Origin of the sequence: Pseudomonas sp. P1.8, from assembly GCF_001269805.1 — a bacterium.
GTDB lineage: Bacteria > Pseudomonadota > Gammaproteobacteria > Pseudomonadales > Pseudomonadaceae > Aquipseudomonas.
On sequence record NZ_LHVM01000020.1, the window covers coordinates 1 to 57,671 of the forward strand.

General features: G+C 59.4%; 52 protein-coding genes (1 of these 52 running past the window's edge). 25 read left to right on the forward strand and 27 right to left on the reverse strand.

What is annotated here, in order from left to right; all coding sequences use genetic code 11:
• Window positions 1-283, forward strand: a 283-nt coding sequence (locus AD668_RS21830; protein WP_156322386.1) for a transposase, incomplete at its 5' end; no start/stop codon positions are given.
• Between the two features lie 530 nt (window positions 284-813).
• Here the strand turns inward: AD668_RS21830 and AD668_RS21835 are convergent.
• Window positions 814-3,879 carry an efflux RND transporter permease subunit gene (locus tag AD668_RS21835; protein ID WP_053162112.1) on the reverse strand — a complete coding sequence of 1,022 codons (3,066 nt, stop codon included), beginning with the start codon at window positions 3,877-3,879 and terminating at the stop codon, window positions 814-816.
• A gap of 6 nt (window positions 3,880-3,885) precedes the next feature.
• A complete protein-coding gene (locus AD668_RS21840) occupies window positions 3,886-4,986 on the reverse strand; it encodes an efflux RND transporter periplasmic adaptor subunit (RefSeq protein WP_053162113.1) in 1,101 nt (366 codons plus the stop codon).
• A 93-nt stretch (window positions 4,987-5,079) separates the two neighbouring features.
• On the opposite strand from AD668_RS21840, the gene AD668_RS21845 reads away from it, so the two are divergent.
• Window positions 5,080-5,718, forward strand: coding sequence for a TetR/AcrR family transcriptional regulator (locus tag AD668_RS21845; protein ID WP_053162116.1), 639 nt, complete (start codon window positions 5,080-5,082; stop codon window positions 5,716-5,718).
• Window positions 5,719-5,855: 137 nt separating this feature from the next.
• Here AD668_RS21845 and AD668_RS21850 read toward each other — a convergent pair whose 3' ends face one another.
• Window positions 5,856-6,638 (reverse strand): class I SAM-dependent methyltransferase, encoded by a 783-nt coding sequence (locus tag AD668_RS21850; protein WP_053162118.1) that lies wholly within the window; start codon window positions 6,636-6,638, stop codon window positions 5,856-5,858.
• 93 nt (window positions 6,639-6,731) lie between these two features.
• On the opposite strand from AD668_RS21850, the gene AD668_RS21855 reads away from it, so the two are divergent.
• Entirely contained in the window at window positions 6,732-7,352 is a 621-nt protein-coding gene (locus AD668_RS21855) for a hypothetical protein (RefSeq protein WP_053162119.1), read from the forward strand.
• Window positions 7,353-7,355: 3 nt separating this feature from the next.
• Here the strand turns inward: AD668_RS21855 and AD668_RS21860 are convergent, their stop codons facing one another.
• The 7 genes from AD668_RS21860 to ppc all read right to left on the reverse strand — a co-directional run bounded on the left by AD668_RS21860 (window position 7,356) and on the right by ppc (window position 14,628).
• Window positions 7,356-8,051 (reverse strand): extensin family protein, encoded by a 696-nt coding sequence (locus AD668_RS21860; RefSeq protein WP_053162121.1) that lies wholly within the window; start codon window positions 8,049-8,051, stop codon window positions 7,356-7,358.
• A gap of 2 nt (window positions 8,052-8,053) precedes the next feature.
• The gene (locus AD668_RS21865; RefSeq protein WP_053162123.1) at window positions 8,054-8,875 is read right to left on the reverse strand and encodes an oxaloacetate decarboxylase; all 822 of its coding nucleotides are present in this window, start codon (window positions 8,873-8,875) and stop codon (window positions 8,054-8,056) included.
• A 35-nt stretch (window positions 8,876-8,910) separates the two neighbouring features.
• On the reverse strand, window positions 8,911-9,771 hold the full coding sequence (locus AD668_RS21870; protein ID WP_053162125.1) for a DUF72 domain-containing protein: 861 nt from the start codon (window positions 9,769-9,771) through the stop codon (window positions 8,911-8,913).
• Window positions 9,771-10,076 carry a hypothetical protein gene (locus AD668_RS21875; RefSeq protein WP_053162127.1) on the reverse strand — a complete coding sequence of 102 codons (306 nt, stop codon included), beginning with the start codon at window positions 10,074-10,076 and terminating at the stop codon, window positions 9,771-9,773. Before AD668_RS21875 ends, AD668_RS21870 begins: the two co-directional genes overlap by 1 nt.
• A 218-nt stretch (window positions 10,077-10,294) precedes the next feature.
• Window positions 10,295-10,969: a tRNA (adenosine(37)-N6)-threonylcarbamoyltransferase complex dimerization subunit type 1 TsaB gene (gene tsaB / locus AD668_RS21880; RefSeq protein WP_053162129.1), complete on the reverse strand. Its 675-nt coding sequence runs from the start codon at window positions 10,967-10,969 to the stop codon at window positions 10,295-10,297.
• A 92-nt stretch (window positions 10,970-11,061) separates the two neighbouring features.
• Entirely contained in the window at window positions 11,062-11,709 is a 648-nt protein-coding gene (gene adk, locus AD668_RS21885; RefSeq protein WP_053162130.1) for an adenylate kinase, read from the reverse strand.
• Between the two features lie 288 nt (window positions 11,710-11,997).
• Window positions 11,998-14,628: a phosphoenolpyruvate carboxylase gene (ppc, locus tag AD668_RS21890; RefSeq protein WP_053162133.1), complete on the reverse strand. Its 2,631-nt coding sequence runs from the start codon at window positions 14,626-14,628 to the stop codon at window positions 11,998-12,000.
• A 201-nt stretch (window positions 14,629-14,829) separates the two neighbouring features.
• Between ppc and AD668_RS21895 the strand changes: the two genes are divergently transcribed.
• From AD668_RS21895 to AD668_RS21905, 3 genes are all read left to right on the forward strand, one after another.
• A complete protein-coding gene (locus AD668_RS21895) occupies window positions 14,830-15,174 on the forward strand; it encodes a hypothetical protein (RefSeq protein WP_053162135.1) in 345 nt (114 codons plus the stop codon).
• A gap of 318 nt (window positions 15,175-15,492) precedes the next feature.
• A complete protein-coding gene (locus tag AD668_RS21900) occupies window positions 15,493-15,906 on the forward strand; it encodes a DUF4398 domain-containing protein (protein WP_053162137.1) in 414 nt (137 codons plus the stop codon).
• A 46-nt stretch (window positions 15,907-15,952) separates the two neighbouring features.
• Complete coding sequence (locus AD668_RS21905) at window positions 15,953-16,750, forward strand: OmpA family protein (RefSeq protein ID WP_053162138.1); 798 nt, start codon at window positions 15,953-15,955, stop codon at window positions 16,748-16,750.
• A 92-nt stretch (window positions 16,751-16,842) separates the two neighbouring features.
• On the opposite strand, the gene AD668_RS21910 is transcribed toward AD668_RS21905, so the two are convergent.
• From AD668_RS21910 to prfB, 7 genes are all read right to left on the reverse strand, one after another.
• Window positions 16,843-17,172 carry a hypothetical protein gene (locus AD668_RS21910; protein ID WP_053162140.1) on the reverse strand — a complete coding sequence of 110 codons (330 nt, stop codon included), beginning with the start codon at window positions 17,170-17,172 and terminating at the stop codon, window positions 16,843-16,845.
• Window positions 17,172-18,083 (reverse strand): alpha/beta hydrolase, encoded by a 912-nt coding sequence (locus tag AD668_RS21915; protein WP_053162142.1) that lies wholly within the window; start codon window positions 18,081-18,083, stop codon window positions 17,172-17,174. Before AD668_RS21915 ends, AD668_RS21910 begins: the two co-directional genes overlap by 1 nt.
• A gap of 147 nt (window positions 18,084-18,230) precedes the next feature.
• Window positions 18,231-19,508, reverse strand: coding sequence for a flavohemoglobin expression-modulating QEGLA motif protein (locus tag AD668_RS21920; RefSeq protein ID WP_053162144.1), 1,278 nt, complete (start codon window positions 19,506-19,508; stop codon window positions 18,231-18,233).
• Window positions 19,509-19,541: 33 nt separating this feature from the next.
• Window positions 19,542-20,096, reverse strand: a complete 555-nt coding sequence (locus tag AD668_RS21925) for a hypothetical protein (RefSeq protein WP_053162146.1) — start codon at window positions 20,094-20,096, stop codon at window positions 19,542-19,544.
• Window positions 20,097-20,227: 131 nt separating this feature from the next.
• Window positions 20,228-20,932, reverse strand: a complete 705-nt coding sequence (locus tag AD668_RS21930; protein ID WP_053162148.1) for a TetR family transcriptional regulator — start codon at window positions 20,930-20,932, stop codon at window positions 20,228-20,230.
• 111 nt (window positions 20,933-21,043) lie between these two features.
• Window positions 21,044-22,546, reverse strand: coding sequence for a lysine--tRNA ligase (gene lysS, locus AD668_RS21935; protein ID WP_053162150.1), 1,503 nt, complete (start codon window positions 22,544-22,546; stop codon window positions 21,044-21,046).
• Between the two features lie 95 nt (window positions 22,547-22,641).
• Window positions 22,642-23,737, reverse strand: a protein-coding gene (gene prfB / locus AD668_RS29580) for a peptide chain release factor 2 (RefSeq protein ID WP_156322387.1) whose coding sequence is annotated in 2 segments (ribosomal slippage) — window positions 22,642-23,664 and window positions 23,666-23,737 — 1,095 coding nt in all. Because the reading frame shifts where the segments join, the coding sequence is not laid out codon by codon here.
• 783 nt (window positions 23,738-24,520) lie between these two features.
• On the opposite strand from prfB, the gene AD668_RS29115 reads away from it, so the two are divergent.
• The 3 genes from AD668_RS29115 (at window position 24,521) to AD668_RS29125 (ending at window position 25,586) form a co-directional block, all read left to right on the forward strand.
• On the forward strand, window positions 24,521-24,955 hold the full coding sequence (locus AD668_RS29115) for a saccharopine dehydrogenase NADP-binding domain-containing protein (protein WP_256220750.1): 435 nt from the start codon (window positions 24,521-24,523) through the stop codon (window positions 24,953-24,955).
• Window positions 24,956-25,099: 144 nt separating this feature from the next.
• On the forward strand, window positions 25,100-25,402 hold the full coding sequence (locus AD668_RS30075; RefSeq protein WP_256220751.1) for a hypothetical protein: 303 nt from the start codon (window positions 25,100-25,102) through the stop codon (window positions 25,400-25,402).
• Window positions 25,403-25,442: 40 nt separating this feature from the next.
• Entirely contained in the window at window positions 25,443-25,586 is a 144-nt protein-coding gene (locus AD668_RS29125) for a rubredoxin (RefSeq protein WP_082344548.1), read from the forward strand.
• 290 nt (window positions 25,587-25,876) lie between these two features.
• Here AD668_RS29125 and AD668_RS21945 read toward each other — a convergent pair whose 3' ends face one another.
• The 8 genes from AD668_RS21945 to AD668_RS21980 all read right to left on the reverse strand — a co-directional run bounded on the left by AD668_RS21945 (window position 25,877) and on the right by AD668_RS21980 (window position 35,203).
• Window positions 25,877-26,878, reverse strand: coding sequence for a PleD family two-component system response regulator (locus tag AD668_RS21945; RefSeq protein WP_053162152.1), 1,002 nt, complete (start codon window positions 26,876-26,878; stop codon window positions 25,877-25,879).
• Window positions 26,879-26,926: 48 nt separating this feature from the next.
• Entirely contained in the window at window positions 26,927-27,937 is a 1,011-nt protein-coding gene (locus tag AD668_RS21950; RefSeq protein ID WP_053162154.1) for a chemotaxis response regulator protein-glutamate methylesterase, read from the reverse strand.
• Window positions 27,934-30,213 (reverse strand): hybrid sensor histidine kinase/response regulator, encoded by a 2,280-nt coding sequence (locus AD668_RS21955; protein WP_053162156.1) that lies wholly within the window; start codon window positions 30,211-30,213, stop codon window positions 27,934-27,936. Before AD668_RS21955 ends, AD668_RS21950 begins: the two co-directional genes overlap by 4 nt.
• Window positions 30,210-30,890 (reverse strand): chemotaxis protein CheW, encoded by a 681-nt coding sequence (locus tag AD668_RS21960; protein ID WP_053162158.1) that lies wholly within the window; start codon window positions 30,888-30,890, stop codon window positions 30,210-30,212. The genes AD668_RS21955 and AD668_RS21960 overlap by 4 nt, the downstream gene beginning before the upstream one ends.
• Window positions 30,887-32,161 carry a protein-glutamate O-methyltransferase CheR gene (locus AD668_RS21965; RefSeq protein ID WP_053162160.1) on the reverse strand — a complete coding sequence of 425 codons (1,275 nt, stop codon included), beginning with the start codon at window positions 32,159-32,161 and terminating at the stop codon, window positions 30,887-30,889. Before AD668_RS21965 ends, AD668_RS21960 begins: the two co-directional genes overlap by 4 nt.
• The gene (locus AD668_RS21970) at window positions 32,158-32,694 is read right to left on the reverse strand and encodes a chemotaxis protein CheW (protein ID WP_053162162.1); all 537 of its coding nucleotides are present in this window, start codon (window positions 32,692-32,694) and stop codon (window positions 32,158-32,160) included. Before AD668_RS21970 ends, AD668_RS21965 begins: the two co-directional genes overlap by 4 nt.
• A complete protein-coding gene (locus tag AD668_RS21975) occupies window positions 32,694-34,316 on the reverse strand; it encodes a methyl-accepting chemotaxis protein (RefSeq protein WP_053162164.1) in 1,623 nt (540 codons plus the stop codon). The genes AD668_RS21970 and AD668_RS21975 overlap by 1 nt, the downstream gene beginning before the upstream one ends.
• 194 nt (window positions 34,317-34,510) lie before the next feature.
• Window positions 34,511-35,203, reverse strand: a complete 693-nt coding sequence (locus AD668_RS21980; RefSeq protein ID WP_053162166.1) for a tellurite resistance TerB family protein — start codon at window positions 35,201-35,203, stop codon at window positions 34,511-34,513.
• A 192-nt stretch (window positions 35,204-35,395) separates the two neighbouring features.
• Between AD668_RS21980 and AD668_RS21985 the strand changes: the two genes are divergently transcribed.
• From AD668_RS21985 to AD668_RS22025, 9 genes are all read left to right on the forward strand, one after another.
• Window positions 35,396-36,310: a LysR family transcriptional regulator gene (locus AD668_RS21985; protein WP_053162168.1), complete on the forward strand. Its 915-nt coding sequence runs from the start codon at window positions 35,396-35,398 to the stop codon at window positions 36,308-36,310.
• A gap of 101 nt (window positions 36,311-36,411) precedes the next feature.
• Complete coding sequence (locus AD668_RS21990; protein ID WP_082344545.1) at window positions 36,412-37,899, forward strand: gamma-aminobutyraldehyde dehydrogenase; 1,488 nt, start codon at window positions 36,412-36,414, stop codon at window positions 37,897-37,899.
• 202 nt (window positions 37,900-38,101) lie between these two features.
• The gene (gene ydcS, locus AD668_RS21995) at window positions 38,102-39,253 is read left to right on the forward strand and encodes a putative ABC transporter substrate-binding protein YdcS (RefSeq protein WP_053162171.1); all 1,152 of its coding nucleotides are present in this window, start codon (window positions 38,102-38,104) and stop codon (window positions 39,251-39,253) included.
• A gap of 248 nt (window positions 39,254-39,501) precedes the next feature.
• Window positions 39,502-40,539: an ABC transporter ATP-binding protein gene (locus AD668_RS22000; protein WP_053162173.1), complete on the forward strand. Its 1,038-nt coding sequence runs from the start codon at window positions 39,502-39,504 to the stop codon at window positions 40,537-40,539.
• Between the two features lies 1 nt (window position 40,540).
• Complete coding sequence (locus AD668_RS22005) at window positions 40,541-41,488, forward strand: ABC transporter permease (protein WP_053162175.1); 948 nt, start codon at window positions 40,541-40,543, stop codon at window positions 41,486-41,488.
• A complete protein-coding gene (locus AD668_RS22010) occupies window positions 41,478-42,287 on the forward strand; it encodes an ABC transporter permease (RefSeq protein ID WP_046816458.1) in 810 nt (269 codons plus the stop codon). Before AD668_RS22005 ends, AD668_RS22010 begins: the two co-directional genes overlap by 11 nt.
• A gap of 168 nt (window positions 42,288-42,455) precedes the next feature.
• Window positions 42,456-43,880, forward strand: a complete 1,425-nt coding sequence (locus tag AD668_RS22015; protein WP_053162177.1) for a gamma-aminobutyraldehyde dehydrogenase — start codon at window positions 42,456-42,458, stop codon at window positions 43,878-43,880.
• A 290-nt stretch (window positions 43,881-44,170) separates the two neighbouring features.
• Window positions 44,171-45,655: an APC family permease gene (locus tag AD668_RS22020; RefSeq protein ID WP_053162179.1), complete on the forward strand. Its 1,485-nt coding sequence runs from the start codon at window positions 44,171-44,173 to the stop codon at window positions 45,653-45,655.
• A gap of 63 nt (window positions 45,656-45,718) precedes the next feature.
• Window positions 45,719-47,581, forward strand: coding sequence for an NAD(P)/FAD-dependent oxidoreductase (locus tag AD668_RS22025; protein ID WP_053162181.1), 1,863 nt, complete (start codon window positions 45,719-45,721; stop codon window positions 47,579-47,581).
• A 300-nt stretch (window positions 47,582-47,881) separates the two neighbouring features.
• Here AD668_RS22025 and AD668_RS22030 read toward each other — a convergent pair whose 3' ends face one another.
• Window positions 47,882-48,067: a hypothetical protein gene (locus AD668_RS22030; protein WP_053162183.1), complete on the reverse strand. Its 186-nt coding sequence runs from the start codon at window positions 48,065-48,067 to the stop codon at window positions 47,882-47,884.
• 415 nt (window positions 48,068-48,482) lie between these two features.
• Between AD668_RS22030 and AD668_RS22035 the strand changes: the two genes are divergently transcribed.
• The 7 genes from AD668_RS22035 (at window position 48,483) to AD668_RS22065 (ending at window position 57,177) form a co-directional block, all read left to right on the forward strand.
• The gene (locus AD668_RS22035; protein WP_053162185.1) at window positions 48,483-50,108 is read left to right on the forward strand and encodes a glucan biosynthesis protein D; all 1,626 of its coding nucleotides are present in this window, start codon (window positions 48,483-48,485) and stop codon (window positions 50,106-50,108) included.
• 276 nt (window positions 50,109-50,384) lie between these two features.
• Window positions 50,385-51,299: a glutamate/aspartate ABC transporter substrate-binding protein gene (locus AD668_RS22040; RefSeq protein WP_053162187.1), complete on the forward strand. Its 915-nt coding sequence runs from the start codon at window positions 50,385-50,387 to the stop codon at window positions 51,297-51,299.
• 352 nt (window positions 51,300-51,651) lie between these two features.
• The gene (locus AD668_RS22045) at window positions 51,652-52,398 is read left to right on the forward strand and encodes an amino acid ABC transporter permease (protein WP_053162189.1); all 747 of its coding nucleotides are present in this window, start codon (window positions 51,652-51,654) and stop codon (window positions 52,396-52,398) included.
• Window positions 52,398-53,069, forward strand: coding sequence for an amino acid ABC transporter permease (locus AD668_RS22050; RefSeq protein ID WP_053162191.1), 672 nt, complete (start codon window positions 52,398-52,400; stop codon window positions 53,067-53,069). The genes AD668_RS22045 and AD668_RS22050 overlap by 1 nt, the downstream gene beginning before the upstream one ends.
• The gene (locus AD668_RS22055) at window positions 53,066-53,800 is read left to right on the forward strand and encodes an amino acid ABC transporter ATP-binding protein (RefSeq protein ID WP_007975082.1); all 735 of its coding nucleotides are present in this window, start codon (window positions 53,066-53,068) and stop codon (window positions 53,798-53,800) included. The genes AD668_RS22050 and AD668_RS22055 overlap by 4 nt, the downstream gene beginning before the upstream one ends.
• A gap of 156 nt (window positions 53,801-53,956) precedes the next feature.
• Window positions 53,957-55,852 (forward strand): sensor histidine kinase, encoded by a 1,896-nt coding sequence (locus AD668_RS22060; protein ID WP_053162193.1) that lies wholly within the window; start codon window positions 53,957-53,959, stop codon window positions 55,850-55,852.
• Window positions 55,849-57,177: a sigma-54 dependent transcriptional regulator gene (locus AD668_RS22065; protein ID WP_053162195.1), complete on the forward strand. Its 1,329-nt coding sequence runs from the start codon at window positions 55,849-55,851 to the stop codon at window positions 57,175-57,177. Before AD668_RS22060 ends, AD668_RS22065 begins: the two co-directional genes overlap by 4 nt.
• Window positions 57,178-57,335: 158 nt before the next feature.
• Here AD668_RS22065 and AD668_RS22070 read toward each other — a convergent pair whose 3' ends face one another.
• On the reverse strand, window positions 57,336-57,671 hold the 3' portion of the coding sequence (locus tag AD668_RS22070) for a DsbA family oxidoreductase (RefSeq protein WP_053162197.1). Its footprint extends 330 nt past the window's final position; the window shows 336 of its 666 coding nt (coding positions 331-666); its start codon lies beyond the right edge, outside the window; the stop codon is at window positions 57,336-57,338.

The following is a 57,671-nucleotide window of genomic DNA, read 5'->3' on the forward strand; positions in this document are numbered from 1 at the left end:
CATGGATCCGCGGGTGAGGCAGTCAGGACAAAAGGATCAAAGGCGTCGGCTATCCAAGCGAGGGGACTCTGAGTTTCGGCGCCTGTTTCACAACAGTGCCATGGCCGCCAGCCGCTCGCCGGTCTGGAAACCGTACTACCAGAGCTACCTGGCCAGAGGCCTAAAAGGTACTCAAGCCTTGGTTATCCTGGCACGCAAGCTCGCCAGAGTGATGTTCGCGCTGATGAAAAACCAAAGTGAATACACGCCAAATTCTATGCTTGGGAGTTCCCCCCAAACATAGAATCTCCCACAATAGGATTGGATACATCTTTGAGAGATTGGTCGGCTGACAGGCCGCCACCGTCGGAACGCCGCCCGGAGCAGGCTCGCCCCTACAGAAGAGCAAAGGCAGAACAGCGTACACCAAGCTCTTCACCACTCATCAGGCCGAGCGTTAGCTCGCCTTCAGCTTTTGATCCTGATCCACCCGCCCCGTCGGAAGGCTGAGTGGAGGTGTTCATCCGGGGGTGGGCGCGAAGCGCCGTTCGACGAAGTCGAACACATCGAGAGGAGGTCGAAGCGAAGCCGACCGGAGGCGATGCCCCCGGATGAATGCCGGAGCGAAGGAACACCGAGCCTCAGCGAGGGGCCGGACGTCAGGGGCGAGCCTTTTTTTGCTTACTTTTTTGGAGGGGTTTGAAAAAAAAGTGAGTCGCCGTAAGGGCGAAACCAAAAGTGGCCGTTACCGAAAAAACGGATATGCACTCACCCTCTCAGCCAACAAAAAACCCAATGAACCTGGTCGGCCCGAAGGCCGCCAAGGTCAAACCATCAATCCGACTCTTTGCGAACCCGAAACCAGGCCGCATAGAGCGCCGGCAAAAACAGCAGCGTCAACGCCGTCGCCACAATCAACCCGCCCATGATCGCCACCGCCATCGGCCCGAAGAACACACTGCGCGACAACGGAATCATCGCCAACACCGCCGCCAGCGCCGTCAGTACAATCGGCCGGAACCGCCGCACCGTCGCCTCGATAATTGCCTGCCAAGGCTTGAGCCCCGCCGCGATATCTTGCTCGATCTGATCGACCAGAATCACCGAGTTGCGCATGATCATCCCCGACAATGCAATCGTCCCGAGCATGGCCACAAACCCGAACGGCTGACGGAACACCATCAGGAACAGCGTCACGCCGATCAGCCCCAACGGGGCCGTCAGAAACACCATCGCCGTGCGTGAGAAACTGCGCAATTGCAGCATCAGCAACGTCAACACCACCACGATGAACAACGGCACCCCGGCCTTCACCGAGTTCTGTCCGCGCGTCGAATCCTCCACCGTGCCACCGACATCCAGCAAATACCCATCCGGCAATTCAGCGCGGATCGGATCAAGCGTCGGCATGATTTGCTGCACCAACGTTGCCGGCTGCTCCTTGCCATAAATATCGGCCCGCACCGTCACGTTAGGTAGCCGATTGCGATGCCAGATCACGCCTTCTTCGAAGCCGTATTCCAGGGTCGCTATCTGCGACAACGCCACGCTGCGACCGTTGTCCGTCGGTATCGCCAGGCTCGGCAGCAACGACAGCTCCGTGCGTTCATGCACCGTGCCGCGCAGCAGGATCTCGATCAACTCGTTGTCTTCGCGGTACTGACTGACGCTGGAACCGGTCAGCGAACTTTGCAAGAACTTCGACAGGTTCGCCGTGCTCACGCCCAATGCTCGGGCGCGGTCCTGATCGATGTTCAGATAAACGACTTTGCTCGGTTCTTCCCAATCGAGGTGAACGTTGACCACATGCGGATTTTCCCGAACCTTGGCGGCGACTTTGCGTGCCAGAGCGCGGACTTCCTCGATGTGTTCACCCGTGACCCGAAACTGCACCGGATAACCTACCGGCGGACCGTTTTCCAGGCGTGTGACCCGCGAGCGCAGGGTCGGGAACTGTTCGTTGAGCGTTGAGATCAACCAGGTGCGCAGAGGTTCGCGATCCTCGATGGTCTTGGCCAGCACGACAAACTGGGCGAAGCTCGGGGCAGGCAGTTGTTGATCCAGCGGCAGGTAAAAACGCGGCGAACCGGTGCCGACGTAGGCCACGTAGTTATCGATCCCTGCCTTGTCCTTGAGCAATGCTTCGAGACGTTTGACCTCCTCGGCGGTGTTGCTCAAGGAAGCGCCTTCGGCGAGTTTCAGGTCGACCATCAACTCCAGTCGGCCGGACGCCGGGAAGAACTGCTGCGGAACAAAACGGAACAGCACGATGGAGGCAATGAACAACACCACGGTCGCCGTGATCACGGTTTTACGCCAGCGCACACACCACTCCACCACACGCCGGACACGCTGATAGAACGGCGTGGCGTAAGGATCTGGCTGGCCAGGGCCGTGTTTCGACGCATGAATTTTCGCCAGGTCCGGCAGGAGTTTTTCCCCCAGATAAGGCACGAACAGCACCGCCGCCACCCACGATGCCAACAGCGCGATGGTGACCACCTCGAAGATCGAACGGGTGTATTCGCCAGTGCCCGATTGCGCCGTGGCAATCGGCAGAAAACCGGCCGCGGTGATCAGCGTGCCGGTGAGCATCGGGAACGCGGTACTGGTCCAGGCATAGCTCGCCGCTTTGACCCGGTCGAAGCCCTGCTCCATTTTGATCGCCATCATTTCCACGGCAATGATGGCGTCATCCACCAGCAGGCCCAGCGCCAAAACCAACGCACCAAGGGAAATCTTGTGCAGACCGATGCCCAGGTAATACATGCAGGCAAACGTCATGGCCAACACCAGCGGAATCGCCAGGGCGACCACCATGCCGGTGCGCACGCCGAGGGAGAAAAAACTCACCAGCAACACGATGGCCAATGCTTCGACCAACACCTGGACAAATTCGCCGACACCGGTCTTCACCGCGGCTGGTTGATCGGACACCTTGCGCAGCTGCATGCCGATCGGAAGGTCTTTCTGGATGCGGTCGAACTCGATTTCCAGCGCCTTGCCCAGCACCAGAATATCGCCGCCGTCCTTCATCGCGACCGCAAGACCGATAGCGTTCTCGGCCATGAAGCGCATGCGCGGTGCCGGTGGATCATTGAAGCCACGGCGCACATCGGCCACATCGGAGATACGGAACGTACGATCTGCGACGCGGATCGGGAAATTCTTGATCTCGTCAACCGTCTGAAAATTCCCCGTTACCCGTAACTGCAATCGCTCGCTGCTGGTTTCGAAGAAGCCCGCCGTAGACACCGCATTCTGCTCTTCAAGCGCCTGCTGTACCGCCGCCAGTGGCAGGCCGAGGGTGGCGAGTTTGACGTTCGACAACTCGATCCAGATTTTCTCGTCCTGCAGGCCGAGCAACTCGACCTTGCCCACGTCCTTGACCCGTTGCAACTGGATCTGGATGCGGTCGGCGTAATCCTTGAGCACGGCGTAGTCGAAACCCTCGCCGGTCAGGGCGTAGATGTTGCCGAAGGTGGTGCCGAATTCATCGTTGAAAAACGGCCCTTGAATGCCCGGCGGCAAGGTATGGCGAATGTCGCTGACCTTCTTGCGCACCTGATACCAGAGCTCCGGAACCTCCACCGAATGCATGGAGTCACGGGCGATGAAGGTCACTTGGGATTCACCGGGGCGAGAGAAAGAAACGATGCGATCGTACTCGCCGGTTTCCATCAGTTTCTTTTCAATGCGCTCGGTAACCTGGCGCGAGACTTCCTCGGCGGTCGCCCCCGGCCAGTTGGTGCGGATCACCATGGCTTTGAAGGTGAACGGCGGGTCTTCACTTTGGCCGAGCTTGGTGTAGGAAAGAGCGCCGACGATGGCGAGCAAGAGCATCAGGAACAGGACGATCTGGCGATTGCGCAGCGCCCAGGCAGAAAGATTGAAACCCATCGGGGATTACTCCTTGTCGGCCAGATTGACCACGCGATTGGAGCGATCCACCGGGCGCACGGATTGCCCGTCCAGCAGCACATGGACGCCGGCGGCCACTACCCAGTCGCTGGCGTTGAGGCCTTCGAGTACCGGTACGCTTTTCTCGCCAAAGGCACCGACCCGCACCGGTGTCTTTTTCAGCGTGTTGTTGGCGCTGACGACCCAGACATAGGTCACGCCGCTTTCTGCGGTCAGCGCCGACAGCGGCACCGACAGCGCAACGGTTTCGGCGGTCTGTATGAAGACGCGGGCGCTCTGTCCGAGTTCGGCGGGTACCTTGGTACTACTGAAAGCGATGCGCGCAGCGAAGGTACGGGACTTTGGATCGGCAGCCGGCGACAGCTCGCGAATACGCCCGTCGAAACGCTGGTCCGGCTGCGTCCACAGTTCCACCGATACTGGCTGACCGACCTTGAAGCGGCCAAAGCTCTGTTCCGGCAGGCTGATCAGGACTTCACGTTCGCCATCGGTGGCCAGGGTAAACACCGTTTGCCCGGCCGCGACGACTTGCCCGACTTCCACCGCACGCTTGGCGACCACGCCATCCTGCGGCGCACGCAGCACGGCGTAGCTGGCCTGATTGGTCGAAACGTTGAATTCGGCTTTGATCTGTTTGAGACGCGCTTCACCAGAACGGTAAAGGTTTTCGTGGTTGTCGTACTGCGAGCGGCTGACCAGTTGACGCTCCATCAGGGTTTTATAGCGATCACGCTCGGCGCGCACCATGCTCAGGTTGGCCTCGGCGGCCGCGACCTGGGCGCGGGTGGCTTCCAGTTGCAGGCGCACGTCCTGGGGATCGAGTTCCGCCAGCGGCTGATCGGCCTTGACCCTCTGCCCTTCGTCGACCAGTCGTCGGCTGACTTTGCCGCCGATGCGGAACGCCAGGTCCGGCTCATAACGGGCGCGTACTTCACCGGGATAGCTTTCCATTGCCTGGGACGAAGGCTCTGGCTGAACCACCATGGCCGGACGAATGCTGACTTGCGGCGCCTCTTCGTGACCGCACGCCGTCAATAAAAATGCCAGGCTGACCGGCAACGCGAGGGGCAAGGCATAGCGGAACATGGTGAAGGACCTTTCGCTAATGGTGCTTGGAATAATTATACTGGCGAGTATGTTATTAATAGCAAACTCACCAGTCCAGTAATAAAAGCGAATATGTCGAACAATCTTTCAGCACCCAATGGCCCGGGCCGCCCCAAGGATCTGACCAAGCGCCAGGCGATCCTCGATGCAGCGAAAACGCTGTTTTTGACCAAGGGTTATGCCAACACCAGCATGGATGCTGTCGCCGCGGAAGCCGGCGTATCGAAGCTGACGGTCTACAGCCATTTCAATGACAAGGAGACGCTGTTCTCCGCCGCCGTGGTGGCCAAGTGCGAAGAACAACTGCCGCCGCTGTTTTTTGAATTGCCCGAAGGCGTGGCGGTGGAAACGGTGCTGCTGAACATCGCGCGCGGTTTTCATCAGCTGATCAACAGCGACGAGTCGGTGAACCTGCACCGCTTGATGATGACCCTGGGCAGCCTGGACCCGAAACTCTCGCAGATTTTCTTTGAGGCCGGGCCCCAGCGCATGGTGCTCGGCATGGAACGTTTGCTGAGCAAGATCGACGAAAGCGGCGCGTTGAGCATCGACAAACCGCACAACGCGGCCGAGCACTTCTTCTGCCTGCTCAAGGGCGCGGGGAATTTTCGTTTGCTGTACGGCTGCGGCGAGCCGCCGGTGGGTGAAGCGGCGGAGAGCCATGTGCGGGAAGTGGTGGGGTTGTTTATGCGGGCTTATCGGCCTGAGTGAACCTGATGGCTTGAGCGTGTCCGGGCTGACGCCTTCGCTGGCAAGCCAGCTCCTACAGGGCCCGAGGTGTTCCAAAATCCTGGGGCCGACACAAAACCTGTAGGAGCTGGCTTGCCAGCGATGAAGGCGACTCGGTCCTAAGGCTTGAGCGCCTTCTTCGGATAGATGTCATACCGGCTGGATTTACCATCCAGCGCATGACTCGGCTTCGGCCCTTCAATGCACGGCGCCTTGCGTGGCCGCTTGACCACCACCCGATGGCTGGCCAGCGCCAACGCCGCTTCGAGCAACGCCGGTGCATCCGGGTCATCACCCACCAACGGTCGGAACAGGCGCATTTCCTTCTTCACCAGCGCGGTTTTCTCGCGGTGCGGAAACATCGGGTCGAGGTAGATCACCTGCGGCGGCTCACCCTCCCAATTGCGCATCACCTCGATCGAATTGCCCTTGAGCAAACGCATGCGCGCCACGATCGGCGCCACATCGAAATCTTCCGCCCCTCGGGCCAGGCCATCCTCAAGCAAGGCACCAATCAATGGCTGGCGCTCGATCAGGCTCATCTCGCATCCAAGGCTGGCCAGCACGAACGCATCCTTGCCCAGCCCCGCCGTAGCGTCCAGCACCCGTGGACGCACGCCCTGCGCCACACCAACAGCCTTGGCGATCATCTGCCCGCTGCCGCCACCGTACAGACGGCGATGGGCCGCACCGCCTTCGACGAAGTCCACCCGCACCGGTCCCGGCGCATCCGGCCCCAACTGTTGCAGTTGCAAACCCTGCTCGCCCACCTGCAAGGCAAACTCGCCCTCAGCCACTTGCAGCGGCAAGCCCAGGCGCTCGGCCCATTGCCCGGCCTGTGGCTCGAACGCAGGGGTCAGCGCCTCGACATGGATGCGGCACACCGCGGGTTGATCAATCATCGGAAAACACGCTCAAAAAATTAATGATCGGCAAAAACGGCCGATAACAAAACTATCGAGCATTTTGCCAGAGCTGAGCGTCGACCGAGAGAAATGTCAGACATTCAACCCACAATCACAGGTTTTATCTCGCCCTACGGCGACTACAACCTGCGAAACACCCAGACGCTGAGCGGCGTCAGCCACATCTGGCAGGATTTCTTTGCCCGTGCGCTGGCCGAACAGTCGGGTGAAGTGCTGCCTGAATCACTGAACTTTCCACCGGTCGATCTCGACAGCCCGGTTGAACCTACCGTCGGCAGCGACCTGCTGGCGCACATCGTTTCCCAGCGTGAATGCGATGTGAAGGACAACGAAGTCCGCCCGCCCGAACCGTTGTTCCTGCCGATTGCCGAGTTCGAAATGGACCTGGCCGACAAACCATTCCCAGCGTTCCCGGCGGATGAAATTGTCGCCCAGCAGAAGCAACAAGACTTCGAAAGCGGCTGGGTTCGCCCGATCGTCCTTAACGCCGGCCAGCCTGTGGCGCAGATCACCCCGGCACCACAACCTCGTCCGCTGCACTTGCCGATCGCCGAATTTGAACTCGACTTGCTCGACAAACCATTCCCGCCGTTCTCACCGAAAGAACTGGCAGAACAACAGAAACAATTCGATTTCGATAACGGCTGGGCCCGCCCGATTGTCCTGCAAAACCTGCGCATCGCCGCCTGAGCCTTAACGACAAACCCACCACGGCCCGACATCCACATGAAAGTGATTGCGGTGGGCTGCGTTGTAGTCCGGGCTCAACACCACACTGAACATGTCGCAGGCGCCATCGCGGATCTGTCTTAGAAACTGTGCGTCCTGGTTATCCTTGGGCCAATCCTTGAGCACGCTGATGGATCGACCGTCGGCCAGGCGAAAAGCGGCGATATCCAGTGCATCGGCCGACGCGTGCTGACTGCGCCGCCCATTTTCACGCCCATAAACGTTACGACAGGCAAAGCTGCCGAGATGATCGACTCGACCGACCGCTTGCCCGTAAACGGTCTGTGCGGCGGGCTGCAAGACGTGGTGTTCGAACAAGGCAAACGACACAGCGAGGCGGCAACTGGCGAGGAAACTGCTGCTCAGGGCTACCTCGCCGCCCTGCACGCGCAGGGCATTGGTGAGCGGGCATTTGGCATCAGGGCTGTCAGCCTGCGGGGCCACGCGCAAACCGGAACTGCTCAAGGCCTGTGCGCACAGTTGCGGGTCATCGCGCAGGCGCATCAGCTTGTAGCGGGTCAGCAGGTTGGGCGTGGCCTTCACGTCCAGCGGTGCCCAAGGGTTCCATTGCGGTGGCACTACCAGCCAACCGCGCCAGGCACCCACACCCGCCGCAGCGATGATCGACAGCACCAGCAACAGCCACCACCGGAACCGCATCGTCAGCCTTTGAACAATTGATTGGCCTGTGCGTACGGCATTGAACGCGAGGTGAAGCCGAATGTGCCGGACGTCTTGATCTCTTCGGCTGCACGATAGAACTCGCCCAATGCCGCCAATGCCAGCGCCGAGCCGACACTGACGCGCTTGACGCCCATTTCGCTTAGTTGCTGCACGGAGAGTTTCAAGCCGCCAGACATCAACACATTGACCGGTTTCGGCGCCACCGCACGGACCACCGCCAATACGTCTTCAGCACTGCGCAAGCCTGGCGCATACAACACGTCGGCCCCGGCTTCGGCGAAGGCCTGCAAGCGGCGAATCGTGTCGTCCAGATCCGGATTGCCATGCAGAAAATTCTCGGCCCGGGCCGTCAGTGTGAAAGGGAAAGGCAAGCTGCGGGTGGCTGACACGGCAGCCTCGATACGCGCCACAGCATGCTCGAAACAATAGATCGGAGCGCCTTCACGCCCCGTCGCATCTTCAATCGAACCACCGACAGCCCCCGCCTCTGCCGCGCGCAAAATGCTCTTGGCGCAATCGGCGGGGGCGTCGGCAAACCCGTTTTCCAGGTCCACCGCCACCGGCAAATCTGTAGCAGCGACAATCGCCCGTACGTTAGCCAGCGTGTCGTCCAGGGTCAGACCACCATCGGGACGAGCCTGGGAAAAGGCATAGCCGGCACTGGTGGTCGCCAGCGCCTCGAAGCCGAGACTGGCGAGCAACTTCGCCGAGCCGGCATCCCATGGATTGGGAATCACAAAAGCGCCGCTGCGTTCGTGCAAGGCTTTAAACGCTTGGGCTCGAAGGGTTTGCGCGTCCATTGACAGGCTCCTGAAAAAGGCGAACGAATCCGCCTTCAGAGCAAGCCAAGTTGCTCGGCGGCGGGTTCTCTGTATAGCTCAGGCAGCGCTGGCAAGCCAGGCAAACGCAACATCAGGCGCCCATGAAAACGCTGCGCCAGTTTCGCCGCGAGCACATTATCGGCGGTATGCAGGAAGATATATGGCGTACGCCCCTCTTCGATCCACCGTGCGACTTTCTCCACCCACGGCAACAGGAATGGATCGTTGGCTTCAAGCTCGGGATGACCGATGAAACGCACCTGCGGGAACTGCGTAAATGCTGCCGGACGCGGTGGGACTCGAGGTTTCTTGGATTGCGCATGGAGCACCGACGGCTCGGTCGAGGTGCAGCTGAACAGCGCACGCGGATCGAGGCAGATGCGTTCGACACCGCGATCGAGCAACAGGCGATTGAGCATGCGCTCGCTATCGCCCTTGGCGAAAAAATCGTCGTGGCGCACCTCCACAGCCAGAGAGTGCCCAAAGGCGTCGATAAATCCGGCCAGTTCGGGCACGCGTTGCGGCGTGAAGCTTTTCGATAACTGCAACCACAATGGCGACACACGCTCGCCGAGGGGTTTGAGCAATTGCAGGAATGTTTCGGCGGCGGTGAGCTGTTCGCGCAAGTCGCCGCCGTGGCTGATCTCGCGGGGGAATTTGGCGGTGAAACGAAAGTGCTCGGGCATGGTTTCGGCCCAACGCTGCACGGTGGTTGCAGACGGACTCGCGTAGAAGGTCGTATTGCCTTCCACGGCGTTGAAAACCTGGGAGTAGAGATTCAGAAATTCAGCGGGTTTGGCGTCTGGCGGATACAGATAGTCACGCCAGGCGTTTTCACTCCACGAGGGGCAACCGAGGTAATACGGCAGCAACATCAGATGTACAGATCGAGACCCAGCACGTCCGCATCCCAGTCGACGAAAGCTGCAGTGCTCAGGTAACTGGCCAAGGCCATTGCCACGCTTTTGCTCATCGCACGGTGGTAAAGCATGTCCTGCTGACGGGCGGGGAGATTGCTCAACTTTTGCGCAGAAGCTTTGGCGGCGCGGGCAGCCAGTTGCTCTTCAGTTGGAATTTCCAGCTCGCCGTCGATATCGACGGATTCGTCTTCCTCCACACGGCCTTTGCGAGGCTTGCGATTGATGGGATAGGACTGAGAGGAAACGCCGTCTATACGCATAGAGATATGCTCGGGATCAGTGATGGCAGTTTAGTGGCGCATCATCCACTTCGCAAACCGCCGAGTGATAACTAGAACACATAAAAGACAAAAGGTTTAAAAGCGGTGGTTAGAAACCGATGATTGGTGTTTCTGTAAAAGAATCGCAGCCTGCGGCAGCTCCTACAGGCAAATGCGATCGTCTGTAGGAGCTGCCGCAGGCTGCGATCTTTTAAGGCTTAACGTGCCTTCGGCGTCGCCACTTTATCGCGCAGATAAACCGGCTGTGCCTCATCGGCGACGATCGCCTCGCCACGATCCCAGGCAAAGCGCGCCAGGGTCAGCAAGTCTTCAGCGTGAGGCAACATGCCTGCGTCCTGCCCGCTCAGGCTGACAGCGATACGCTCGGCATATCCCCAACCGGTGCCCGCGCCAAACCACTCACCGTTGGCATCGGCCGGCAACGCAGCCGACTCTGGTGGCAGCACGGCTTCAGCGCCGACCAGACGCATCTCCCCCGCTGTCTCGCGGTAGCAACCCCAATACACTTCGTCCATGCGCGCGTCGATGGCCGAGGCGACCTGGCTGGCACCGTGTTCGCGATAGGCACGCTGGGCCAACACGGCGAGGTTCGACACCGGCAGCACCGGGCGCTCCAGCGCGAACGCCAAGCCTTGCACCACACCGATGGCAATGCGCACGCCGGTAAACGCACCCGGCCCGCGACCGAACGCAATGGCATCGACTGCTTGCAGGGTGGTCCCGGCATCGGCCAGCAACTGCTGAATCATCGGCAACAGCTTCTGCGCATGCAGGCGCGGGATCACCTCGTAATGGCTCGTCACCTTGCCGTCATGCAGCAAGGCAACGGAGCAAGCTTCAGTCGCGGTGTCCAGGGCCAGCAAGGTGCTCATCGATGTATCCACAAGAAAGGTCAAAAAAGTGCGTCAGTATAAACAACTACGGCCCGCAAGCGGGCCGTAGAAGGTGAAGCGATTCAGACTTTTCAGCTCAGCGCTGCCAGCACCTTGGCGGTGATGGCTTCAACCGAACCCACGCCTGCGATATGGCTGTACTTCGGCTTGCCGTTGGCGGCCGACAGCTTCTGGTAGAAATCCACCAGCGGCTTGGTCTGCGAGTGGTAGACCGACAGGCGATGACGCACGGTTTCTTCGGTGTCGTCCTTGCGCTGTACCAGTTCTTCGCCGGTGATGTCGTCTTTACCGGCAAGTTTCGGCGGGTTGTAGACGATGTGGTAAACGCGGCCGCTGGCCTCGTGAACACGGCGACCGGCGATACGCTGAACGATTTCTTCGTCTTCAACGGCGATTTCAACCACTGCGTCCAGCTCAACGCCTGCAGTCACCAGGGCTTCAGCCTGAGGAATGGTGCGCGGGAAGCCATCGAACAGGAAGCCATTGGCGCAGTCGGCCTGGGCGATACGGTCTTTGACCAGCGCGATGATCAGGTCATCGGAGACCAGGCCGCCGGCATCCATGATGCTCTTGGCCTTGATGCCCAGCTCGGTGCCAGCCTTGACCGCGGCACGCAGCATGTCGCCGGTGGAGATTTGCGGAATGCCGAATTTTTCGGTGATGAACTGTGCCTGAGTACCTTTACCGGCCCCGGGAGCTCCCAGCAGAATGACGCGCATCGATGTGCTCCTCAATTTTTTATATAGATAACGTCAGATTCGCCTCGTGGGGCCAATCTCAAAAATAGGGTCGTGACCGCCCAAACGGCCAAAGGCTGATCAAGATACACAGCAGGCTGCGCCCACACAAGACGCCGAAAGTCGGAGAAACCGCTGCCTCATGCGACCATTGCGCACAGTTCCCCAAGTCGCAACCCCATCATTAACTGTCGCCTGGTAACACTTTTGGACCTGTCACAGGCCGGCATCCGACTCAACCGCCGGATGCCTGATCTCACAACAAAATCGTTAGCCGGTGTTACGCAATCCGGCGGCAATCCCCGCTACAGACACCAGCAGCGCCTGTTCTACCGGGCTGCCCTGCGCCACGTCCTGTTGCCGCGAACGGGCCAGCAACTCGGCCTGCAATAGATGCAGCGGGTCAAGGTAGGTGTTGCGCAAACGGATGAACTCGAGGGTCGCTGGGCTATGTGCCAGTAGCTGCGACTGCCCGGTCAGGCCGAGGACGATGGTGCACGCCTGCGACAATAGGTCGCGTAAGTGCGCGCCCAACGGCAACAGATCCGGCTCGACCAGACGCCCGTCATAGGACTGGGCAATTTCCGCGTCGGCCTTGGCCAGGACCATTTCCAACATATCGATACGGGTGCGGAAGAACGGCCACTGCTCGCGCATCTGTCCCAACAGCTCGCCTTCGCCGCGCTCCAGCGCCTTGCTCAAGGCCGCTTCCCAGCCGAGCCAGGCCGGCAACATCAGGCGCGTCTGGGTCCAGCCGAAGATCCACGGAATCGCCCGCAAGCTTTCAATTCCGCCGGCCCGACGCTTGGCCGGACGGCTGCCGAGCGGCAAACGTCCGAGTTCCTGCTCCGGCGTCGACTGCCGGAAGTACTCGACGAACTGAGGATTTTCCCGCACCACGGCGCGGTAAGCGCTGACACCATCTGCCGCCAATTCATCCATCAAGTGCCGCCATTCTGGCGTCGGCGGCGGTGGCGGCAGCAGCGTCGCTTCGAGCACCGCCGCCAGGTACAGATTGAGGTTCTGTTCTGCGATGTCCGGCAGGCCGAATTTGAATCGGATCATTTCGCCTTGTTCAGTGGTGCGAAAACGCCCCGCCACCGAACCCGGTGGCTGCGACAAAATCGCCGCATGTGCCGGGCCACCACCACGCCCCACAGTGCCACCGCGGCCATGGAACAACAGCAGTTCCACTTGTTGTTCGCGGCAGATATCCACCAATCGTTCTTGCGCCCGATACTGCGCCCATGCAGCCGCCGTAGTACCGGCGTCCTTGGCCGAGTCGGAGTAGCCGATCATCACTTCCTGCGGCCCTTGCAAGCGTGCGCGATAGCCCGGCAACAGCAACAGCTTCTCGATCACCGGCCCGGCGTTGTCGAGGTCGGCGAGGGTTTCAAACAACGGCACGACGCGCATTGGCCGCAATACGCCGGACTCTTTGAGCAGCAATTGCACAGCCAGCACATCGGAAGCGGCACCGGCCATGGAGATCACGTACGAACCGAGGGACGCCCCCGGCGCAGCCGCGATTTCGCGGCAGGTTGCCAACACTTCGGCCGTGTCGGCAGACGGTTTGAAGTAGGTGGGCAGCAACGGTCGGCGGTTGCTCAGTTCACGCATCAGGAAGGCAATGCGTTCCTCTTCGCTCCAGTCTTCGTAGCGACCGAGGCCCAGGTAATCGGTGATTTCAGTCATGGCCGCACTGTGCCGAGACGAATCCTGACGCACATCGAGCCGCACCAGGAAAAGGCCGAATGTCACAGCCCGGCGCAGGCAATCGAGCAGCGGACCGTCCGCGATCACACCCATGCCGCAATCGTGCAACGAGTGGTAACACAGCTCCAGGGGATCAAGCAGGTCGCGATTGTTTTGCAGTACATCGGCGGTGGCTGGCGCAGGTGCTGACAGCGCGGTGTGTGCCCAGTTGCGCGTCGCACGCAGGCGTTCGCGCAGTTGCTTGAGCACCGCCCGATACGGTTCGGCACTGTCCCCGGCCTTGGCTTTCAATTCATCACTGGCCTGCTGCATCGACAGTTCGGCAGCGAGGTGATCGACATCACGCAGGTACAAGTCAGCCGCCATCCAGCGCGCCAACAACAGCACCTCGCGGGTCACGGCCGCGGTCACGTTGGGGTTACCATCGCGGTCGCCGCCCATCCATGACGCAAACCGAACCGGCGCAGCTTCCAATGGCAAACGCAGGCCGGTGGCGGCATGCAGCGCCTGATCGGCTTTTCGCAGGTAGTTGGGAATCGCCTGCCAAAGCGAATGCTCGATCACCGCGAAACCCCACTTGGCTTCATCGACCGGTGTGGGGCGCGTGCGGCGGATTTCTTCGGTGTGCCAGGCTTCGGCGATCAGGCGCTGCAGCGTGGTTTTGATCTGATCGCGTTCGGCAGTGGTCAGATCGCGGTGGTCCAGCGCGGCCAGTTGCGCGGCGATGGCGTCGTACTTCTGGATCAATGTGCGCCGCGCGACTTCGGTCGGGTGTGCGGTCAATACCAGTTCGATTTCCAGTCGCCCCAATTGCCTGGCCAGGGCTTCCGCACCGTGACCTTCGGCGCGCAGGCGAGCGAGCAACTCTGGCAACACCCGGGATTCGAACGGCGCCTGCTGGGATTCTTCACGACGATGAATCAATTGGTACTGCTCGGCGATGTTGGCCAGGTTGAGGAACTGGTTGAATGCCCGCGCGACCGGCAGCAATTCATCTTCGGTCAGCTGATTTAGGCTGGCGCTGAGTTCGACGTCCATGGAGCCGCGACGGTCAGCCTTTGCGCCCTTGCGGATCTGCTCGATCTTGTCGAGAAACCCCTCGCCATACTGTTCACGAATGGTATTGCCCAGCAGCTCACCCAGCAGGTGAACGTCTTCGCGCAAGCGTGCATCAATATCGGTCATCAGCAGTTCTCCAGCAAAAATCCGGGCGGCTACGAACCTAGAGAGTGCCGCGCCAGACAGGTTCTTACAAGCCAGTCGACGAAGGACCTTTAAACCTTGCGCGTTAAAGCTAGTCTGAAGAGTGGGTCGTACAACGGCCGTCATCGGCTACGGCCGGACACTCTCCAGACCTGCCACGAGCAGGCGTGCAATGAGGTCATTATGAAAATCCGCGAGCTCGCCCACCACTGGGAAGAAAACGCCAAGGGTCGTCTGACCGATACCGGCTATGCCATCCATCTGGACGTAGAGTCTGCCGCACGGCTGGCGGCGATCATCGAAATGTACCCCAAGCGACACCCTGAAGAACTGCTCGGCGACCTGATCGGCGCCGCGCTGGAAGAACTGGAAAGAAGCTTCCCGTATGTGAAGGGCTCGACCGTGGTCGCCACCGATGAAGAAGGTGATCCGCTGTACGAAGATGTCGGGCCGACCCCGCGTTTTCTGGCGTTGTCTCGCAGGCATCTACACGATTTGTCGACCGGTCACGACAAGCAGAAACACTGATTCATTTCCCCGCCTTACCGCTCAATGTGGGAGCGAGCCTGCCCGCGATGTTCCTTAACCAAACCGCGTGATATCTGAAAAAAAGCGGCGTCGTTAAGTCCATCGCGAGCAGGCTCGTTCCCACAAATAGCGACTTAGAGCCCTGTCGACTCACTCAAGATTTTTTCGATAGCTAACTAAATTCTCTGAACTTTCAAAAAAAGCCTCGGGTCAACCCCAGTAACCACACCTGGGACGAGCGTTTCTGAACACACCGCAAACGAAGGTTAAAGCTCCTTGCCCAGGATGGATTTCGACGTTTTTTCAGGAGCTGGCCCAATGGAGTTGAAGACCATGAAAACCCGAACTGGTACATCCTCGTTCACTCACCTGCGCAGCTTGAAACTGGCGGCACTGGCCCTCGGTAGCAGCCTTGTGCTGGCCGGTTGCGCCGGCAACCCGCCGACCGAGCAATACGCAGTGACCCAATCGGCCGTCAATGACGCGGTGAGCGCAGGCGGCACCGAATTCGCCGCCGTGGAAATGAAGTCCGCCCAAGACAAGCTCAAGCAAGCTGAAATTGCCATGCACGACAAGCAATACGACCAGGCCCGCACACTCGCCGAGCAGGCCGAATGGGACGCTCGCGTGGCAGAGCGCAAGGCCCAGGCAATGAAGGCTGAACAATCAGCGAAAGACGCTCAACAAGGCGTTCAGGAACTGCGTCAGGAAAGCCAGCGCACCGTTCAATAAACGGCGTGGCACGACGTGTTTCTTACTCGACTAAAAGGACGAAATCATGAAGCGTAATCAACTGATGATCCCTGCTCTACTGGCTGTTACCGTGTCTTTGGCGGCCTGCTCGACACCTCCCAACGCCAACCTCGAACAGGCCCGCACCAACTACACCGGCCTGCAAGCCGACCCGCAAGCGAGCAAAGTTGCCGCCCTGGAAACCAAGGAGGCCAGCGACTATCTGGGCAAGGCCGACCAGGCTTACAGAGACAAGGAAGACGCGGCCAAGGTTGATCAGCTTGCCTATTTGACCAACCAGCGGGTTGAAGTGGCCAAGCAAACCATCGCCCTGCGTACCGCGGAAGCCAATCTGAAAACCACCTCGGCACAACGGGCCGAAGCGCGCCTTGACGCTCGCGATCAGCAGATCAAACAACTCAAGGACAGCCTCAACGCCAAGCAGACCGACCGCGGGACACTGGTGACGTTCGGTGACGTGCTATTCGCCACAGACAAGGCCGAGCTGAAATCCACCGGGCTGATGAACATCAACAAACTGGCGCAGTACCTTCAGGAGAATCCCGACCGCAAAGCGATCGTCGAGGGTTACACCGATAGCACCGGTACGGCATCGCACAACCAGTCGTTGTCGGAACGTCGCGCGGGTTCCGTACGAGCGGCGCTGGTGAAAATGGGCGTTGACCCAACCCGCGTCGTCGCCCAGGGCTATGGCAAGGAATACCCGGTGGCAGACAACACCAGCACCTCGGGACGGGCGATGAATCGTCGGGTGGAGGTGACCATTTCCAATGACAACCAACCGGTGATACCGCGTTCGGCGGTGAGTGCCAATACGCAGTAACGGGTCTCAAGATCAAAAAGTTCGCAGCCTGCGACAGCTCCTACAGGGAGTAGGTGTAGGAGCTGCCGCAGGCTGCGATCTTTTCTGCTGGGTTACGGCGCCAGCTTCTGCGGCGTTTCCTGCCCCATGCAACGCACAGCTTTTTTCTTGTTGTCCACCAGCACACCGGTCAGGCCTTTCTGCTCCATGTCAAACAACACCAGCACGCCATCGATGCACTGCGCCACTTGCGCGGCCGGCTCCAGGGAGACTCGGTAGTCTTCGCCCGGCACGGTCTTGAGCATGGTGAACTCGTTGAGCAACAGCGCATCTTCGGGTTTGGCGAAGTGCAGGTAGCCGTACCACCACAGGGCACCGACGGTGCCGAGGATGCTGCAGATACCGGTGATGATCAGCGGGATGGCGTTACGTTCTTCACTCATTACAGACTCTCTGGTGGTTCATTTTCAGAATTCGGGGGTGCCGGGTAATTGGGGATTTCACCCAGGCGGCGCAGGCCGTTGAAGTGCTGCGGGTCTTCGAGGTATCGCAACATGACGGTGCGCCAAACCGGGTTGGCGAACGTCTGCACATGCCCGCCGCGTGTCAGTTGCAACACCCGCGGCGGCGGCGCAGCTTGATACAGACGGATGCCATTGGAAAGAGGCACGATCGGATCGTCGATGCTGTGATAGAGCAGTTTCGGCACGCCATTGAGTTGCGCCATGGAATTTATCGCGCTGTCGCCGTCCGGCACCAGCCACGACAACGGCACCTGGAACGGCCAGGTCAGCCATGAAGTGCTGAGCGCGAACTGGCCGACGCTGCGGTAACTGGCAGGGGCGCCATCGAGAATCAGGGCTTTGAGCTGCTTCTGACGCTCCGGGTGTTGCACCAGGTAATGCACGGCCATAGAACCGCCGAGACTCTGGCCGAGCAGGATCAGCGGCTTTGCTTTGACCTCTGGCGCCTGGTCGAGCCATTTGAAGGCGGCGTCGATGTCCTGATAGATGGCCGGCAGACTCGGTTCACCTTCGGACAGACCGTAACCGCGGTAGTCCACAAGTAATACCTGGTAACCCTTTTTCGGCAGCCAATAGCTTCCGCCCAAGTGCATCGGCAGGTTTCCGCCATTGCCATGCAGGTGCAGCACCGTGCCTTTGACTTCGACGCCTTGTTTCGCAGGCAGCCACCAGGCATTCAGCTTGAGGCCGTCGGCGGTGGTCAGGGTGATGACGCGGTACTCGAGCCTGGCCTTTACCGGGGTGAACAACTGACCGGGTTCGGGATAGAACAGCAGCGAACTGCAACCGGTCAAGGTCAGGAGAAGCCAGAGGGTGCCGAGGATTCTCATCCGGTGAAACCTCGCAGATTACGGGATTGGAATGGATCCCCTGTAGGAGCTGGCTTGCCAGCGAAAGCGGTTCAACATGCAACATGGTTGTTGTCTGATATGACGCATTCGCTGGCAAGCCAGCTCCTACAAGGAAGGTCGCCAGGATTACAGGATGTTGGAGTAATCCGCCTCGATCCGGTCCAGACTCAGGTGGTTGAGGAAGTTCGAGAAGCACATCCACGCCGACAGCGCGTTCATGTCGCGGAACTGCTCCGGCAAGTACTTGGGCGGCACCACCAGGCCTTCGTCCACCAACTGACGCAACGTGCGCATGTCTTCCAGCGTGGTCTTGCCGCAGAACAGCAGCGGTATCTGCTCCAGCTTGCCTTTGCGCACGGCCAGCTGAATGTAGTTGTAAATCATGATGAAGCCCTTGAGATAGGACAAGTCTTTGGTAAATGGCAGACCTGTCGGTACCGAGCCACGGAAAACGCGGCTGGTGTTGCTGTAACTCTCGGGCATTTCGAAACCTTGCTCGCGGAAGAACTCGAAGACTTGCATGAAGTCGGCGCCCTCCTCGACCATGTGAATGGCGCGGGTGCGGTTGGTCAGTTTGCGCAGGCGACTGGGGTAAGAGGCGAAGGTAATGATCTCCATCAGGATCGCCAGGCCTTCCTGAGTCACCGTCGACGAGGGCGGCCCCTTGGAGAGAAAGGTGCAGATCGGCTGGTTCAAACCATTGAGCGTGGTGCCGACGTGCACCAGCCCTTCGTGGACTTCCAGGGCGCGGACGTCACGGTTGTTGAACATCGCATCGGAGCGAATCTTGATGTAGTCCGCGCCCGCCGCCGCATCCGCGACGATTCCGTCAGACTCGAATACCCGAATGGTTTCCTCCGCCTCGCCAAACACCTTGTTCAAGCGATGCTGAAGCATCTCGACCGCTTCCTTGGCGGTCAGGGTCTTGGGTTCATCCTTGAGGTCGCCACGGCCGTCGATGTTGTTCAGGTAATCGGAGAGCATCAGGCCCAGGTCGGACAAGGTCGGGTCGCCGGCGTGGAAGGCGTCCGAGGCGGCGCCGTACAACTCCTGGGAAATCAGGCCGAAGTCCTCGGTGCCGCGCGCTTCGAGCATGCGGATCACCATGCGGTATTCCTTGCACATGCGTCGCATGATCTGGCCGACGGGGTTGAACTGGCCGAGCTGGCGGGTGATGTCGCGCTCGATGTTCTGGAATTCCAGCTTCACTTTGCTGGAATCGAACGCCAGCGGCCGGTTGAGGTAATAGTCGCGATCGATCGCCGGCATTTCCTTGCCCTTGGCCTTGAGAAAACCCTGGCGAATGCTGTCGTCCCACTTGACCGCATCGAGGACGCGAATGGGCGTCTGCGCCAGCACAATGCGATCGGACAATATGCGTATCGACTGCTGGTAATCGTCCACCCGAAACTCCTGTAAGTACCTATTGTGTGCTGGTTATTTGATTTTGGCCTGACGCTGGTAGCGTACCGCCTCGATGAACACGTCGGAATTGGCCGGGTCGTCGAGGTAAGCCGCGACCTTGTCCATCGGGCTGTTGATCAACACACCCTCGCCGTCGTCAGTGTCAAACGCTTCGCCGCTCAGGGCGTTTTGTTTCAGCGCCTGGTTGATCTGTTCGAGGTCGAGGTTGTACAGCACCAGTTCACGCTGGTCGGTCAGTTCGAAGCCGCCGATGATGAAATGCCCACCGAACTGCGCCGGCACCTTCGCCGACAGATACCAGCGGCTGCCATGGCGCGACACGGTGAAGGGATAGGCTTCACGCTCCTTGGGTCTGGCCTTGAAGTAGCTGACGGCCTGATAGCGATTATCAGCGATGCGCGTCAGTTCCAGATTGACTGGCTCACCCCAGGCACTGGTGCTGGTCCATTTACCGAGCAACCCTTTGGGCGCGGGTTCGCTGGTGGGCAGCGGCTCCTTGAAGGTCACCAGACAGCCACTGAGTAACAGGAACGACAAGGCGATCACAACGAAACGCCAGGCTTTCATTCAACACTCCCTTTGAACACACACCACTTTCGTAGGAGCTGCCGCAGGCTGCGATCTTTTGATCTGGCTTTGCAGCGGTATCGAGAAGGTCAAGATCAAAAGATCGCAGCCTTCGGCAGCTCCTACAGGGGTTATACCGACGCGAGTACCAAATGCATGTACCGCGTCAGATTGCCGAGCATTTCCTCTTCGGCGACCGGCTCGGTGTCGTTGATCAGGCCCTGATATTCCATCCGTCCGATTATAGCCGTCAACACTTTGGCATCTTGTTGCGGCTCACGCGAGCCCAATACCTGGAAAAGCTGGCAGGAGCCCTGCAAAAGGATTTGCTGATGCGAGCGTACCAATACGGCAAGGCGTGGGTTGAGCAACGCTTCCTGACGGAACGCCTGCTCCGCCAACAGATGCTCGCGGCGCGTAACCAATTGTCGATGCACATAGTCCGCCATCAACCGTGCGATATCGTCCGCCAGATTTGAACGGGCCTGCGGGCTACCGTCGCCACTGGCGATCATGTCACGCAGCAGACCTTCGTTGTTCACCCACAACTTGGCCATGTAGGCCGCGCTGCGTTCCACGTATTGCGCGAAGGTATCGGTGAGCAAGTCATCGATATCCTTGAAATAGTAGGTGGTCGCCGATAACGGCACTTGCGCCTCGGCGGCCACTGCACGGTGTCGCACAGCGCGTACACCATCGCGCACGACGATGCGCATCGCGGCGTCGAGAATGTCCTGTCGTCGCTGTTCACTGCCCTGTCGGCTGGCCTTGCGGCCCTGGTACTGAACACTTTCAGCGACCGCAGTGGCGATACCCGCTGCACCTTCTTGAGCCATTGCACCGTTCACGACAGGAATCCTCTCACTTCAAAAGTAACCAATTGATACGTTTGTACCAGACAGGCAATAAAAAGCCGCCCATTTCAGGCGGCTTTTTAATTGAAACACTTACGCTTGCGGTCGCATGTGCGGGAACAGGATCACGTCGCGGATCGACGGGGAGTTGGTCAGCAGCATCACCAGACGGTCGATACCGATGCCTTCACCCGCCGTTGGCGGCATGCCGTACTCCAGCGCACGAACGAAGTCGGCGTCGTAGTGCATGGCTTCGTCGTCGCCAGCGTCCTTGTCGGCCACCTGCGCCATGAAACGCTCCGCCTGGTCTTCCGCGTCGTTCAACTCGGAGTAGGCGTTGGCGATTTCACGACCACCGATGAACAATTCGAAACGGTCGGTGACGTTCGGGTTGTCGTCGTTGCGGCGGGCCAGCGGCGACACTTCGAACGGGTACTGGGTAATGAAGTGCGGCTGTTCCAGCTTGTGCTCGACCAGCTCTTCGAAAATCATCACCTGCAGCTTGCCCAGACCTTCGAAGCCCAGCACCTTGGCGCCGGCCTTCTTGGCGATGGCACGGGCCTTGTCGATGTCATTCAGGTCGTCAGCGGTCAGCTCAGGGTTGTACTTGAGGATCGAGTCGAACACGGACAGACGCACGAACGGCTCACCGAAGTGGAACACCTTGTCGCCGTAAGGCACGTCGGTGCTGCCCAGAACCAGCTGCGCCAGTTCGCGGAACAGTTCTTCGGTCAGGTCCATGTTGTCTTCGTAGTCGGCGTAAGCCTGGTAGAACTCCAACATGGTGAATTCAGGATTGTGACGGGTCGAAACGCCTTCGTTACGGAAGTTGCGGTTGATCTCGAACACTTTCTCGAAGCCGCCAACCACCAGGCGCTTGAGGTACAGCTCCGGCGCGATACGCAGGAACATGCCCATGTCCAAGGCGTTGTGGTGGGTTTCGAACGGCTTGGCTGCCGCGCCGCCAGGAATGGTCTGCAGCATCGGCGTTTCCACTTCCAGGAAGTCACGCTGCATCAGGAAGCTGCGGATGTGGGCGATGACTTGCGAACGCACGCGGAACGTCTGGCGCACGTCTTCGTTGACGATCAGGTCAACGTAACGCTGGCGGTAGCGTTGTTCGGTGTCGGTCAGGCCGTGGTGCTTGTCCGGCAGCGGGCGCAGGGATTTCGTCAGCAGGCGCACGTTGGTCATTTCGACGTACAGGTCGCCCTTGCCCGAACGGGCCAGGGTGCCTTCGGCGGCAATGATGTCGCCCATGTCCCAGGTTTTCACCGCGGCCAGGGTTTCTTCGGACAGAGTCTTGCGGTTGACGTAGACCTGGATACGACCGGTCATGTCCTGGATCACCATGAACGAGCCACGGTTGAGCATGATGCGACCGGCAACCTTGACCGGGATTGCAGCTTCTGCCAGCTCTTCCTTGGTCTTGTCCGCGTACTGTTTCTGCAGGACATCGCAGTAGTTGTCGCGGCGGAAGTCATTCGGGAAGGCATTACCCTTGGCGCGCTCGGCAGCAAGCTTTTCCTTGCGCAGGGCGATCAGGGAGTTTTCTTCCTGTTGCAGGGCTTGCGGGTCGAGTTCTTGGTCGCTCATGTCTTTAAATATTCCATCTGGTTCGTTGTCCCCGGCCTGCGGCCGGGGATCGCCGGCAAGCCGGCTCCTACAGGGGATCGCGGTGTGTCAGTAACTTACAGCCCGGATTTCAGGCTGGCTTCCAGGTATTCGTCGATGTCGCCGTCGAGCACCTTGTCGCAGTCGCTGCGTTCGATGTTAGTGCGCAGATCCTTGATGCGCGAGGCATCGAGTACATAAGAGCGGATCTGATGACCCCAGCCGATGTCGGACTTGGTGTCTTCCAGCGCCTGGGACGCCGCGTTGCGCTTCTGCATTTCCTGCTCGTACAACTTGGCCCGCAGCATTTTCATGGCGGTGTCCTTGTTGGCGTGCTGGGAACGTTCGTTCTGGCAGCTGACCACGGTGTTGGTCGGTACGTGGGTGATACGTACGGCCGAGTCGGTGGTGTTTACGTGCTGACCACCGGCACCGGAGGAACGATAGGTGTCAATCCGCAAGTCTGCCGGGTTGATTTCGATTTCCACCTTGTCATCGATCTCTGGCGAGACGAACACTGCGCTGAACGAGGTGTGGCGACGGTTGCCGGAGTCGAACGGGCTCTTGCGCACCAGACGGTGTACGCCGATCTCGGTACGCAGCCAACCAAAGGCGTATTCGCCCTTGATGTGCACGGTCGCACCTTTGATCCCGGCGACTTCACCGGCCGACAGCTCCATGATGGTCGCGTCGAAACCGCGTTTGTCGGCCCAACGCAAGTACATGCGCAGCAGGATGTTGGCCCAGTCCTGGGCTTCGGTGCCGCCGGAACCGGCCTGGATGTCCAGGTAGGCGTTGTTCGGGTCCATTTCATGGCTGAACATGCGCCGGAATTCCAGCTTGGCGAGGTTTTCCTCAAGACGGGCCAGCTCGGCGACGACATCGTCCACTGCGCCTTCGTCGTTTTCTTCGACGGCCATGTCCAGCAGGTCACGGCAATCGGCCAGACCGGTGTTCAGTTCGTCCAGAGTCTCGACGATCTGCGCCAGCGCAGCGCGCTCGCGGCCCAACTCCTGGGCGTATTCAGGTTTGTTCCAGACACTCGGATCTTCAAGCTCGCGATTGACTTCGGTCAGACGCTCATGCTTTTGATCGTAGTCAAAGATACCCCCGAATGGTTTCGGAGCGCTCGGACAGGTCCTTGATGGTGTTCAGGATCGGATTGATTTCCATGACGGGCAGCACTCGTTGGCGAACTTTTGAAAGCCGGCGAGTATACCGTAATCAAGCGGTCCCGGCAGCCCGAATGGCTGGTTTACCGGCGAATGGTTTCTGTTATTCCTGCCTCGCACCAACCATGAACGCTGCCATCACCCTGCTCACTTCTTCCAGTGATGCCGCTGTCGACTGTCAGTACAGTACTGGTGATCCCCGAAGGCTGATTCGATACCGAAAACGGAATGGTCTGGGCTACATCAGCCGGCTGACCGTTACGCCGCGGTTGATGGAAAGGGTTAAAGGTCGGCAACGTCCTTGACCGACTCGACTCCCAGCATGGTGCCTTTAATGGCTCACGCAACTGCCACGGCTAAAAACAACTCGCTCTTGAGCAATGATGCCTTAAACATCTCTCAGAGCACTAACCAACAACAAGATTAAGATCTCGACCGATCTGTAGGAAAACAACTTCAACAATAACGGACCAATCCTACTTAATTGGCAATTGCGCAATGCATCTGCCTTCCCTATAACTATGCAACACAAAAAATTTCTAAAAACTTACTAGCACCATCACCGAAAACCTTAACCCTCAGAAACCTAAGCAAGCTACAGCACCACCACAAAACATGGATAGTCAACCCAACCCTTTAACCAAAGGACTACCATGAAAAAAATCGACAGAATAATAATTGTAGGCTTTGGAAGTATCGCCCAGGCTTTGCTACCGCTACTTTCAGAAAATTACGATTCGGAAATTATCATTTTCGACAAATAAATCGACGCAATTCAAAAAATATCGCGAGCGAGTATTCCGCAATATTAATTAAAAATCTGATAACCCCAAACAACTTCCACAGTATTTTGTCACCACTATTAAGCAACAACAGCGTCCTCTTAAATCTGACGGTATCTGTTTCCAGCTTAGCGCTGATAAATTTAACCCAGCGATTCAACACATTGTATTTAGACACATGCATAGAGCCTTGGGACTACACAAACCATAACAATAACCACTTAAAAAGCAATCACTCTCTAAGAGAAAATATGAAGCAATATGTGCAAACCCAAACCAGCACAACAACAGCAATTGTTGGGCACGGAGCAAACCCTGGCTTTATATCTATACTCCTAAAAAAAGCAATGCTTGAAATGGCACAAAAAAATGGAATACCTGATCAACCGAAAACCCAATCCGAGTGGGCCAAACTATCAGAACACCTTTCTTTTTGATCACGACGGCCCTCACTTTTTGCTCAATTCAAGCGAACTCGGAGCCCCTGTAGTAGAAGACATTTTATCCATACTAACCAAAGGTTAAAGATGAGAAACCACTACTACATGGCAGCCTCCTTAATACTTATGGTTTTCGGCTAAATACTAACAATTTACAGTGAAGTATACGCCTCGAAGCTGCCCGACCGCTCGCTGGATAGCCCTTTAATATTCGTAAAACCTATAGTACTTATCAGCATTGCTGGCATCAGTCTAATTTTTGCGTACTGGCTAGGATATCAAGCAACTGGAAATATATGGATAGTTACCGTTGCATCCTTGACACTCCTTCTGATTCTTGAGCCAATTGTGATATACGCAATGCTAAAGGAACTACCGGAAAGAGGCGCTCTAATTGGCTTCATCTTAGGAGCAACTGGCTTGATCGCTACTATCACACTTTAATCTACCCTCAGGAAAAATCATGTTAAGCAAAGAAAACATAATGCGGTGCACTGTTTGCGGCTATGAATATGATCCCGCTCTAGGCGACTCTGAAAATGGAATACCACCTGGCACGCCTTGGAACAATCTGCCCGAAGACTGGTTATGCCCAGATTGTCAGATGCCCAAAGAAGATTTTGAGTAAGAACACTTATTGCGGCGCTCCCTTTCACTTTCATTGAACGGGACGTTGCCCTCCTAAGCCTTTATTAAAAGCTGGCACGATTATTTTCTGAACGCCCAAAGTAAACTCGCCAGCATTCTTATACATAGCAATAATCAACTGTGTTGAACGACTATCCGTACAAAAAACCTCGTAAACTATGCAACAAGCCTCTTTAGTCAAACTCCATGCACAGGGTTTGCGAGGACTTTGTCTTCGGACGCAGTCTCGCGGGCTCCGCAGCCGCTACTGCACTACGGAGCGTTGTACCGTCACGCCACCCCCACCTGATTGCGCCCATTGTTCTTCGCCGAATACAGCCCCTTGTCCGCCGCCGAGATCAGGTCACGGCAGTTGCTGCCCGCTTTGGGGATAATCGTCGACAGGCCGATGCTGACGGTCAGGTTCGAACCTTCACTCGGCGAATTATGCGCGATCTTCAGGGCCTCGACGGTCTGGCGCAGTTTTTCCGCCACCAGTCGTGCGCCACCCGGTGAAGTATTGGGAAGCACCAGCGCAAACTCTTCGCCGCCGTAACGGGCTGGCAAGTCCGAAGGTCGGGAGCTGGCGTCCTTGATAGCGGCAGCGACCTTGCGCAGGGCTTCATCGCCTTCCAGGTGTCCGAAGCTGTCGTTGTAGGCCTTGAAGTAGTCCACGTCGATCATCAGCAACGACAATTGGCTCTGTTCACGCAGCGCACGACGCCACTCCAGCTCCAGGTACTCATCGAAATGTCGACGGTTCGACAACCCGGTCAAGCCATCGGAATTCATCAGGCGTTGCAGCACCAGGTTGGTGTCGAGCAACTGTTGCTGGCTGACGCGCAGCGCACGATAAGCCGCGTCCCGCTGCAACAGCGTCATGTAGGACCGCGAGTGATAGCGGATACGCGCGACCAGTTCGATATTGTCCGGCAGCTTGACCAGATAATCGTTGGCCCCGGCCGCGAACGCCGCGCTCTTGATCAGCGGGTCTTCCTTGGTCGACAGCACAATGATCGGGATATCCTTGGTCGCCGGATGATTGCGGTACTCGCGCACCAGACTCAGTCCATCCAGCCCGGGCATCACCAGGTCCTGAAGGATCACCGTCGGTTTGATGCGGACCGCATGGGCGATAGCCTGGTGCGGGTCGGCGCAAAAATGGAAGTCGATGTTCTCTTCGTTCGACAACCCGCGACGCACGGCTTCGCCGATCATGGCCTGATCGTCTACCAGCAACACCATGGCGGCGTATTCATCGGACTTGAAATCGTCGAGCTGTAAATCATTCATGTGCGTTCACCTGAATACTACCTGGGCCAGGACTGCGGGAAAAACCACTCATTTTGCGAAAATCTCCAGCAATCGTGGCGCTATCTTGTTCAGCGGGCGAATCTCTGCGGCAGCATCGATGGCGGCGGCCGCCTTTGGCATGCCATACACCGCACTGCTGTTCTGGTCTTGAGCGATGGTCAGGTAGCCCTGCTGACGCATGAGTTTAAGCCCCTGCGCGCCATCACGCCCCATGCCGGTGAGCAATACGCCGACCGCGTCACCGTTCCAGTAACTGGCCACACTCTCAAAAAAAACATCGATCGAGGGCCGATAAATCTCGTTGATCGGCTCGGCGGTGTAGGCCAGCGTGCCGTTTTTCAACAATCGGATATGGTGATTGGTGCCGGCCAGCAACACCGTGCCGCTTTGCGGAGGCTCGCCTTCCCGGGCCAGGCGCACGTTGAGGCCGCTGGCGCTGCCGAGCCATTCGGCCATGCCGGCGGCGAATACTTGATCGACGTGCTGCACCAGCACAATGGCCGGTGAAAAGTTGCGCGGCAAGCCCTTGAGCAGGATCTCCAGCGCCGCAGGCCCACCGGCGGATGAGCCGATGGCGATCAGGCTCTGGCAAGAGCCGGGGTTGCGCAACGGTGATGGCGCCCGACTCGGGCGGTTGCCCTTATCGCCGATCAACCAGCCGATGTTCAGAATCTTGCGCAGCAACGGCGCGGCGGCTTCCTTGGCATTGCCAGCGCCGAGGGCTGGGGTGTCGACCACATCCAGCGCCCCGTGGCCCATGGCCTCGAATACGCGATGCACGTTCTGTTGACGATCCACCGTGACAATGACGATGGCGCATGGGCTTTCGGCCATGATCCGGCGGGTTGCCTCGACGCCATCCATCACCGGCATGATCAAGTCCATCAGGATCAGATCCGGAGTGTCCTGCGCGCACAGGCGAACGGCCTCGGCGCCATTGCCGGCGACCCAGACCACCTGATGCGACGGTTCGAATGCCAAGGCGCGGCGCAAGACCTCCACCGCCATGGGCATGTCGTTTACGATGGCAATCCTCATGCCCGGGCTCCTCCGATGAGCTCGACCACTGCATCGAGCAAGGCGTCGTCATGAAAACTGGCCTTGGCTAGATAATAGTCGGCCCCCGCATCCAGTCCACGACGCCGGTCCTCCTCACGATCCTTGTAGGACACCACCATCACCGGCAGCGATTGCAGGCGAGTGTCCCGGCGCAGCAGCGTGACCAGTTCGATGCCGTCCATGCGCGGCATATCAATGTCGGTGATCAGCAGATCGAAATCCTCCGAACGCAGCGCGTTCCAGCCGTCCATACCGTCCACCGCAACCGCCACATCGTATCCGCGATTGAGCAACAGCTTGCGCTGCAACTCTCGCACGGTGAGTGAATCGTCGACCACCAGAATCCGTTTGCGTGAGGCTTCGACCACCTGGCTGCCCTGACGGGCGATACGCTCCAGGCGCCCGGTGTTGAGCAATTTATCCACCGAACGCAGCATGTCTTCGACATCGACAATCAGCACCACCGAACCGTCATCGAGCAAGGCCCCGGCGGAAATGTCCTGCACCTTGCCCAGGCGCTCGTCCAGCGGCAGAACCACCAATGTGCGCTCGCCGATAAAGCGCTCGACCGCCACGCCATACATCGCATCACGTTCGCGAATCACCACGACTTTCAGCGTTTGCCGGTCGCTCTGGCTGGCCGGGCGTTGCAGCAGTTGGCTCGCGGCAACGAGGCCGACATGCCGACCCTCGTGCCAAAAATGCTGACGCCCTTCGACTTGCACGATGTCCGCTGGCTCCAGGTCGCACATGCGCTCGATGTGTGCCAGCGGGAAGGCGTAGGCTTCGGCGCCGACTTCCACCACCAGACTGCGTACTACCGACAGGGTCAGCGGTACTTCGAGATGGAAACGACTGCCCCGGCCCGCCGTCTGCTCCAGCATCACTGCGCCGCGCAACTGACGGACCATATGTTGAACAGCATCCAGACCGACGCCGCGCCCGGAGACTTCTGTGACAGTGTCGCGCAGGCTGAAACCCGGCAGGAACAGGAACGTCAGCAGCTCTTCTTCGCTCAGTTGCGCAGCGGTTTCGACGGGTGAAAGATTGCGTTCAACGATACTGCGGCGAACCTTTTCCAGGTCCACGCCATTGCCGTCATCGCTCAACTCCAGGACCAAAAGGCCGGCCTGATGAGAAGCACGTAAACGGATCACGCCTTCCGCTGGCTTGCCCGCCAGCAGGCGCTGCTCAGGGGTTTCGATCCCGTGATCGACCGCGTTGCGCAGCAGGTGAGTCAGCGGCGCTTCGAGCTTTTCAAGCACGTCGCGATCGACCTGGGTTTTCTCGCCTTCGATCTCCAGCCGCACCTGTTTGCCAAGGTCACGCCCCAGATCACGAACCATGCGCGCCTGGCCGGTCAATACATCGGCAAAGGGCCGCATGCGGCAGGCCAGCGCCGTGTCATACAAGACCTGCGCGCGTTGGCTGGCCTGCCAGGCGAACTCATCGAGTTCGGCATTCTTCTCCACCAGCAATTGCTGGGACTCCGCCAGCAGCCGCCGCGCATCTTCGAGTGATTCTCGGGCTTCCAGGCTCAAGGCGTGATCCTTGAGGTGCACGTTGAGATTTTCCAGCGCGCGCAGGCCGTTGCTCTGCGTGCGTTTGAGCCGCTGCATGGTGGCCAGGTGCGGCTTGAGCCGCAGGGTTTCCACCAACGATTTGCTCGATAGGTCGAGCAGGCTGTTCAAGCGTTCGGCAGTGACGCGCAGGACTCGCTCGCCGTTTTCGGTGGCGCGTTTGGTTTTGCGCGGCGCGGGCGTGAATGGGGGGACGACGTCAGGCGCCGGGGTTTCGACCTTGGGCGCGAACACTTCAAGCTGTAACTCGGCCAGCACCGGCGCAGCGCTCGCAACCCGCGCAGCAGTCGGATCAAGCAGACGCGCCATCAACACCACATAGGCGTCGATATCCGCCGATTGCGGATTGTTGTTCGGCGTGGCGATGCGCATCAGCAGATCGGTGCCTTGCAGCAACGCATCGATGTGTTCGGGGCGCAGCAACAAACGCCCTTCCTGGGCGCTCACCAAGCAGTCTTCCATGACATGGGCGACGCTGACTCCCGCATCGACACCGACAATTCGCGCCGCCCCCTTGAGCGAATGCGCGGCACGCATGCACGATTCAAGTTGATCGGCCTGGGTCGGATCGCGTTCCAGCGCCAGCAGGCCGGCGCTCAGCACTTGGGTCTGGGCCTCGGCTTCGAGGCTGAACAACTCCAGCAAAGAGGCGTCGCGCATTTGCTCGGGGGTCATGTGAGGCTCCGGGTCACGGCGCACAGCAACTGTTCTTCATCCAGCCAACGCAGGCTGCGACCTTTGAATGGCAATACGCCCCGGGTGTATTTGGCGCTGGCCTGGGTGCCCGATTGCGACGCGGCTTCGAGGATCCGCTCGTCGATGGCGTGAATACCGTCGACTTCATCCACAGGCACCACCACGGGTCCGCCGTGGGCTGCAATGATCAACATGCGCGGCATGACCCGTGCACCGACTTCCACGCTGCTCGCGCTATCGAGCCCGAGCAGTTCCACCAGCGACAGACACGCCACCAGCGCACCGCGCACATTCGCCACGCCGAGCAAGGCCCGGGAACGCTGGTGCGGCAACGAGTGAATCACTTGCAACGGTGCCACTTCCACCAGGCTGCGCGTGGCCAGACCGAGCCATTCTTCGCCCAGGCGGAACATCAACAGCGACCGGGTTTTCACCTCGCTCTCGACCGCGACGGACACTTGCCCGCGGTCGTCCTGCTGCAACGCATAACGATCCAGCAAGCGAGTAGCCGCCGCCGAATACACCGCGCAGTTGCGGCAATGAATATGTTCGCTCAGTAACGGGCACGACTTGTCGCCATGGATACCGATGCGGTTCCAGCAATCGTCGATGGCCTGGGCATCCCGGCTGACGCTGAAGGTGTCGGAGGCAATCATCGTTTACGCTCACTGTCGACGGCGCGCGCGCTGCGGGCGGCACGCTCCTGCAATCGTCTGGCACCCGCCGTGTCGCCCTGGGCTTGCAGCAACGCCGCCAGGTGTATCAACGCTTCGGGGTGTTGCGGCTCGAGGTACAACGCCTTGCGGTAAAAGCCTTGAGCTTCGAAGGCATTTCCAGCGACATCGCTGAGCAGCCCTAACCAACAGAACACCTGAGCCACGGGTTCATGGTTGCGCAAATAGCGTTCACAGGCGGCTCGCGCTTCTGCGCTCTTGCCTTCGTTGGCCAAGGCGCCGATATTCGCCAGCAACGCAACCGTGTCGGAGACAGACGTCTTCGGCGCAAAAACCTCGGGCTGGGCGCTGGCGAAGGGGCGGCTGTGTACCGACGACGGCGGGCGGCTGGGCGGTGGCGGTACCGGCAATGGCGCGGGAACGAAGGTCGGCAACGGCAACGGTTGTGACTCCTGCGCACCCTGCCGACTGAAGGCGAAGGACTGCGCGATACCCATCGAGCGCATGCCAAAACGCCCCAGCAAGCTACCTTCGGCGGGACCGATAAACAGTACGCCATCGACGTGAGTCAGTTGCTTGAGCACCTCGAACACCTGCTTCTGCGTCGACTGGTCGAAATAGATCAGCAAGTTGCGGCAGAACACGAAATCAAACGCGGGCTCATGGGCGAGCAAGCTTGGGTCCAGCAGATTGCCAACCTGCAAACGCACCTGATCAATCACGCGCTGATGGAGGCGATAGCCCTCGCCTTCGACACTGAAATGACGGTCACGAAACCCGATATCCTGGCCGCGAAAGGAGTTTTTCCCGTACACCGCGCGCCTGGCCTTTTCCACCGACAACGGGCTGACATCCATACCGTCGACCTTGAACTGATGCCGCTTGAGCCCGGCATCGAGCAGCGCCATGGCAATTGAATAAGGTTCTTCGCCGGTGGAACACGGCAAACTGAGAATCCGCAGGGCACGCCGGTTATTGATTGCAGCCAGGCGCTTGCCGGCCATTTTGGCGAGCGTAGTGAAGGACTCCGGGTAACGGAAGAACCACGTTTCCGGGACGATTACCGATTCGATCAACGCTTGTTGTTCGTCACGCGAGCCCTGCAAGGTGAGCCAGTATTCATCGGCTGTTTGCGCCTCGACGGCGTGACTGCGCTGGCGTACGGCGCGCTCGATGATGGCCGGTCCCACCGACGTCACGTCGAGGCCGATGCGTTCCTTGAGGAAGTCGAAAAAACGCTGGTCAGAGCTCATGGCCGCGCCTCAAGCAGCGCCAGGTCCAGCGGTGGCGACGGAAACAGCAGCGCGCGAACCTTATCGTCCAGCAAATCGGCGACCCGCACCCGTTGCAGCAAACCTTGCTCATCCTTGCGAACCGGCCCCAGATAGGGCGCCTGCCGGTTGTCCACGCCGTAGGGTTGAAAGTCCGCCGGATCACAGCGCAAGGTATCCGTGGCCTGCTCGAGAATCAGCCCGAGCAATTGCGTGCCGGCGGTTTCGCCCGGGCGGTAGTTGACCAGCACCAGCCGCGTGCTGGTGCGTGACTGGGCAGGTGTACCAAAGGTCAACGCGCTCAGGTCGATCACCGGCACTACCGCACCACGGTAGGCGAACACCCCGGCAACCCAATCGGGTGTACGGGGAATCGGCTTCAACGGCAGGCACGGCAGCACTTCCGCCACCTCGATGGCCTGCAAGGCATACCGTTCGTTACCGATGCGAAACACCAGAAACAACGCGTGCAACGCCTGCTTCGCCACAGGACGTTTGGCCGTGATTTCGCTCATCAGACTTTAAATCGCGAAACGCCGCTGCGCAGCCCTACGGCCACCTGGCTCAGCTCATCGATGGCGAAACTCGCCTGGCGCAAGGATTCGACCGTCTGGCTGCTGGCATCACCCAGTTGCACCAGTGCGTGATTGATCTGCTCGGCACCGGTGGCCTGGGCTTGCATGCCTTCGTTGACCATCAGCACGCGCGGCGCCAGCGCTTGCACCTGGTGGATGATCTGCGACAACTGCTCGCCGACCTGCTGCACTTCGGACATCCCGCGGCGCACTTCTTCGGAGAATTTGTCCATGCCCATGACCCCGGCCGATACCGCCGACTGAATCTCGCGCACCATCTGCTCGATATCGTAGGTGGCGACGGCGGTCTGGTCCGCCAGGCGCCGCACTTCAGTGGCAACCACGGAAAAACCACGGCCGTATTCACCGGCTTTTTCCGCTTCGATGGCGGCGTTGAGCGACAACAGGTTGGTCTGGTCGGCAACCTTGACGATGGTCACGACCACCTGGTTGATGTTGCCGGCCTTCTCATTGAGGATCGCCAGCTTGGCGTTGACCAGATCGGCCGCGCCCATCACCGAATGCATGGTCTCTTCCATGCGCGCCAGCCCTTGCTGCCCGGAACCTGCGGCCACCGAAGCCTGATCGGCGGCGGTGGACACTTCGGTCATGGTGCGCACCAGATCGCGGGAGGTGGCGGCGATTTCACGGGAGGTCGCGCCGATTTCCGTGGTGGTCGCGGCGGTCTCGGTAGCGGTGGCCTGTTGTTGCTTGGAGGTGGCTGCAATCTCGGTGACCGACGTGGTGACCTGCACCGATGAGCGCTGGGCCTGGGACACCAGGGACGTAAGCTCGGTCATCATGTCGTTGAAGCCGGTTTCCACTGCACCGAACTCATCCTTGCGCTCAAGGTTCAGGCGACTGCTGAGGTCGCCGGTGCGCATGATTTCGAGGATTTTCACGATGCGGTTCATCGGCGCCAAAATCGCGCGCATCAGCAGCAGGCCACAAAGGGCGGCGGCCAGCACTGCCACCAGCAGGGAAATGCCCATGATGATTTTTGCCGTGACGACTGCATCGTCAATGGCTGCGATGTCCGCGTCCGCCACCGATTTGTTATGACGCAGAATCTCATTGACCTTCATTCGGCCTGCTGTCCAGGCCGGAGTCAGCTCACTGGTGAACAGCTTGATGGCTTCTGCACTTTGGTTGCGTTTATGCAACTCGATCACGGCGGCCAAAATCCGGTGATAGTCCTCATGCAGTTTTTCGAACGCAGCGTACTCGACCCGGTCTTCTTCGTCGGCAATCGTTCCACGGTAAAGGTCCATCTGCTCTTTCAATCGCGCGGCATAGCCATTGAAGTTCGCGGCTTCCTCGACCGTGAAGCCCTGCCCCTGCTCCAGGCCCAGCATGGCCTGAATGCGTACATAACTGTCGGACCACGCACCACGAATCATCGAGCTGTAATAAAGGCCTGGCAGAGCGTCCTCACGTACGCTGGCTTCGCTGCTTTCGATCTTCAACAACCGCGAATACGAGACGACCACCATCAACAACATGATGGCGATAATTACCGCAAAGCTCGCCAAAATGCGTTGGCGCAACGTCCAGTTCTTCACAGTCAGTCCTCGGGGCGGATTCGAAATGCGGGGAGTATAGCCGAGGGCGGTGTTTCATTTATAAGACGGTTGCGCACCACTTCTCATCTTGCTGAAAAAGCCTGGCACGCCGGCTTAAAGCAAAAGATCGCAGCCTTCGGATGACGCGGATCCCGTAGGAGCTGCCGAAGGCTGCGATCTTTTAAGCAAACAAACTACATCGAAGCCTGGCGAACCTGCTTTTCAAGCTCGGCCTTCAACCCCGGCTCCAGCTTGAGCTGGCGCGCCAGTTCATCGAGATACGACTTTTCCATGAAGCTCTCTTCATCGACCAGCATCACACTGGCGATGTACATCTCAGCGGCCATTTCCGGGGTGCTGGCGGCGCGGGCGACGTCGCTGGGGTCCAGCGGCTTGTTGAGTTCGGCATGCAGCCAGTGCTGCAACTCCTGATCGTTATCAAGTTTGGTGAACTCGCCTTCAATCAGCTCCCGCTCGCGCTGATCGATATGCCCGTCCGCCTTGGCCGCGGCCACCAGCGCCTTGAGAATCGCCTGACTGTGCTGTTCGACCTGAGCCATCGGCAAACGATCGAGGGTTTGCGGCGCGGTCTTCGGCGCAGTGCCTTGCTCGGCCTGCCAGCTGCCGTAGGCCTTGTAGGCCATCACGCCCAATGCCGCCAGCCCACCGTAGACCGCCACCTTCCCGCCGACCTTGCGGGCTTTTTTGTTACCCAGCAGCAAACCCATCGCGCCCGCCGCCAATGCACCGCCGCTGGCCCCGGAAAGCAAACTGCCCAGACCACCGGAGCTACTGCTCGCCCCTTTGTTCTGCGCGGTACCGGCCTTGTTTTGCAACATGTCCTGGCCGGACTTGAGTAGCTGCTCGAGCAATCCACGGGTGTTCATTGTCGCCTCCATAAAAGGTGTAACCGGACATTAAGGCCCCCAGCCTAGATCGAAAGTGCCCGAGCACGGCCTGCGAGAGTACTTCCAGATGTTGCTCGACTGCTTTTAACGCTGACAGTTTGAATATGCATTCAGAATTTTAGATATACACTCGACAAAATCGATAAAAACCGCCCACCGGGTAATTTCTCCATGATGACCTTGCGTCAGATCCGCCACTTCATCGCCGTTGCCGAGACGGGCTCGATCTCGGCCGCCGCACAAACGGCATTCATTTCGCAGTCGACACTGACCCTGGCGATCCAGCAACTGGAGGAGGAAATCGGTGTAAGCCTTTTCAGTCGCCACGCCAAGGGCATGACGCTGACTCACCAGGGGCATCAATTCCTGCGCCAGGCACACCTGATTCTGGCCACCGTAGATAACGCCAAACGCAGCCTGCAACAGAGCACCGACCAGGTCGCCGGGCAGTTGATCATCGGCGTGACCAGCCTGGTCGCCGGTTACTATCTGGCGGATTTGCTCACCCGTTTCCAGCGCGCCTACCCCAATGTGGAAATTCGCGTGATGGAAGACGAGCGCCCCTACATAGAGCATTTGCTGGTGAGTGGCGAGATTGATGTCGGTGTGCTGATCCTCTCCAATCTCGAGGATCGCCACGCCTTGCAGACCGAAGTGCTGACTCATTCGCCCCATCGCTTGTGGTTGCCGGCCCAGCATCCTTTGCTGGAACACGACAGCATCAACCTCTCCGATGTGGCCCGCGAGCCGCTGATCCAGCTGAACGTGGATGAAATGGACCGCAATGCCCAACGCATGTGGTCCGCCGCTTCGTTGCAGCCGCGCATCACGCTGCGCACTGCCTCGACCGAAGCGGTGCGAAGCCTGGTGGCCGCCGGCCTGGGTGTGTCGATCCAGCCCGACATGACTTACCGCCCCTGGTCACTGGAAGGCGACATCATCGAAGCGCGGCCGATTGCCGACCTCAACCAGACCCTCGATATCGGCCTTGCGTGGCGTCGCGGCACAGCCCGCCCGGCATTGGTGGATCCATTTCTCACCGTGGCACGGGAACAACCCCACGGCAAACGCAAGCCATCTATTTAATCGAACGCAACCTTCAGTATTTAGTATTTGTCGACCTCGGGGCCGCGCACTAGTCTTGTTACATCTATATAAGACGGCCAGCCCCAGTCACAGGGAGCAGCATGGCCACACAAGAAAAGAGAACCCGAAAAATGCCTGGCGCGCAGACCCCGTTGTTCACCGCATTATTGATCGATGGTGAATTAGTCGCCGGGCAAGGCTGCGTCGAGCCGATTCTCAACCCCGCCACCGGGGAAGTTCTCACCCAGATCGCCGAAGCCAGCACCGAGCAAGTCGAAGCGGCCATCCTTGCCGCTCACCGCGCCTTCGCCGGTTGGTCGCGGACCACGCCGCAGCAACGCTCCAACCTGCTGTTGGACATCGCCAACGCCATCGAAAAAAACGCCGACCTGCTCGCCCGCCTCGAATCCATGAACTGTGGCAAGCCGCTGCACCTGGCTCGTCAGGATGACCTGAGCGCCACCGTTGATGTGTTCCGCTTCTTTGCCGGTGCAGTGCGCTGCCAGACCGGCCAACTGAGCGGTGAATACATGCCGGGCTACACCAGCATGGTTCGGCGCGATCCTATCGGAGTCGTGGCGTCGATTGCGCCATGGAACTACCCCATCATGATGGCCGCGTGGAAAATCGCCCCGGCCCTCGCCGCTGGCAACACGCTGGTGTTCAAACCGTCGGAACACACGCCGCTGTCGATCCTGGCCCTGGCTCCGGCGCTGGCCGAGATCCTGCCGCGTGGCGTGATCAACATCATTTGCGGCGGCGGTGAAGGCGTCGGCAGCCATTTGGTCAGCCACCCGAAAATCCGCATGGTGTCGCTGACCGGCGATATCGTCACCGGGCAAAAAATCCTGCAAGCCGCATCGAAAACGCTCAAACGCACCCATCTCGAACTCGGTGGCAAGGCTCCGGTGATTGTCTGCAACGATGCCGACATTCAAGCCGTGGTCGAAGGTGTGCGCACCTACGGTTACTACAACGCCGGCCAGGATTGCACCGCTGCTTGCCGCATTTATGCCCAGGCCGGGATTCATGATCGTCTGGTCGCCGAACTCGGCGCGGCCGTCAGCAGCCTGCGCTTTGCCGGCAAACGCGATGCCGACAATGAAATCGGCCCGCTGATCAGCACCCGCCAGCGCGACCGCGTGGCGAGTTTCGTCGAGCGTGCCCTCGGCCAGCCGCACATCGAGCGGGTGACCGGCGCCGCCGTGCATTCCGGTGCCGGGTTTTACTATCAGCCGACCTTGCTCGCCGGCTGCAAACAGAATGATGAAATCGTCCAGCGTGAAGTGTTTGGGCCGGTGGTCACCGTGACCCGTTTCGATCAACTCGAACAAGCGGTGGATTGGGCCAACGATTCAGAGTACGGCCTGGCGTCTTCGGTCTGGACGCAGAATCTCGACAAGGCCATGCAGGTCGCCGCCCGATTGCAGTACGGCTGCACCTGGATCAACAGCCATTTCATGCTGGTCAGCGAAATGCCCCACGGCGGCTTGAAACGCTCCGGCTACGGCAAAGACCTGTCCAGCGATTCGCTCCAGGACTACAGCGTGGTGCGCCACATCATGGCGCGCCACGGCCAGCATTTGTAAAAGCGCACTACGCTAACAATTAGCCGTAAAGGCATAGATGTCGAAACGTCACAACATCGCGCCCCTTGTAGGAGCTGGCTTGTCAGCGAAGGCGCCAGCCAAGGCACCGCAAGCATGCCGGCTCCTACAGGACCGTGTTTACAACGTTGAAACCTCGATCAAAAAACTGCCCCGACCATAATTTAAAGAAGAGGGAAACCCCATGTTCGTGCACAAGACCGCACTGCTCAGTGCAATCACCACCGCGCTGCTGGCCAGCGTCAGTGTCCAGGCCGCCGAGCCGCTCAAAGCTGTCGGGGCGGGCGAGGGTCAGCTGGATATTGTCGCGTGGCCCGGCTACATCGAACGTGGCGAGAGCGACAAGGCCTACGACTGGGTGACCGGTTTCGAGAAGGAAACAGGCTGCAAGGTCAATGTGAAAACCGCTGCAACCTCCGATGAAATGGTCAGCCTGATGGCCAAGGGCGGTTACGACCTGGTGACGGCGTCCGGCGACGCCTCCCTGCGCCTGATCGTCGGCAAGCGTGTGCAGCCGATCAACACCGCGCTGATCCCGAACTGGAAAAACCTCGACCCGCGTCTCAAGGATGCGCCGTGGTACGTTGTCAACAATCAGACTTATGGCACCCCGTATCAGTGGGGCCCGAACGTGTTGATGTACAACACCAACGTGTTCAAGACCGCGCCCACCACCTGGGGTGTGTTGTTCAACGCCGAAAACCTGCCGGACGGCAAACCGAACAAGGGCCGCGTGCAGGCCTATGACGGCCCGATCTACATTGCCGACGCGGCGCTGTATCTCAAGTCAACCAAACCGGAGCTGGGTATCCAGAACCCGTACGAATTGACCGAGGCACAATACAAGGCCGTGCTCGATCTGCTGCGCGCCCAGCAGCCGTTGATCCACCGCTACTGGCATGACACCACCGTACAGATGAGCGACTTCAAGAACGAAGGCGTGGTCGCGTCCGGCGCCTGGCCGTATCAGGTCAATGGCCTGATGAACGAGAAACAGCCAATCGCTTCGACCATCCCGAAAGAAGGCGCCACCGGTTGGGCCGACACCACCATGCTGCACACCGAGGCCAAGCACCCGAACTGCGCCTACAAGTGGATGGACTGGTCGCTGCAACCGAAAGTCCAGGGTGACGTCGCCGCGTGGTTCGGTTCGCTGCCAGCGGTTCCCGCAGCGTGCAAGGAGAGCGAACTGCTGGGCGCCGAAGGCTGCAAGACCAACGGTTTTGACCAGTTCGACAAGATCGCCTTCTGGAAAACCCCGCAGGCTGAAGGCGGCAAGTTCGTGCCGTACAGCCGCTGGACCCAGGATTACATCGCGATCATGGGCGGCCGCTAAAAGTCATTCCGGTAGCTACTGCGCGTCGACCAGCCGCGCCCGGGCAGTGCTCGCCTCCTCACGTACTGACGTACGCTCCGGGGGCTGCGCGCTGGCCGGACACGGCTAATCGCCGCTCGCTACGCTCCCGAAACGACTTTATGTGATCGACGCTTTTCAAGAAGCAAAGCTGATTTTCGAATTACTGTTTTTTCAGAAGTCCAGGCGGGGCCGCTGCGACGGCCTTCGCCTTTTTGGAGCACCGCACCATGACACTTGCAGTCCAGTTCACCAACGTTTCCCGTTTATTCGGCGAAGTGAAAGCCGTAGACCGGGTTTCCATCGACATCCAGGACGGCGAGTTTTTCTCCATGCTGGGGCCTTCCGGTTCCGGCAAAACCACCTGTTTGCGCCTGATCGCCGGCTTTGAACAGCCGAGCGCAGGCTCCATCCGCATTCATGGCGAAGAGGCCGCCGGCCTGCCGCCGTACCAGCGCGACGTGAACACCGTGTTCCAGGATTACGCGCTGTTCCCGCACATGAACGTTCGCGACAACGTCGCCTACGGTTTGAAAGTCAAAGGTGTCGCCAAGGCCGAACGGCTCAAGCGCGCCGAAGAGTCCCTCGACATGGTCGCCCTCGGCGGTTATGGCGAGCGCAAGCCGGTACAACTCTCCGGTGGCCAGCGCCAGCGTGTGGCCCTGGCCCGCGCCCTGGTCAATCGTCCTCGGGTGCTGCTGCTCGACGAACCGCTCGGAGCGCTCGACCTGAAACTGCGCGAACAAATGCAGAGCGAATTGAAGAAGCTGCAACGCCAGCTCGGTATCACCTTCATCTTCGTGACCCATGACCAGACCGAAGCGCTGTCGATGTCCGACCGCGTGGCGGTGTTCAACAAGGGGCGAATCGAACAAGTCGATACGCCGCGCAACCTGTACATGAAACCGGCGACCACCTTCGTCGCCGAATTCGTCGGCACCTCGAACGTGATTCGCGGCGATCTGGCCAAACAACTCAGTGGCAATCCGCAGCCGTTTTCGATTCGCCCGGAACACGTGCGTTTCGCCGAAGGCCCGCTGGCCAGCCACGAAATCGAAGTCAGCGGTTTGCTGCACGACATCCAGTACCAGGGCAGCGCCACGCGCTATGAACTGAAACTGGAAAACGGCCAGACCCTGAATATCAGCCAAGCCAACAACCAGTGGCTGGACACCAGCGCGCAGCATCAGACCGGACAACGACTCAGCGCACGCTGGGCGCGTGAAGCGATGGTCCAGTTGCACGACACCGTTGTCGGCGGGGTGTGACATGAACACCTTGGCTGTTTCTCAATCCCCCTCGGGCGGCTCGCCACTGCGCAGGTTTTCCAACCTGCTGTATCGCCGGCCGAACCTGTACCTGTCGATGCTGCTGGTGCCGCCGCTGCTGTGGTTCGGCGCGATCTATCTGGGTTCGTTGCTGACTTTGCTCTGGCAAGGTTTCTACACCTTCGATGACTTCACCATGGCGGTCACGCCGGACCTGACGCTGGCGAACTTCGCCGCGCTGTTCCAGCCGTCGAACTTCGACATCATCCTGCGCACCCTGGGCATGGCGATTGTCGTGTCGATTGCCAGCGCCATCGTCGCGTTCCCGATTGCCTACTACATGGCGCGCTACACCACCGGTAAAACCAAGGCGTTTTTCTACATCGCGGTGATGATGCCGATGTGGGCCAGCTATATCGTCAAGGCTTACGCCTGGACGCTGCTGCTGGCAAAAGGCGGCGTGGCGCAGTGGTTCGTGCAGCACCTGGGGCTGGAACCGGTTCTGCAATTCGTGCTGGGCATCCCGGGCGTCGGCGGCAGCACCTTGTCGACCTCGCACCTGGGCCGTTTCATGGTGTTTGTCTACATCTGGCTGCCGTTCATGATCCTGCCGATCCAGGCCTCGCTGGAACGCCTGCCGCCCTCGCTGCTGCAAGCCTCCGCCGACCTCGGTGCCAAGCCGCGCCAGACTTTCATGCAAGTGATTCTGCCGCTGTCGATCCCGGGCATTGCCGCCGGTTCGATCTTCACCTTCTCGCTGACCCTGGGCGATTTCATCGTGCCGCAACTGGTCGGCCCGCCCGGCTACTTCGTCGGCAGCATGGTGTATGCCCAGCAAGGTGCCATCGGCAACATGCCAATGGCTGCCGCCTTCACACTGGTGCCGATTGTGCTGATCGCCATCTACCTGTCCATCGTCAAACGCCTGGGGGCCTTCGATGCACTCTGAAAAAGCATCCTTGGGCCTGCGCATCGCAGCCTGGGGCGGGTTGGTGTTCCTGCACTTCCCGATCCTGATCATCTTCCTGTACGCCTTCAACACCGAAGACGCAGCGTTCAGCTTTCCACCCAAGGGTTTCACCCTGAAGTGGATCGGCGTGGCGTTCTCGCGCCCGGACGTGCTCGAAGCGATCAAGCTGTCCTTGCAGATCGCCTCGATTGCCACACTGATTGCCATGGTCCTCGGCACATTGGCTTCGGCGGCGTTGTATCGCCGCGACTTCTTCGGCAAGCAAGGCATCTCGCTGATGCTGATCCTGCCGATTGCCTTGCCGGGGATCATCACCGGTATCGCGTTGCTGGCGACGTTCAAAACACTGGGGATCGAGCCGGGGATGTTCACCATCATCGTCGGCCACGCGACCTTCTGTGTGGTGATCGTCTACAACAACGTCATCGCCCGCTTGCGCCGCACTTCCCACAGTTTGATCGAGGCCTCGATGGACCTCGGCGCCGACGGTTGGCAGACCTTCCGCTACATCATCCTGCCGAACCTCGGCTCGGCGTTGCTGGCCGGCGGCATGCTCGCGTTTGCGCTGTCGTTCGACGAAATCATTGTCACCACCTTCACCGCCGGCCATGAACGCACCCTGCCGCTGTGGCTGCTCAACCAGCTCAGCCGCCCACGGGATGTGCCGGTGACCAACGTCGTGGCGATGCTGGTGATGATGGTGACCATGCTGCCGATTCTTGGCGCTTATTACCTGACCCGGGGCGGCGAAAGCGTTGCGGGCAGCGGCGGGAAATAACCGAATAACCACTGAAGGAACCGAATCCTGTAGGAGCCGGCTTGCTGGCGATAGCGGTAGATCAGCCAACTTCTTTGTTGAGCCTGATGGCCCCATCGCTGGCAAGCCAGCTCCTACAAGGGACTGGTTTCCACAGAGAACAACAACAGTTCCAAGAGGACACACGCCATGCAAACCAAACTCTTGATCAACGGCCAACTGCTCAACGGCGAAGGCCCCGCCCAACCGGTGTTCAACCCGGCACTGGGCCGTGTGCTGGTGGAAATCAACGAAGCCAGCGAAGCCCAGGTGGACGCCGCAGTGCGTGCCGCCGACACCGCGTTCGACAGCTGGTCGCAAACCCCGCCGAAAGAACGTTCGCTGCTGCTGCTTAAACTCGCCGACGCTATCGAAGCCCACGGCGAAGAGCTGGCCAAACTGGAATCGGACAACTGCGGCAAGCCCTACAGCGCTGCACTGAACGACGAGATCCCGGCGATTGCCGACGTGTTCCGTTTCTTCGCCGGTGCCAGCCGTTGCATGAGCGGTTCGGCCGGTGGTGAGTACCTGCCGGGCCACACCTCGATGATCCGCCGCGACCCGGTGGGCGTGATCGCCTCCATCGCGCCGTGGAACTACCCGTTGATGATGGTCGCCTGGAAAATCGCCCCGGCCCTCGCCGCCGGTAATACCGTGGTACTCAAGCCGTCGGAACAAACCCCGCTGACCGCTCTGCGTCTGGCTGAACTGGCGTCAGACATTTTCCCGGCCGGCGTGCTCAACCTGGTGTTCGGCCGTGGACCTACCGTCGGTAGTCCGCTGGTCACTCACCCGAAAGTACGCATGGTGTCGCTGACCGGTTCAATTGCCACCGGCTCGAACATCATTTCCAGCACCGCTGACACCGTCAAACGCATGCACATGGAACTGGGCGGCAAGGCCCCGGTGATCATCTTCGACGACGCCGACATCGACGCCGCCGTCGAGGGCATCCGCACCTTCGGGTTCTACAACGCAGGGCAAGACTGCACCGCCGCTTGCCGCATCTATGCCCAGGAAGGCATCTACGACAAGTTCGTGGAGAAGCTCGGCGCCGCTGTCAGCAGCATCAAGTACGGCTTGCAGGATGACCCATCGACCGAACTTGGCCCGCTGATCACCGCGCAACACCGCGACCGCGTGGCCAGTTTCGTCGAGCGCGCCATCGCCCAGCCGCACATTCGTCTGATCACCGGCGGCAAAGCGGTTGAGGGCAATGGTTTCTTCTTCGAACCGACCGTGTTGGCCGACGCACAGCAGGACGACGAAATCGTGCGTCGCGAAGTGTTCGGGCCAGTGGTGTCGGTGACCAAATTCACCGATGAAGCACAGGTGCTGGGCTGGGCCAACGATTCGGACTACGGCCTGGCCTCCTCTGTGTGGACCGCCGACGTCGGCCGCGCCCATCGGTTGTCGGCACGGTTGCAGTACGGCTGCACCTGGGTAAATACGCACTTCATGCTCGTCAGCGAAATGCCCCACGGCGGTCAGAAACTGTCGGGGTATGGCAAGGACATGTCTATGTACGGGCTGGAGGACTACACCGTTGTGCGGCATGTGATGTTCAAGCACTAAGAAACGCATCGCCTGTAGGAGCGAGCTTGCTCGCGATGGACGTCAACGATGACGCGGGGATCCTGACGCCCCGCGGTGTCCTCAGGTTTTTCGCGAGCAAGCTCACTCCTACAGCGAACGTGTCACCGCGGTTTCAAGGCAGAAACCGGCAGTACGCACCACCAGGCCTCAAACCAAAGAAAACAAAACAAAACAAAACAAAACAAAAACCATCGATCCGGGCGGTGCCCCCAAGGCTCCGTCACGGTTTCGGACATCCGAAATCTGCCGATTTTCCGGAGCAAACACACATGAGTGCATCACCCGATCTCTCTGCCGCCCTTGCCGACAGCGATGCCGAGCAACTGCGCAAACTCGGTTACACCTCCAATTTCAACCGCAGCATGAGCCTGTGGGAAAACTTCGCCCTGGGCTTCACTTACCTGTCTCCGGTGGTCGGGGTGTATACCCTGTTCGGCCTGTGCCTGGCCGCCGGCGGACCACCGATGTTCTGGGCCTATTTGCTGGTCGGTTGCGGCCAGTTGCTGGTGTGCCTGATCTTCGGTGAAGTGGTTTCGCAATTCCCGATTTCCGGCGGCGTTTACCCGTGGGCCCGTCGTTTGGTGGGCAAGCGTTGGGCGTGGATGGTCGGCTGGATCTACTCCATCGCCCTGTGCGTGACCATCGCTGCCGTTGCCGTGGGTGCCGGTCCTTATCTGGCGGCCATGCTCGGCTTTGAACCGAGCAACAACACCAACATCGTCATCGCCCTGGTGCTGACGCTGTTCGCCACCCTGGTCAACCTCAGCGGCACCAAAGTGCTGGCACGCATTGCCATGTTCGGCTTTCTTTGCGAACTGGTCGGCGCGGTGATCGTTGGTGTTTACCTGCTGGTCTTCGAGCGTCACCAACCGATCAGCGTGTTGTTCAACACCTTCGACATCAGTGTCGATGGCTCGTACCTGCCGGCGTTCCTCACCGCGTCGTTGGCGGGGATGTTCCTGTATTACGGCTTCGAGGCTTGCGGCGATGTAGCCGAAGAAACCCCAAACCCGAGCAAGCGGATTCCGGTGGCCATGCGCATGACCATCTACATCGGCGGCATCTCGGCGATGTTCGCTTGCCTGGCGCTGATCCTCGCGGTGCCAGACATGCAGGCCGTGATCAACGGCACCGACAAGGACCCGGTCACCACCATCCTCAACAACGCTTTTGGTCCAGTGGGTTCGAAAGTGGTGATGGGCGTGGTGATGATTTCCTTCATCTCCTGCGTGATCAGTCTGCAAGCGGCGGCCAGTCGCCTGCTGTATTCCTACGCCCGTGACGAAATGGTCATCGGCAGCCAACTGCTGAAGAAGATTTCCCCTACGACTCAGGTACCGGTTGCTGCGCTGTTCGTCTCCGGTGTCCTGCCGGCACTGATCATCATCCTCGGTTTCTTCCTGCAGGATGCGGTCGCGACCATCGTCAGTTTCGCCGCGATCGGCATCTACCTGGCGTTCCAGATGATCGTGCTCGCCGCCCTGTACGCCCGCCTGAAGGGCTGGAAACCGAGCGGTAAATTCACCCTCGGCGCCTGGGGTTGGGCGGTGAACATCGGCGCGCTGGTCTATGGTGTCGGGGCCATCATCAACATGGCCTGGCCACGCACCCCGGATGCCGCGTGGTACATCAACTACGCCATGGTGTTGAGCACGGCCATCGTCATTGGCCTGGGCCTGCTCTACATGTGGATCGCCAAACCGTATGACCACGGCACTGCCCCTGCGGGCGATGCCTGGAAAGTCAGCCGGTAACGGCATTCGCTCCGGTGCCGCTGTGGCGCCGGGGCGATCTAAAAAAACCAACAAGGATTGAATATGGATATCACCCGCCGCGACTTTCTCAACGGCGTCGCAGTCACCATCGCTGCCGGCATGACCCCTCTGCAACTTCTCCAGGCCGCCCCTGACGGACGCTACTACCCACCGGCCTTGACCGGTTTGCGGGGTAGCCACGTGGGATCGTTCGAAATTGCCCACCAGATGGGTTGGGAGAAAAAGGTCTTCGACACCGACAAGCTGCCGATCACCGAGGAATATGACCTGGTGGTTGTAGGAGGTGGTCTCAGCGGGCTGTCCGCTGCGTGGTTCTACCGTGAGAAACATCCGAAAGCGCGCATCCTGATTCTGGAAAACCACGACGACTTTGGCGGTCACGCCAAGCGCAACGAATTCTCCGCCGGGGGTCGCATGATCATCGGTTACGGCGGCAGTGAAGCCTTCCAGTCGCCGAACCATCTGTACAGCAAGGAAGTGAACGGCCTGCTGAAAAAACTCGGGGTGAACATCAAGCGCTTCGAGACTGCTTTTGATCGCCAGTTCTATCCAGGCCTGGGCTTGTCCCGCGCAGTGTTTTTCGACAAGGAAAACTTCGGCGAAGACAAACTGGTGACCGGTGATCCGACGCCGATGGTGGCCGACGACATCGCCCCTACCCAATTGAATGCCCGCTTGATCCCGGACTTCATCAATGATTTCCCGCTGCCGGAAGCCGATCGCCAGGCGTTGATCGCCTTGCACGTGGCACCCAAGGATTATCTGCCCGGCAAAACCACCGAAGAAAAAACCGCACACCTGGAAGCCACCAGCTACCAGGACTTCCTGCTCAAAGACGTAGGACTGTCGGCGCAAGCGGTGAAGTATTTCCAGAGCCGCACCAACGACTTCATGGCCCTGAGCATCGATGCGGTCGCCGCGTCCGACGCTTACTCGGTCGGTTTCCCCGGCTTCGGCGCGATGAATCTGGAGCCGATCAGCGAAGAAGCCCAGGCGGAAATGCAAGAGCCTTACATCTACCACTTCCCCGACGGCAATGCCTCGCTGGCCCGTCTGCTGGTGCGCAGCCTGATCCCGTCCGTGGCACCGGGGCACACGATGGACGATATCGTCCTGGCCCCGTTCGACTACGCCAAACTCGATCAGGCCAAAGCCCCGGTACGCATCCGCCTCAACAGCACGGCGGTCAGCGTGCGCAACGTTGGCACTGGCGTAAACGTCGGCTACAGCCGTGGCGGTCAGCTCCGCCAGGTGCGCGGCAAGCACTGCATCATGGCCTGCTACAACATGATCATCCCGTACCTGCTGCGCGACCTGCCGCCTGAGCAATCCCACGCCCTGAGCCAGAACGTGAAGTTCCCGCTGGTGTACACCAAGGTGGTAATCCGCAACTGGCAGTCGTTCCAGAAGCTCGGGGTGCACGAAATCTATGCGGCGACCCAGCCCTACAGCCGGATCAAACTCGACTACCCGGTGAGCATGGGCGGCTACGACCACCCGAAAGATCCAACCCAGCCCGTCGGCCTGCACATGGTCTACGTGCCCACCAGCCCCAACAGCGGCATGAACGCCCGCGACCAGGCCCGCGCCGGCCGTGGACGTTTGTACGGCCAGAGCTTCGAACAACTGGAAGCGCAACTGCGTGACCAACTGCAACGCATGCTCGGCCCTGGCGGTTTCAAACACGAAACCGACATCCTCGCCATCACCGTCAACCGCTGGTCACACGGCTACGCGTACTTCTCCAACAGTCTGTTCGACGATGCCGACGAAAGCGAAAAACTGATGGAGCTGGCGCGTCAGCCGGTTGGGCGAGTCAGCATCGCCAACTCGGACGCAGCGTGGAGCGCATATGCCCATGCGGCGATTGATGAGGCGTATCGCGCGGTGGGGGAAGTGGGTTAAGCCATCGCCGCAATCATCAGGGAGAGTATTTGGCAACACATCCCTCTCCCTCATTTGAGTTTGTCGCACTAGAGTTTTCGTACAGCCCTTGCACGACTGCGGTTGACGAAAATCACGGCTCGGGCAGGCCTTCAGGTATGCCCGATGTCCGCGAATTGGTACTTGGCCGTCTTCCCTTTATCGCCCCTTACCGATTTTTCCAAGGCCAGGTACAGGTTCTGCGCGTGCTGGATCAGCGATCTGAGCGCTCTCAGGATTGGTAGATGGGAGCATCCAGTCAGGACTGGATGTCCCATTGCTTCAAAACCGCGAAACACTCCTCATCGCATCCACCAGATACCTCATCGCGATACGGTCACTCTCCGACAACTCCCGATAGCGCTCCACCAACTTCATCTCTTCGGAATTCAACCGGCGTATTCGTCGCCCCAGGGCAAGACACGGAAAGATCCCCAACATTTCGGTGATGCCTTGTACTTTCGACATGGACGATGTCCTTCTCTACGTCAAAGAAAACTTCAGAAACCGCATCGCCCTAACCCTTTTTCAGCAGCGCCTCGTGCCAACTGAACCGCACCGGCCCGAAGGGCATAAACCGGTCATGTGCACAGAATAGAAATATTCCGGGCGCTGAAAAGCGGTTTTTAGAGTAATTAGTCGAAAAAAGCAGAAATGCCCTGTAAATCAGAAACCACTGTCGGAATTGTTTCCCGACATGTCTTGTTTCATTGCCGAGCCAGCGCAGTGCCATCAATCAATTTTGCTCTGCAATCGAACGGTTTAAGCTATCGGGCATCTGTTTAAAAGTCCGTTGCGTTTGGCCGAAGGCATGTCCGAACCGATATTTCTGATCCAGCACGTGCCAGGAACGGCGCGGGATTGTTCACGACAGGTTGTAATTATGCACCGCAGGAATCTGCTCAAAGCGTCCATGGCCATTGCGGCTTACACCGGTCTCTCGGCCACCGGTCTGCTGGCTGCCCACGCCTGGGCCGCCTCCGATACAGCCGACGGCGAGGCCAGGGCCTTCGATTTCGAAGCGCTGAAAGTGCAGGCCAAGCAACTGGCCAGCAATCGCTATCAGGACACCAAACAGGTCCTGCCGCCGACACTCGCGACCATGACCCCGCAGAACTTCAATGCGATCCGCTACGACGCCAATCATTCGTTGTGGAAAGACCTCAAGGGGCAGCTGGATGTGCAGTTCTTCCACGTCGGCATGGGTTTCAAGCAACCGGTGCGCATGTACAGCGTCGACCCGAAAACCCGGATGGCCCGCGAGGTGCATTTCCGTCCTTCGCTGTTCAACTATGAAAACACCACAGTCGATACCGCGCAGCTAAAGGGTGACTTGGGTTTCTCGGGCTTCAAGCTGTTCAAGGCCCCGGAACTGGACAAGCACGATGTGGTGTCCTTCCTCGGCGCCAGCTATTTCCGCGCCGTCGATGCCACTGGCCAATATGGCCTGTCGGCTCGCGGCCTGGCGATCGACACTTATGCCAAGAAACGCGAAGAATTTCCCGACTTCACCAAGTTCTGGTTCGAGACGCCGGACAAGAACAGCACCCGTTTTGTGGTCTACGCCCTGCTCGACTCGCCGAGTGCCACGGGCGCTTATCGCTTTGATATCGATTGCCAGGCCGAACGCGTGGTGATGGAAGTCGATGCCCACGTCAACGCGCGCACCGCCATCGATCAACTGGGCATCGCGCCGATGACCAGCATGTTCAGCTGCGGCACCCACGAGCGCCGGATGTGCGACACCATTCACCCGCAAATCCACGACTCCGACCGCCTGGCCATGTGGCGCGGCAACGGCGAGTGGATCTGCCGCCCGCTGAACAATCCGGCCACCCTGCAATTCAACGCCTTCGCCGACACCGACCCGAAAGGTTTCGGCCTTGTGCAGACCGATCACGAGTTCGCCAGCTATCAAGACACCGTCGACTGGTACAGCCGCCGCCCGAGCCTGTGGGTCGAACCGACGACCGCGTGGGGAGAAGGCTCGATCGACCTGCTGGAAATTCCAACAACCGGCGAAACCATGGACAACATTGTCGCCTTCTGGACACCGAAGAAACCCGTAGCGGCCGGCGATTCGCTTAACTACGGGTACAAGCTCTACTGGAGCGCCTTGCCACCGGTCGGCACGCCGTTGGCACGCGTGCAGGCGACCCGCTCGGGGATGGGCGGTTTCACCGAAGGCTGGGCGCCGGGCGAACACTATCCGCCCGTGTGGGCGCGGCGCTTTGCCGTGGACTTCACCGGTGGCGGTCTGGACCGCCTGCCCGAGGGCACAGGCATAGAGCCGGTCGTGACCTGTTCAAACGGCGAGGTCAAGGACTTCAGCATTCTCAAACTCGACGACATCAAGGGCTACCGCATCCTGTTCGACTGGTACCCGACCAATGACAGCGTCGAGCCCGTGGAGCTGCGTCTATTCATCCGCACCAACGACCGAACCCTGAGTGAAACCTGGTTGTACCAGTACTTCCCGCCAGCACCGGACAAGCGCAAATACCCGTGATGAACGGGTAGCACCCTGCCAGCATTCGGTTTTCCGAACGCGACCTGTCGGTCGGTTCGGTTAACCGGATCTTTCAACCGGAATATCAGCGCCATAAATATTTAATTTCCTTATAAATCAATAGCTTGATCATTCTTGACTGGTCTGGCACGAGTCATGCTCTACACTTCTTCGATGAATGACCTTTGCGCTCACACTCAGTAGCGCTCTGGTAGTTGCAGCACAAAAGGGCCGGTGAACTGGCTCCATAAAAAAAACAATGTCGAGGAAAATTTGATGCGCATCGTTCCCCATATCCTGGGCGCAGCCATTGCTGCCGCTCTGATCAGCACGCCAGTTTTCGCCGCCGAGCTCACCGGCACCCTGAAGAAGATCAAAGAGTCCGGCACCATCACCCTGGGCCATCGCGACGCTTCCATTCCGTTTTCCTACATTGCAGACGCTTCCGGCAAACCGGTCGGCTACTCCCACGACATCCAGTTGAAAGTCGTCGAAGCCATCAAAAAAGACCTGGACATACCGAACCTCCAGGTCAAATACAACCTGGTGACTTCGCAGACCCGTATCCCGCTGGTGCAGAACGGCACCGTGGACCTCGAGTGCGGTTCCACCACCAACAACGTCGAGCGTCAGCAGCAAGTTGACTTCTCCGTCGGCATCTTCGAAATCGGTACCCGCCTGCTGTCCAAGGCAGACTCCAAGTACAAGGATTTCGACGATCTCAAAGGCAAGAACGTCGTGACCACCGCCGGCACCACGTCCGAGCGCATCCTCAAGGCAATGAACGCCGACAAGCAGATGGGCATGAACGTCATCTCCGCCAAAGACCATGGCGAGTCGTTCCAGATGCTGGAAACCGGCCGTGCCGTGGCCTTCATGATGGATGACGCCCTGCTGGCCGGTGAAGCAGCCAAGGCCAAGAAAGCCAGTGACTGGGCCGTAACCGGCACTCCACAGTCCTACGAAATCTACGGCTGCATGGTGCGCAAAGGCGACGAGCCGTTCAAAAAGGCTGTAGATGACGCCATCAAGGCCACCTACGCATCGGGCGAGATCAACAAGATCTACGAAAAATGGTTCATGCAGCCGATCCCGCCAAAAGGCCTGAACCTGAACTTCCCGATGAGCGACGAGCTCAAGGCCCTGATCGCCACTCCGACCGATAAAGCGGCTGACGACAAGAAGTCCTGATTTCTGACTAACCTTATCTCCTGAGAGGGCTTCTGCCCTTTCAGGAGGTGTCACTCCCTGCTGGCATTTTTGGAAACACTCGAACCGGTGGCTGTCGAGCCGGGAGCGTGTGCCTGATCGGAGTGGCCTGTACGGTTAGTTCGTTGGCTCAAATTCGGATGCCAGAAGTTCATAGCCAAGGCGCTGTGACGAGTCATAGCCCGCTATGGCGAGGAACAGCAACGCAGGATATGGACCTCTGGCGCCGAAGTTGAGCTAACAGAACTGACCACACAGGCCACCTGGGTCGGGCGGGAACGGAGCTTCCCCCAAGCGGGCATTTGTATATCGATCGATCTGAGGGGAGACCCTAATGAATTACAACTGGGACTGGGGCGTGTTCTTCAAGTCCACCGGCGTGGGCAGCGAGACCTATCTCGACTGGTACGTGACCGGTCTGGCGTGGACCATCGGCATCGCCATCGCGGCCTGGATCATCGCCCTGACACTGGGCTCGATCCTGGGCGTCATGCGTACCGTGCCGAACCGCATCGTATCGGGCATCGCCACCTGCTACGTCGAACTCTTCCGTAACGTGCCGCTGCTGGTTCAGCTGTTCATCTGGTACTTCCTGGTACCCGACCTGCTGCCGGCCGACTTGCAAGAGTGGTACAAGCAGGATCTGAACCCGACCACCTCGGCCTTCCTCAGCGTCGTCGTGTGCCTGGGCCTGTTCACTACCGCCCGCGTTTGCGAACAGGTGCGCACCGGTATCCAGGCGCTGCCAAAAGGCCAGGAATCCGCGGCCCGCGCCATGGGTTTCAAGCTGCCACAGATCTACTGGAACGTGCTGCTGCCCCAGGCCTACCGGATCATCATTCCGCCGCTTACCTCGGAATTCCTGAACGTCTTCAAGAACACCTCCGTGGCCTCGCTGATCGGTTTGATGGAATTGCTCGCGCAAACCAAACAGACCGCCGAGTTCTCCGCCAACCTGTTCGAAGCCTTCACCCTGGCCACGCTGATCTACTTCACCCTGAACATGAGCCTGATGTTGCTGATGCGTCTGGTCGAGAAGAAAGTCGCCGTACCGGGCCTGATTTCCGTAGGGGGTAAATGATGGAATTCGACTTCTCGGGCATCATCCCGGCCATTCCCGGCCTGTGGAACGGCATGGTCATGACCCTCAAGCTGATGGCCATGGGCGTGGTTGGCGGGATCATCCTCGGCACGATTCTGGCGCTGTGCCGTCTGTCGCACAACAAACTGCTGTCGAACCTGGCCGGCGCCTACGTTAACTACTTCCGCTCGATCCCGTTGCTGCTGGTGATCACCTGGTTCTACCTGGCGGTACCGTTCGTGCTGCGCTGGATCACCGGGGAAGACACGCCGATCGGCGCGTTCGCCTCGTGCATCGTGGCGTTCATGATGTTCGAAGCGGCGTACTTCTGCGAAATCGTCCGTGCCGGTGTGCAGTCGATCCCCAAGGGCCAGATGGGCGCTGCCCAGGCGCTGGGCATGACGTACGGCCAGATGATGCGCCTGATCATCCTGCCGCAAGCGTTCCGCAAGATGACACCGCTGTTGCTGCAACAGAGCATCATCCTGTTTCAGGACACCTCGCTGGTCTACGCCGTCGGCCTGGTGGACTTCCTCAATGCTTCGCGTGCCAGTGGCGACATCATTGGCCGCTCCAATGAGTTCCTGATTTTCGCGGGTCTCGTGTACTTCATCATCAGCTTTTCCGCCTCGCTGCTGGTCAAGCGTCTGCAAAAAAGGTTCGCCGTATGATCTCTATCAAAAGCATCAACAAGTGGTATGGGGACTTCCAGGTACTGACTGATTGCAGCACCGAGGTCAAAAAAGGCGAAGTGATCGTGGTGTGCGGGCCGTCCGGTTCCGGCAAGTCGACCCTGATCAAGTGCGTCAACGCCCTGGAACCGTTCCAGAAAGGCGACATCGTGGTCGACGGCACCTCCATCGCCGACCCGAAGACCAACCTGCCGAAACTGCGCTCACGCGTGGGCATGGTGTTCCAGCATTTCGAGCTGTTCCCGCACCTGACCATCACCGAAAACCTGACCATCGCGCAGATCAAGGTCTTGGGCCGCAGCAAGGAAGAAGCCACCAAGAAAGGCCTGCAACTGCTCGAGCGTGTCGGTCTTTCGGCCCACGCGCACAAGCATCCGGGCCAACTGTCCGGCGGTCAGCAGCAGCGTGTGGCGATTGCCCGTGCGCTGGCGATGGACCCGATCGTCATGCTGTTCGACGAACCGACCTCGGCGCTCGACCCGGAAATGGTCAACGAAGTGCTGGACGTGATGGTGCAACTGGCCCATGAAGGCATGACCATGATGTGCGTGACCCACGAAATGGGCTTCGCCCGTAAAGTGGCCGACCGTGTGATCTTCATGGACGCCGGCAAGATCATCGAGGACTGCAAGAAAGAGGAGTTCTTCGGCGACATCAGCCACCGCGCCGAGCGTACGCAGCACTTCCTCAACAAAATTCTGCAGCACTAAGAAACACACCGCTCCCTGTAGGAGCCAGCTTGCTGGCGATGGCGGTGGTCCAGACGACATCAATGTCCGGGACATCGTCATCGCCAGCAAGCCGGCTCCTACAAGGGTCGGCGGTGGCTTGCAGATTTGTGTGGTGGTTGACCCAAGGCATCTGTGATGAAATGCGACCCCAATCTCTATCGCGCAGCGCCGCCATCTCTCGCCGTGAAACCCCGTCTTGTTCGACATCTGTTCCTGCCGCCGCTGATCATCGCGCTGATGATCGGACTGGGTTACATCGGCTTCTGGGTCAGTGAGCACTATGGCATCCGCCACCTCAGCGAAAACGGCCAGCGTCAGCTGGAACTGCACGCCCGCGCCGTCGAAAGCGAAATCAGCAAATACACCTACCTGCCCAGCCTGCTGGAACTTGAAACCAGTGTTTCGCAGCTGCTGGCCGACCCGACCCCGGAACACCGGCAAACGGTCAACGATTACCTTGAGGGCCTGAATCGGCGCAGCCGTAGTCGGGCCATCTACGTGATGGACACCACCGGCCGTGTCATGGCCACCAGCAACTGGCGCGACTTCGACAGTTACCTGGGTGAAGACCTGTCCTTCCGCGCCTATTTCCAGAACGCCATACGCGGTCAGCCCGGACGCTTTTATGGCATCGGCAGCACCAACGGCGAACCCGGTTACTACCTGGCCCATGGCCTGGAGGAACACGGCAAGATCATCGGCGTCGCGGTGGTCAAGGTGCGCCTCGAAGCCATGGAAGAACGCTGGCAGCGAGCGCGCCTGGAAGCCTTTGTCAGCGACGAAAACGGCATCATCATTCTCTCCAGCGATCCGGCGCGGCGCTTGAAATCCGTGGTGCCTTTGAGCGATGAAACCAAGGAGAAACTGGCCCGCAGCCTTCAGTATTACTGGTTCCCGCTCAACGAACTGCAACCGCTGGCCCGGGAAACCCTGTCCGAGGGCGTGGAAAAGCTGACCTTCCCGGCCAACAGCGAACTGGTGTCCGACGAAGAGAACATCAGTTACCTGTCGCAAACCCGGCCCTTGAGTGACACACCGTGGAATTTCACCCTTCTGACCCCCTTACAGGATTTGCGCCGTGAAGCGATCAATCAGGGGATTCTGGTGGCGGTGGCGTTTGCCCTCTGCGCCTTTCTGTTGATTGCCTGGAACGAGCGGCGCAAGGTGATCGCCACCCGCTTAGCGGCCCGTGAAGCCTTGCAGGAAGCCAACAATCAACTGGAGCGTCGGATTACCGAACGCACCGTCGACCTGCGCGCCAGCAATGAACGGCTCAAGGGTCAGATCCGCGAACGGCGCCACGCCGAAGAGACTTTGCGCCACGCCCAGGATGAACTGGTGCAGGCCGGAAAACTCGCGGCCATCGGCCAGATGTCCACCAGCATCGCCCACGAACTGAACCAACCGCTGGCGGCGCTGCGTACCCTGTCCGGCAACACCGTGCGCTTCCTCGAGCGCGGGCAACTGGACGTGGCCAGCACCAACCTCAAGACCATCAACGAGCTGATCGACCGCATGGGCCGCATCACCGCGAGCCTGCGTTCCTTTGCGCGACGCGGTGACGACAAGGGGCAGGCTAGCCTGGGCAAAGGTGTTGACGCAGCCCTGCAATTGCTCGATGGCCGGATAAAAAACATCCACCTGCACCGCGATTTCGCCGATGTGCAGGTACGTATCGACCAAACCCGTCTGGAGCAAATTCTGGTCAACCTCATCGGCAACGCCCTCGATGCCATGCAGGCCCAGCCGCAACCGGAGTTGTGGCTTGAGGGTGAGGAGTTCGATGGCAAATATCGCCTGCGCGTTCGCGACAACGGCCATGGCATCGACGCCGAAACCCGCAAGCATCTGTTCGAACCGTTCTTCACCACCAAACCCGGCGAACAGGGCCTGGGCCTTGGCCTGACCCTTTCGGCGAGCCTGGCCGCCGCCACCGGTGGACACCTGGGTGTCGAGCACCCGACCAGCGGCGGTACCGCATTCGTCCTCAGTTTACCGTTGGTAAGCCCCACTCCCGCGAAGCCAATATGAACAATGACCTTAGTGTATTGATCGTCGAAGACGACCCCCATGTGCTGCTCGGCTGCCAACAGGCGCTGACCCTGGAAGACATTCCCTGCATTGGCGTGGGCAGTGCCGAAGAAGCCCTTGAGCGCGTCGGCGACAACTTTGCCGGCATCGTTATCAGCGACATTCGCCTACCGGGTATCGATGGCCTGGAACTGCTCGGCCGGCTCAAGGAGCGTGATCGCAGCCTGCCGGTGGTGCTGATCACCGGCCACGGCGACATTTCCATGGCCGTCGGCGCGATGCAGAAAGGTGCCTACGATTTCATGGAGAAACCGTTTTCACCGGAACGCCTGGTCGATGTGGCCCGCCGCGCGCTGGAGCAACGCAGCCTGGCGCGGGAGGTCTCGTCGTTGCGTCGGCAACTGGCCGAGCGCGACTCGCTCGAAGGCCGGATCATTGGCCGCTCGCCCGCCATGCAGAGTCTGCGCGAATTGATCGCCAACGTCGCCGACACCTCGGCCAATGTGCTGATCGAAGGCGAAACCGGCACCGGCAAGGAATTGGTTGCCCGCTGCCTGCATGATTTCAGTCGTCGCCACACCAAGCAGTTCGTCGCTTTGAACTGCGGCGGCCTGCCGGAAAACCTGTTCGAAAGCGAAATATTCGGCCACGAAGCCAACGCCTTTACCGGTGCAGGCAAGCGGCGGATCGGCAAGATCGAACACGCCGACGGCGGCACACTGTTCCTCGACGAAGTGGAGAGCATGCCCCTGCCCTTACAGATCAAACTGCTTCGGGTGTTGCAAGAGCGCACCCTGGAACGCCTCGGGTCGAACCAGAGCGTGGCGGTGGATTGCCGGGTAATCGCGGCGACCAAGTCTGACCTCGACGAATCGAGCAAGGTTGGCGAGTTTCGCAGCGACCTGTATTACCGACTCAACGTGGTGACGTTGGAACTGCCGCCGCTGCGCGAACGCCGCGAAGACATCCTGCAACTGTTCGAATACTTCTTGCAGCAATCGTCCTTGCGCTTCGACCGGATTGCGCCGGAACTGGATAACCAGACCGTGTCGAACCTGATGAGCCACGATTGGCCGGGCAACGTGCGCGAACTGCGCAACGTCGCCGAACGTTTTGCCCTGGGCTTGCCGGCGTTCAAAAAGCCCGGCGCTGGCGGCAGCACTCATGGCCTGGCCTTCGCCGAAGCGGTGGAAGCCTTCGAACGCAACCTGCTCGGCGATGCCCTGCAACGCAGCGGCGGTAATCTCACGCAAGCGAGCCAGGAGCTGGGCATGGCCAAGACCACCCTGTTCGACAAGGTAAAAAAATACGGATTGAGTCACTGATGGACCGGGTGGCGGCGGGTGTTTCGGGTCGTCTCCCGACCTGACCGCAGCCCCTGTAGGAGCGAGCTTGCTCGCGATGGCGGTCTCTGCGCGAATGATGATGTCGACTGATGCGCCGCTATCGCGAGCAAGCTCGCCCCCACAGGTTTGATTGTTGGTCAGTTGACCGTTCCGCCGTTCGCTTCAGCCATGATCTGCCGGATGGCCATGACGAAACTCTCGACGGGTTGCCCGCCCGTCACCGCGTACTGCCCGTTGAACACCACGGTCGGTACCGAACTCACCCCGCGCGACAGCCACAACTGTTCTTCCTGGCGGACCTCGTGGGCAAACTCATCCTCGGCCAGAATCGCTTCGGCGCGTTGGCGGTCCAGTCCCACGCTTGCAGCAACCTGCGCCAACTGAACGTGATCGGACGGGTTGCCGCCGTCGGTGAAATACGCCTTGAACAACGCTTCCTTGAGTGGCAGTTGCAGCCCTTCCAGACCGGCCCA

Bases quoted from the DNA above. Each gene is read 5' to 3' on its own strand.
- AD668_RS21910 (WP_053162140.1), bottom strand. From the start codon at position 17,172: ATGAGTGAAGAACGTAACGCCATCCCGCTGATCATCACCGGTATCTGC.
- AD668_RS21915 (WP_053162142.1), bottom strand. From the start codon at position 18,083: ATGAGAATCCTCGGCACCCTCTGGCTTCTCCTGACCTTGACCGGTTGC.
- AD668_RS21925 (WP_053162146.1), bottom strand. From the start codon at position 20,096: ATGAAAGCCTGGCGTTTCGTTGTGATCGCCTTGTCGTTCCTGTTACTC.
- AD668_RS22000 (WP_053162173.1), top strand. From the start codon at position 39,502: ATGACACTTGCAGTCCAGTTCACCAACGTTTCCCGTTTATTCGGCGAA.
- AD668_RS21980 (WP_053162166.1), bottom strand. From the start codon at position 35,203: ATGAACACCCGTGGATTGCTCGAGCAGCTACTCAAGTCCGGCCAGGAC.
- AD668_RS21875 (WP_053162127.1), bottom strand. From the start codon at position 10,076: ATGCGTATAGACGGCGTTTCCTCTCAGTCCTATCCCATCAATCGCAAG.
- AD668_RS22015 (WP_053162177.1), top strand. From the start codon at position 42,456: ATGCAAACCAAACTCTTGATCAACGGCCAACTGCTCAACGGCGAAGGC.
- AD668_RS21895 (WP_053162135.1), top strand. From the start codon at position 14,830: ATGAAAATCCGCGAGCTCGCCCACCACTGGGAAGAAAACGCCAAGGGT.
- AD668_RS21855 (WP_053162119.1), top strand. From the start codon at position 6,732: ATGTCAGACATTCAACCCACAATCACAGGTTTTATCTCGCCCTACGGC.
- AD668_RS21835 (WP_053162112.1), bottom strand. From the start codon at position 3,879: ATGGGTTTCAATCTTTCTGCCTGGGCGCTGCGCAATCGCCAGATCGTC.
- AD668_RS21965 (WP_053162160.1), bottom strand. From the start codon at position 32,161: ATGAGCTCTGACCAGCGTTTTTTCGACTTCCTCAAGGAACGCATCGGC.
- AD668_RS21845 (WP_053162116.1), top strand. From the start codon at position 5,080: ATGTCGAACAATCTTTCAGCACCCAATGGCCCGGGCCGCCCCAAGGAT.
- AD668_RS21860 (WP_053162121.1), bottom strand. From the start codon at position 8,051: ATGCGGTTCCGGTGGTGGCTGTTGCTGGTGCTGTCGATCATCGCTGCG.
- AD668_RS22020 (WP_053162179.1), top strand. From the start codon at position 44,171: ATGAGTGCATCACCCGATCTCTCTGCCGCCCTTGCCGACAGCGATGCC.
- AD668_RS22045 (WP_053162189.1), top strand. From the start codon at position 51,652: ATGAATTACAACTGGGACTGGGGCGTGTTCTTCAAGTCCACCGGCGTG.
- AD668_RS21930 (WP_053162148.1), bottom strand. From the start codon at position 20,932: ATGGCTCAAGAAGGTGCAGCGGGTATCGCCACTGCGGTCGCTGAAAGT.
- AD668_RS21865 (WP_053162123.1), bottom strand. From the start codon at position 8,875: ATGGACGCGCAAACCCTTCGAGCCCAAGCGTTTAAAGCCTTGCACGAA.
- AD668_RS21990 (WP_082344545.1), top strand. From the start codon at position 36,412: ATGGCCACACAAGAAAAGAGAACCCGAAAAATGCCTGGCGCGCAGACC.
- AD668_RS22060 (WP_053162193.1), top strand. From the start codon at position 53,957: ATGAAATGCGACCCCAATCTCTATCGCGCAGCGCCGCCATCTCTCGCC.
- AD668_RS21905 (WP_053162138.1), top strand. From the start codon at position 15,953: ATGAAGCGTAATCAACTGATGATCCCTGCTCTACTGGCTGTTACCGTG.
- lysS (WP_053162150.1), bottom strand. From the start codon at position 22,546: ATGAGCGACCAAGAACTCGACCCGCAAGCCCTGCAACAGGAAGAAAAC.
- AD668_RS21970 (WP_053162162.1), bottom strand. From the start codon at position 32,694: ATGAGCGAAATCACGGCCAAACGTCCTGTGGCGAAGCAGGCGTTGCAC.
- AD668_RS21960 (WP_053162158.1), bottom strand. From the start codon at position 30,890: ATGATTGCCTCCGACACCTTCAGCGTCAGCCGGGATGCCCAGGCCATC.
- AD668_RS21950 (WP_053162154.1), bottom strand. From the start codon at position 27,937: ATGAGGATTGCCATCGTAAACGACATGCCCATGGCGGTGGAGGTCTTG.
- AD668_RS22030 (WP_053162183.1), bottom strand. From the start codon at position 48,067: ATGTCGAAAGTACAAGGCATCACCGAAATGTTGGGGATCTTTCCGTGT.
- AD668_RS22010 (WP_046816458.1), top strand. From the start codon at position 41,478: ATGCACTCTGAAAAAGCATCCTTGGGCCTGCGCATCGCAGCCTGGGGC.
- adk (WP_053162130.1), bottom strand. From the start codon at position 11,709: ATGCGCGTCATTCTGCTGGGAGCTCCCGGGGCCGGTAAAGGTACTCAG.
- AD668_RS21840 (WP_053162113.1), bottom strand. From the start codon at position 4,986: ATGTTCCGCTATGCCTTGCCCCTCGCGTTGCCGGTCAGCCTGGCATTT.
- tsaB (WP_053162129.1), bottom strand. From the start codon at position 10,969: ATGAGCACCTTGCTGGCCCTGGACACCGCGACTGAAGCTTGCTCCGTT.
- AD668_RS22005 (WP_053162175.1), top strand. From the start codon at position 40,541: ATGAACACCTTGGCTGTTTCTCAATCCCCCTCGGGCGGCTCGCCACTG.
- AD668_RS21985 (WP_053162168.1), top strand. From the start codon at position 35,396: ATGATGACCTTGCGTCAGATCCGCCACTTCATCGCCGTTGCCGAGACG.
- AD668_RS21955 (WP_053162156.1), bottom strand. From the start codon at position 30,213: ATGACCCCCGAGCAAATGCGCGACGCCTCTTTGCTGGAGTTGTTCAGC.
- AD668_RS22040 (WP_053162187.1), top strand. From the start codon at position 50,385: ATGCGCATCGTTCCCCATATCCTGGGCGCAGCCATTGCTGCCGCTCTG.
- AD668_RS29125 (WP_082344548.1), top strand. From the start codon at position 25,443: ATGCGGTGCACTGTTTGCGGCTATGAATATGATCCCGCTCTAGGCGAC.
- AD668_RS22065 (WP_053162195.1), top strand. From the start codon at position 55,849: ATGAACAATGACCTTAGTGTATTGATCGTCGAAGACGACCCCCATGTG.
- AD668_RS21870 (WP_053162125.1), bottom strand. From the start codon at position 9,771: ATGTTGCTGCCGTATTACCTCGGTTGCCCCTCGTGGAGTGAAAACGCC.
- AD668_RS22025 (WP_053162181.1), top strand. From the start codon at position 45,719: ATGGATATCACCCGCCGCGACTTTCTCAACGGCGTCGCAGTCACCATC.
- AD668_RS21900 (WP_053162137.1), top strand. From the start codon at position 15,493: ATGGAGTTGAAGACCATGAAAACCCGAACTGGTACATCCTCGTTCACT.
- AD668_RS21945 (WP_053162152.1), bottom strand. From the start codon at position 26,878: ATGAATGATTTACAGCTCGACGATTTCAAGTCCGATGAATACGCCGCC.
- AD668_RS22035 (WP_053162185.1), top strand. From the start codon at position 48,483: ATGCACCGCAGGAATCTGCTCAAAGCGTCCATGGCCATTGCGGCTTAC.
- AD668_RS22055 (WP_007975082.1), top strand. From the start codon at position 53,066: ATGATCTCTATCAAAAGCATCAACAAGTGGTATGGGGACTTCCAGGTA.
- AD668_RS21850 (WP_053162118.1), bottom strand. From the start codon at position 6,638: ATGATTGATCAACCCGCGGTGTGCCGCATCCATGTCGAGGCGCTGACC.
- ydcS (WP_053162171.1), top strand. From the start codon at position 38,102: ATGTTCGTGCACAAGACCGCACTGCTCAGTGCAATCACCACCGCGCTG.
- AD668_RS22050 (WP_053162191.1), top strand. From the start codon at position 52,398: ATGGAATTCGACTTCTCGGGCATCATCCCGGCCATTCCCGGCCTGTGG.
- ppc (WP_053162133.1), bottom strand. From the start codon at position 14,628: ATGACCGATATTGATGCACGCTTGCGCGAAGACGTTCACCTGCTGGGT.